Annotated in this window: 48 protein-coding genes, 5 tRNA genes and 1 other RNA gene (2 of these 54 running past the window's edge); 33 read left to right on the top strand and 21 right to left on the bottom strand. The window is 72.3% G+C overall.

Annotation, left to right across the window (positions count from 1 at the left end; genetic code table 11):
• Together xylA and xylB are read right to left on the bottom strand one after the other, a co-directional pair.
• Window positions 1–165 carry the 5' end (the start) of a xylose isomerase gene (xylA, locus tag ASG76_RS07470; RefSeq protein WP_056601851.1) on the bottom strand. The gene continues 1,002 nt to the left of window position 1, outside the view, so the window shows 165 of its 1,167 coding nt (coding positions 1–165); its start codon is at window positions 163–165; its stop codon lies off the left edge, out of view.
• Window positions 162–1,568, bottom strand: a complete 1,407-nt coding sequence (gene xylB, locus ASG76_RS07475) for a xylulokinase (RefSeq protein WP_056601852.1) — start codon at window positions 1,566–1,568, stop codon at window positions 162–164. Before xylB ends, xylA begins: the two co-directional genes overlap by 4 nt.
• A gap of 128 nt (window positions 1,569–1,696) precedes the next feature.
• On the opposite strand from xylB, the gene ASG76_RS07480 reads away from it, so the two are divergent.
• From ASG76_RS07480 to speB, 3 genes are read left to right on the top strand one after another with little or no spacing between them, the layout of a single operon-like run.
• Window positions 1,697–2,275 (top strand): TetR/AcrR family transcriptional regulator, encoded by a 579-nt coding sequence (locus ASG76_RS07480; protein ID WP_056601853.1) that lies wholly within the window; start codon window positions 1,697–1,699, stop codon window positions 2,273–2,275.
• On the top strand, window positions 2,272–3,384 hold the full coding sequence (locus ASG76_RS07485) for an SGNH/GDSL hydrolase family protein (RefSeq protein ID WP_056601854.1): 1,113 nt from the start codon (window positions 2,272–2,274) through the stop codon (window positions 3,382–3,384). The genes ASG76_RS07480 and ASG76_RS07485 overlap by 4 nt, the downstream gene beginning before the upstream one ends.
• A 26-nt stretch (window positions 3,385–3,410) precedes the next feature.
• Window positions 3,411–4,421: an agmatinase gene (gene speB / locus ASG76_RS07490; RefSeq protein ID WP_056601855.1), complete on the top strand. Its 1,011-nt coding sequence runs from the start codon at window positions 3,411–3,413 to the stop codon at window positions 4,419–4,421.
• Here the strand turns inward: speB and ASG76_RS07495 are convergent.
• Both ASG76_RS07495 and ASG76_RS07500 read right to left on the bottom strand, forming a co-directional pair.
• On the bottom strand, window positions 4,418–7,333 hold the full coding sequence (locus ASG76_RS07495; protein WP_056601856.1) for an ATP-binding protein: 2,916 nt from the start codon (window positions 7,331–7,333) through the stop codon (window positions 4,418–4,420). The two genes, speB and ASG76_RS07495, sit on opposite strands and share 4 nt — an antisense overlap.
• A gap of 102 nt (window positions 7,334–7,435) precedes the next feature.
• On the bottom strand, window positions 7,436–8,155 hold the full coding sequence (locus tag ASG76_RS07500; RefSeq protein WP_235529443.1) for a FadR/GntR family transcriptional regulator: 720 nt from the start codon (window positions 8,153–8,155) through the stop codon (window positions 7,436–7,438).
• Between the two features lie 97 nt (window positions 8,156–8,252).
• On the opposite strand from ASG76_RS07500, the gene ASG76_RS07505 reads away from it, so the two are divergent.
• The 3 genes from ASG76_RS07505 (at window position 8,253) to ASG76_RS07515 (ending at window position 10,490) form a co-directional block, all read left to right on the top strand.
• A complete protein-coding gene (locus tag ASG76_RS07505; protein WP_056601857.1) occupies window positions 8,253–8,777 on the top strand; it encodes a gluconokinase in 525 nt (174 codons plus the stop codon).
• An 8-nt stretch (window positions 8,778–8,785) separates the two neighbouring features.
• Window positions 8,786–10,195, top strand: a complete 1,410-nt coding sequence (locus ASG76_RS07510) for a gluconate:H+ symporter (protein ID WP_235529484.1) — start codon at window positions 8,786–8,788, stop codon at window positions 10,193–10,195.
• Window positions 10,196–10,307: 112 nt separating this feature from the next.
• Window positions 10,308–10,490, top strand: a complete 183-nt coding sequence (locus tag ASG76_RS07515; protein ID WP_056601858.1) for a hypothetical protein — start codon at window positions 10,308–10,310, stop codon at window positions 10,488–10,490.
• A 73-nt stretch (window positions 10,491–10,563) separates the two neighbouring features.
• Here ASG76_RS07515 and ASG76_RS07520 read toward each other — a convergent pair.
• Window positions 10,564–10,636: transfer RNA gene (locus tag ASG76_RS07520), tRNA-Arg, on the bottom strand.
• 206 nt (window positions 10,637–10,842) lie between these two features.
• On the opposite strand from ASG76_RS07520, the gene ASG76_RS07525 reads away from it, so the two are divergent.
• The 4 genes from ASG76_RS07525 (at window position 10,843) to ASG76_RS07540 (ending at window position 18,225) form a co-directional block, all read left to right on the top strand.
• A complete protein-coding gene (locus ASG76_RS07525) occupies window positions 10,843–12,681 on the top strand; it encodes a phosphoenolpyruvate carboxykinase (GTP) (protein ID WP_056601859.1) in 1,839 nt (612 codons plus the stop codon).
• Between the two features lie 46 nt (window positions 12,682–12,727).
• A complete protein-coding gene (locus tag ASG76_RS07530) occupies window positions 12,728–14,983 on the top strand; it encodes a putative bifunctional diguanylate cyclase/phosphodiesterase (RefSeq protein ID WP_157559015.1) in 2,256 nt (751 codons plus the stop codon).
• Between the two features lie 220 nt (window positions 14,984–15,203).
• Window positions 15,204–17,063 (top strand): phosphoenolpyruvate carboxykinase (GTP), encoded by a 1,860-nt coding sequence (locus tag ASG76_RS07535; RefSeq protein ID WP_056601861.1) that lies wholly within the window; start codon window positions 15,204–15,206, stop codon window positions 17,061–17,063.
• Window positions 17,064–17,217: 154 nt separating this feature from the next.
• Complete coding sequence (locus tag ASG76_RS07540) at window positions 17,218–18,225, top strand: TrmB family transcriptional regulator (RefSeq protein WP_056601862.1); 1,008 nt, start codon at window positions 17,218–17,220, stop codon at window positions 18,223–18,225.
• Window positions 18,226–18,686: 461 nt separating this feature from the next.
• Here ASG76_RS07540 and ASG76_RS07545 read toward each other — a convergent pair.
• Both ASG76_RS07545 and ASG76_RS07550 read right to left on the bottom strand, forming a co-directional pair.
• A tRNA-Ser gene (locus ASG76_RS07545) sits at window positions 18,687–18,777 on the bottom strand.
• 64 nt (window positions 18,778–18,841) lie between these two features.
• On the bottom strand, window positions 18,842–19,303 hold the full coding sequence (locus ASG76_RS07550; RefSeq protein ID WP_056601863.1) for a hypothetical protein: 462 nt from the start codon (window positions 19,301–19,303) through the stop codon (window positions 18,842–18,844).
• A 105-nt stretch (window positions 19,304–19,408) separates the two neighbouring features.
• On the opposite strand from ASG76_RS07550, the gene ASG76_RS07555 reads away from it, so the two are divergent.
• The 3 genes from ASG76_RS07555 to ASG76_RS07565 all read left to right on the top strand — a co-directional run bounded on the left by ASG76_RS07555 (window position 19,409) and on the right by ASG76_RS07565 (window position 21,898).
• Window positions 19,409–19,496, top strand: a tRNA-Ser gene (locus tag ASG76_RS07555).
• Window positions 19,497–19,661: 165 nt separating this feature from the next.
• Window positions 19,662–20,537 (top strand): AAA family ATPase, encoded by an 876-nt coding sequence (locus tag ASG76_RS07560; protein ID WP_056601864.1) that lies wholly within the window; start codon window positions 19,662–19,664, stop codon window positions 20,535–20,537.
• On the top strand, window positions 20,534–21,898 hold the full coding sequence (locus ASG76_RS07565; protein ID WP_056601865.1) for a vWA domain-containing protein: 1,365 nt from the start codon (window positions 20,534–20,536) through the stop codon (window positions 21,896–21,898). The genes ASG76_RS07560 and ASG76_RS07565 overlap by 4 nt, the downstream gene beginning before the upstream one ends.
• A gap of 7 nt (window positions 21,899–21,905) precedes the next feature.
• On the opposite strand, the gene ASG76_RS07570 is transcribed toward ASG76_RS07565, so the two are convergent.
• From ASG76_RS07570 to ASG76_RS07580, 3 genes are all read right to left on the bottom strand, one after another.
• The gene (locus tag ASG76_RS07570) at window positions 21,906–23,228 is read right to left on the bottom strand and encodes a hypothetical protein (protein ID WP_056601866.1); all 1,323 of its coding nucleotides are present in this window, start codon (window positions 23,226–23,228) and stop codon (window positions 21,906–21,908) included.
• 70 nt (window positions 23,229–23,298) lie between these two features.
• The gene (locus ASG76_RS07575) at window positions 23,299–24,243 is read right to left on the bottom strand and encodes a hypothetical protein (protein ID WP_056601867.1); all 945 of its coding nucleotides are present in this window, start codon (window positions 24,241–24,243) and stop codon (window positions 23,299–23,301) included.
• 1 nt (window position 24,244) lies between these two features.
• Window positions 24,245–24,667 carry a hypothetical protein gene (locus ASG76_RS07580; protein ID WP_157559016.1) on the bottom strand — a complete coding sequence of 141 codons (423 nt, stop codon included), beginning with the start codon at window positions 24,665–24,667 and terminating at the stop codon, window positions 24,245–24,247.
• 143 nt (window positions 24,668–24,810) lie between these two features.
• On the opposite strand from ASG76_RS07580, the gene ASG76_RS07585 reads away from it, so the two are divergent.
• Window positions 24,811–26,328, top strand: coding sequence for a potassium/proton antiporter (locus ASG76_RS07585; RefSeq protein WP_056601868.1), 1,518 nt, complete (start codon window positions 24,811–24,813; stop codon window positions 26,326–26,328).
• A 24-nt stretch (window positions 26,329–26,352) separates the two neighbouring features.
• On the opposite strand, the gene ASG76_RS07590 is transcribed toward ASG76_RS07585, so the two are convergent.
• On the bottom strand, window positions 26,353–26,856 hold the full coding sequence (locus ASG76_RS07590) for a LytR C-terminal domain-containing protein (protein ID WP_056601869.1): 504 nt from the start codon (window positions 26,854–26,856) through the stop codon (window positions 26,353–26,355).
• Window positions 26,853–27,152 (bottom strand): type II toxin-antitoxin system VapB family antitoxin, encoded by a 300-nt coding sequence (locus tag ASG76_RS07595; RefSeq protein ID WP_056601870.1) that lies wholly within the window; start codon window positions 27,150–27,152, stop codon window positions 26,853–26,855. Before ASG76_RS07595 ends, ASG76_RS07590 begins: the two co-directional genes overlap by 4 nt.
• 57 nt (window positions 27,153–27,209) lie before the next feature.
• Between ASG76_RS07595 and ASG76_RS07600 the strand changes: the two genes are divergently transcribed.
• Window positions 27,210–28,814 (top strand): helicase HerA-like domain-containing protein, encoded by a 1,605-nt coding sequence (locus ASG76_RS07600; RefSeq protein WP_056601871.1) that lies wholly within the window; start codon window positions 27,210–27,212, stop codon window positions 28,812–28,814.
• A gap of 157 nt (window positions 28,815–28,971) precedes the next feature.
• Here the strand turns inward: ASG76_RS07600 and eccCa are convergent, their stop codons facing one another.
• Window positions 28,972–32,979, bottom strand: a complete 4,008-nt coding sequence (eccCa, locus tag ASG76_RS07605; RefSeq protein ID WP_235529444.1) for a type VII secretion protein EccCa — start codon at window positions 32,977–32,979, stop codon at window positions 28,972–28,974.
• 159 nt (window positions 32,980–33,138) lie between these two features.
• Here eccCa and ASG76_RS07610 point away from each other — a divergent pair, with 159 nt between their 5' ends.
• The 8 genes from ASG76_RS07610 (at window position 33,139) to ASG76_RS07645 (ending at window position 41,934) form a co-directional block, all read left to right on the top strand.
• Window positions 33,139–34,503, top strand: a complete 1,365-nt coding sequence (locus ASG76_RS07610; RefSeq protein WP_056601873.1) for a hypothetical protein — start codon at window positions 33,139–33,141, stop codon at window positions 34,501–34,503.
• A 141-nt stretch (window positions 34,504–34,644) separates the two neighbouring features.
• Window positions 34,645–34,956: a WXG100 family type VII secretion target gene (locus tag ASG76_RS07615; protein ID WP_056601874.1), complete on the top strand. Its 312-nt coding sequence runs from the start codon at window positions 34,645–34,647 to the stop codon at window positions 34,954–34,956.
• 34 nt (window positions 34,957–34,990) lie between these two features.
• Window positions 34,991–35,281, top strand: a complete 291-nt coding sequence (locus ASG76_RS07620) for a WXG100 family type VII secretion target (protein ID WP_162254097.1) — start codon at window positions 34,991–34,993, stop codon at window positions 35,279–35,281.
• 138 nt (window positions 35,282–35,419) lie between these two features.
• On the top strand, window positions 35,420–36,802 hold the full coding sequence (eccD, locus tag ASG76_RS07625) for a type VII secretion integral membrane protein EccD (RefSeq protein WP_056601876.1): 1,383 nt from the start codon (window positions 35,420–35,422) through the stop codon (window positions 36,800–36,802).
• A 4-nt stretch (window positions 36,803–36,806) separates the two neighbouring features.
• On the top strand, window positions 36,807–38,228 hold the full coding sequence (locus tag ASG76_RS07630; protein ID WP_056601877.1) for a type VII secretion protein EccB: 1,422 nt from the start codon (window positions 36,807–36,809) through the stop codon (window positions 38,226–38,228).
• Window positions 38,225–39,466: a S8 family serine peptidase gene (locus tag ASG76_RS07635; RefSeq protein WP_056601878.1), complete on the top strand. Its 1,242-nt coding sequence runs from the start codon at window positions 38,225–38,227 to the stop codon at window positions 39,464–39,466. The genes ASG76_RS07630 and ASG76_RS07635 overlap by 4 nt, the downstream gene beginning before the upstream one ends.
• A gap of 48 nt (window positions 39,467–39,514) precedes the next feature.
• A complete protein-coding gene (locus ASG76_RS07640; protein WP_056601879.1) occupies window positions 39,515–40,591 on the top strand; it encodes a sugar phosphate nucleotidyltransferase in 1,077 nt (358 codons plus the stop codon).
• 41 nt (window positions 40,592–40,632) lie between these two features.
• Window positions 40,633–41,934 carry a UDP-N-acetyl glucosamine 2-epimerase gene (locus ASG76_RS07645; protein WP_056601880.1) on the top strand — a complete coding sequence of 434 codons (1,302 nt, stop codon included), beginning with the start codon at window positions 40,633–40,635 and terminating at the stop codon, window positions 41,932–41,934.
• 56 nt (window positions 41,935–41,990) lie between these two features.
• Here the strand turns inward: ASG76_RS07645 and ASG76_RS07650 are convergent.
• Window positions 41,991–42,076 (bottom strand) — tRNA-Ser (locus tag ASG76_RS07650).
• A gap of 105 nt (window positions 42,077–42,181) precedes the next feature.
• On the opposite strand from ASG76_RS07650, the gene ffs reads away from it, so the two are divergent.
• The 7 genes from ffs to ASG76_RS07680 all read left to right on the top strand — a co-directional run bounded on the left by ffs (window position 42,182) and on the right by ASG76_RS07680 (window position 48,553).
• Window positions 42,182–42,271: signal recognition particle sRNA small type (gene ffs / locus ASG76_RS18750), an RNA gene on the top strand.
• An 81-nt stretch (window positions 42,272–42,352) separates the two neighbouring features.
• Complete coding sequence (locus tag ASG76_RS07655; RefSeq protein WP_056601881.1) at window positions 42,353–44,503, top strand: DNA polymerase III subunit gamma and tau; 2,151 nt, start codon at window positions 42,353–42,355, stop codon at window positions 44,501–44,503.
• Between the two features lie 60 nt (window positions 44,504–44,563).
• Window positions 44,564–44,944 (top strand): YbaB/EbfC family nucleoid-associated protein, encoded by a 381-nt coding sequence (locus ASG76_RS07660; RefSeq protein ID WP_056601882.1) that lies wholly within the window; start codon window positions 44,564–44,566, stop codon window positions 44,942–44,944.
• Between the two features lie 11 nt (window positions 44,945–44,955).
• Window positions 44,956–45,552 (top strand): recombination mediator RecR, encoded by a 597-nt coding sequence (recR, locus tag ASG76_RS07665; RefSeq protein ID WP_056601883.1) that lies wholly within the window; start codon window positions 44,956–44,958, stop codon window positions 45,550–45,552.
• Window positions 45,549–46,133, top strand: coding sequence for a DUF5063 domain-containing protein (locus ASG76_RS07670; protein WP_056601884.1), 585 nt, complete (start codon window positions 45,549–45,551; stop codon window positions 46,131–46,133). Before recR ends, ASG76_RS07670 begins: the two co-directional genes overlap by 4 nt.
• A 90-nt stretch (window positions 46,134–46,223) precedes the next feature.
• A complete protein-coding gene (locus ASG76_RS07675; protein ID WP_056601885.1) occupies window positions 46,224–47,507 on the top strand; it encodes an aspartate kinase in 1,284 nt (427 codons plus the stop codon).
• A complete protein-coding gene (locus ASG76_RS07680) occupies window positions 47,504–48,553 on the top strand; it encodes an aspartate-semialdehyde dehydrogenase (protein WP_056601886.1) in 1,050 nt (349 codons plus the stop codon). The genes ASG76_RS07675 and ASG76_RS07680 overlap by 4 nt, the downstream gene beginning before the upstream one ends.
• A 6-nt stretch (window positions 48,554–48,559) precedes the next feature.
• Here ASG76_RS07680 and ASG76_RS07685 read toward each other — a convergent pair whose 3' ends face one another.
• From ASG76_RS07685 to ASG76_RS07700, 4 genes are all read right to left on the bottom strand, one after another.
• Window positions 48,560–49,189 carry a hypothetical protein gene (locus tag ASG76_RS07685; RefSeq protein ID WP_056601887.1) on the bottom strand — a complete coding sequence of 210 codons (630 nt, stop codon included), beginning with the start codon at window positions 49,187–49,189 and terminating at the stop codon, window positions 48,560–48,562.
• A 65-nt stretch (window positions 49,190–49,254) separates the two neighbouring features.
• A tRNA-Pro gene (locus ASG76_RS07690) sits at window positions 49,255–49,328 on the bottom strand.
• 110 nt (window positions 49,329–49,438) lie between these two features.
• Window positions 49,439–50,068 (bottom strand): dihydrofolate reductase family protein, encoded by a 630-nt coding sequence (locus tag ASG76_RS07695; protein ID WP_056601888.1) that lies wholly within the window; start codon window positions 50,066–50,068, stop codon window positions 49,439–49,441.
• Window positions 50,069–50,078: 10 nt separating this feature from the next.
• Complete coding sequence (locus ASG76_RS07700) at window positions 50,079–51,005, bottom strand: metallophosphoesterase (protein WP_056601889.1); 927 nt, start codon at window positions 51,003–51,005, stop codon at window positions 50,079–50,081.
• A gap of 25 nt (window positions 51,006–51,030) precedes the next feature.
• Here ASG76_RS07700 and ASG76_RS07705 point away from each other — a divergent pair, with 25 nt between their 5' ends.
• On the top strand, window positions 51,031–51,489 hold the full coding sequence (locus ASG76_RS07705; protein WP_056601890.1) for a GatB/YqeY domain-containing protein: 459 nt from the start codon (window positions 51,031–51,033) through the stop codon (window positions 51,487–51,489).
• 24 nt (window positions 51,490–51,513) lie between these two features.
• On the opposite strand, the gene ASG76_RS07710 is transcribed toward ASG76_RS07705, so the two are convergent.
• A complete protein-coding gene (locus ASG76_RS07710) occupies window positions 51,514–53,877 on the bottom strand; it encodes a penicillin-binding protein (protein WP_056601891.1) in 2,364 nt (787 codons plus the stop codon).
• Between the two features lie 195 nt (window positions 53,878–54,072).
• On the opposite strand from ASG76_RS07710, the gene ASG76_RS07715 reads away from it, so the two are divergent.
• The gene (locus tag ASG76_RS07715; RefSeq protein ID WP_056601892.1) at window positions 54,073–54,360 is read left to right on the top strand and encodes a WhiB family transcriptional regulator; all 288 of its coding nucleotides are present in this window, start codon (window positions 54,073–54,075) and stop codon (window positions 54,358–54,360) included.
• Between the two features lie 11 nt (window positions 54,361–54,371).
• Here the strand turns inward: ASG76_RS07715 and ASG76_RS07720 are convergent, their stop codons facing one another.
• Entirely contained in the window at window positions 54,372–55,505 is a 1,134-nt protein-coding gene (locus ASG76_RS07720) for an ArsA family ATPase (RefSeq protein ID WP_056601893.1), read from the bottom strand.
• Window positions 55,502–56,551: an ArsA-related P-loop ATPase gene (locus ASG76_RS07725; RefSeq protein ID WP_235529445.1), complete on the bottom strand. Its 1,050-nt coding sequence runs from the start codon at window positions 56,549–56,551 to the stop codon at window positions 55,502–55,504. Before ASG76_RS07725 ends, ASG76_RS07720 begins: the two co-directional genes overlap by 4 nt.
• 98 nt (window positions 56,552–56,649) lie before the next feature.
• On the opposite strand from ASG76_RS07725, the gene ASG76_RS07730 reads away from it, so the two are divergent.
• Window positions 56,650–56,852 carry the beginning of a CoA transferase subunit A gene (locus ASG76_RS07730; RefSeq protein WP_056601894.1) on the top strand. 613 nt of this gene lie beyond the right edge of the window, so the window shows 203 of its 816 coding nt (coding positions 1–203); its start codon is at window positions 56,650–56,652; its stop codon lies beyond the right edge, outside the window.

Below are 56,852 nucleotides of genomic sequence, written 5' to 3' on the forward strand. Positions count from 1 at the left end.
GTTCACGCCGTAGGCGCCGAGCTCGGCGAGCTTCTCCAGCGCGTGGACGGTGTCCATCGGTGGGCGGGTCGCGCCACCGAACGGGTCGACGCCCTGCCAGCCGACGGTCCAGAGACCGAAGGAGAACTTGTCCTCGGGGGTGGGGGTGGGGATGTCGGTGCTCATCGGGTGCCTTCCGTTGCTGTGGTCCATGCTCGGGTGCGGTCGCGCAGGTCGGCGTAGACCTCGCGCACGTGGGGGGTGGGGTCCGCCTCGAGGACGGTCGTCGCGGGGGTGGCCCAGGCCGGGGGAGCGTCGGTGCCGGCCAGCGCCCAGGCCGCCTGGCGCGCAGCGCCGAGGGCGACGTACTCACCCGTCGGCGGCAGCGTGACGGCGCTGCCGAGGACGGCGGGGGCCAGCGCCCGCAGGGCGGGGCTGCGCGTGGCGCCGCCCACCATGAGCAGCCGGCGCGGCTGCTCGCCGGTCGCGGCGACGAGCGCCTCGACGGCGTCGGCGAGCGAGCAGAGCAGCGCCTCGTACGCCGCCCGCGCCAGGTCGGCGCGCGTCGTGCGGGGGCTCAGCCCGGTCCAGGTGCCGGTGGCGTCCGGGCGGTTGGGGGTGCGCTCGCCGCCGTAGTAGGGCAGGAACGTCACCCCGCCGGCGCCGGGCGTCGAGGCCAGGGCGAGCTCGGCGAGGCCGTCGTGGTCGACGCCGAGCCAGCGGGCCTGCAGGTCGAGGATGCCGGCGGCGTTCATCGTGGTGACCATCGGGAGGAAGCCGCCGCTCGCGTCGGCGAAGCCGGTGACGACGCCGGTGCCGTCGGCGACCGGCGTGGTGCTGATCGCGGAGGCCACGCCGGAGGTGCCGACCGAGACGAGCACGTCGCCCGGCTCGAGGGCCATGCCGAGGGCGGCGCCCATGTTGTCGCCGGTGCCGCCCGCGACGGGCACGCCGCCGGCCGTCTCGGCCGCGACGGTGCCCGGTGCGACGAGGCGGGGCAGGCGGGCGGCGCGACCGAGCGCGCGCTCGAGGAGGTCGGGACGCCAGGTCCCCCCGGCGGTGGCGAAGTAGCCGGTGCCGGAGGCGTCGCCGCGGTCGGTGAACGGCTCGGTGCCGGGGGCGGCGAGGTGGCGCGAGACGTGGTCGTGGGGGAGCAGCACCGACTCGACGCGGGCGGCACGGTCGGGCTCGTGGTCGCGCAGCCAGCGCAGCTTGGTGACGGTGAAGGAGGCGACGAGGACGCTGCCGACCGCGTCGGCACAGGCCTGGGGGCCGCCGATCTCCTCGATCAATTCGCGGGCGGCCCCGGCGGAGCGGGTGTCGTTCCAGAGCAGGGCGTCGCGCACCGGGTGGCCCTCGCCGTCGAGGGCGACCATGCCGTGCTGCTGACCGGCGACGGAGAGCGCGGCCGCCCGCTCGAGCAGGCCCTCGGTGGCCTCGTCCACCGCCGAGAGCCAGGCCTGCGGGTCGACCTCGGTGCCGGGCGGGTGCGGCGCGGTGCGCGAGTCGACGACCTGTCCGTCGGCGGCGTCCACGAGGACGGCCTTGGTCGACTGGGTCGAGGAGTCGATGCCGAGCACGAGGGTCACGAGACCTATTAAGTACGAGTCTCGAACTAATGTCAATGGCCGCCTCAGGGAAGGGGCCGTCGGGCGAGGTTTTGGTGGCGCAAACCTAAGGGAGTAAGGTTTTGAACTCACTCACGAAGGGAGCCGCCGTGCCACGCGCAGGACTGACCAGCACCGTCGTCACGCAGGCCGCGGCCGACCTCGCCGACGAGGTGGGCCTCGACGCGGTGACGCTCACCGCGCTCGCCCAGCGCTTCGGTGTCGCGACGCCGAGCCTCTACTCCCACGTCCGCAGCACGGCCGACCTGCGCACCCGGGTCGCGCTCCTCGCCCTGGCCGAGACGGCTGATCTCGTCGCCTCTTCACTGGCCGGCGTGAGTCGTCGCGAGGCGATCGACGCGGTGGGTGGGGTGTGGCGCTCCTACGCCGTCGAGCACCCGGGCCGCTACGCCGCCACGCGGGTCCCGCTCGACGCGGCCGCCGCGGCGGCGAGCGCCGGCCCGCGCCATGCCGACCTCGCGCGCGCCTCGCTGCGGGGCTACGACCTCGCCGCCGACGACGTCACCCACGCCGTACGCCTCCTCGGCGCCACCTTCCACGGCTACGCCGCGCTCGACGCCGCCGGAGCCTTCGCCCACGGCGCCCCCGCCGCGCCCACGTCCGACGCCACGTGGGAGCGCGTGGTCGACGGCCTCGACACCCTGCTGCGCTCCTGGGAGACCCGATGATCGACCCGACCCTGGTGCGCGGAGCACTCGAGCTGGAGCAGACCGACCGCGGCCTCCTGCCCCACCGGCTGCCCGCGTGGGCGCGCGCCCAGACCGACGACCCGCAGCTGCGGCTCGTCGAGGCCCAGCCCTCCGGCGTACGACTCGCGCTGCGCACAGCGGCGACCCGCCTCGAGCTCGACGTGCTGCCCACCAAGCGGCGCTACGTCGGCGCCCCGGCGCGGCCCGACGGCTGGTACGACGTGCTGGTCGGGGGCGAGCTGCACGCGCGGCTGCCGGCCTGCGGGGGCAACGTCCTCGACGTCGACATGATGACCGGCGCGAGCACCCTGGTCCCGGGCGAGCCCGCATCCCTGGTGATCGACCTGCCCGCAGGGGACAAGGACGTCGAGGTCTGGCTGCCCCACGACGAGCAGACCGAGCTCGTCGACCTGCGTGCCGACGCGCCCCTCGAGCCCCAGGCGGTCGACCGCCCGCTGTGGGTGCACCACGGCAGCTCGATCAGCCACGGGTCCAACGCCACCCATCCCACGGGCACGTGGCCGGTCGTGGCCGCGCGGCTCGCCAGGTTCGACCTGCTCAACCTCGGCCTCGGCGGCAGCGCGATGCTCGACCCCTTCGTGGCCCGCACGATCCGCGACACCCCCGCCGACCTGATCAGCCTGAAGCTTGGCATCAACCTGGTCAACGGCGACGTGATGCGCCGCCGCGTCCTCGGGCCGGCCGTCCACGGCTGGCTCGACACCATCCGCGACGGCCACCCCGAGACGCCGATCCGGCTGGTGTCGCCCATCTTCTGCGGCGTCCACGAGTCGACCCCAGGCCCCACGGCGCCCGACATGGCCGCGATGGCCGAGGGCCGGGTCGCCTTCGTCGCCGCCGGCGACCCGGCGTCGGTGGCGGCCGGGGCGCTGACCCTGCAGGCGGTGCGCGAGGTGCTGGCCGAGGTCGTCGAGCGTCGCGGTGACGAGCACCTGGCCTACGTCGACGGCCTCGGGCTCTACGGCCCCGCCGATGCCGAGCGGCTCCCGCTGCCCGACAACCTGCACCCCGACGCCGAGACCCACACGCTCATCGGCGAGCGGTTCGCGGCGCTGGGGGACTGGTAGCGGGCCGGAGCCCTAGCATCAGCGACATGGCTCGCTACGGCGCTCAGTTCGGCCCCGACATCACGTTCCTGGGGGTCCCCGCCTGCGACCTCGACGACGAGACGTCGTACGCCGACGCGGACGTCGTGATCCTGGGCGCGCCGTTCGACGGCGGCACGTCCCACCGCCCCGGCACGCGGTTCGGCCCGCAGGCGATCCGGATGACCGACTACCTCCCGCACGACGGCTCGCGGCCCTCGCTCGCGCTGCGCACCGACGGGCTGCAGGACCTCGTGGTCGTCGACGCGGGCGACGTCGAGATGTACTCCGGCGACATCGAGGTCGCGCTGCCGGCACTCGAGGCGGCGGTGGAGAAGGTCGCGCGGGCCGGTGCCATCCCGGTCGTCCTCGGCGGCGACCACTCCATCGCCTACCCCGACGCGAAGGGCGTGGCCAACGTGCTCGGCCACGGGCGCGTCTCGATGATCCACTTCGACGCGCACGCCGACACCGGCGACATCGAGTTCGGCTCGCTGTGGGGGCACGGCCAGCCCATGCGCCGCCTCATCGAGTCGGGCGCGCTGCGCGGCGACCGGTTCCTCCAGGTGGGCCTGCGCGGCTACTGGCCCGGCCCCGAGACCCTCGACTGGATGGCCGCGGAACGGATGCGGTCCTACGAGATGACCGAGATCGTCCACCGCGGGCTGACGGAGTGCCTGACCGAGGCGTTCGCCATCGCCACCGACGAGTGCGAGGGTGTGTTCCTCTCGGTCGACATCGACGTGTGCGACCCCGGGCACGCCCCCGGCACCGGCACCCCCGAGCCCGGCGGCCTCTCGGCACGCGAGCTGCTCGACTCGGTGCGGCGCATCTGCCTAGAGCTCCCGGTGGTCGGCGTCGACGTCGTCGAGGTCAGCCCGCCCTACGACCACGCCGACATCACGGCCGCGCTCGCCAACCGGGTCGTGCTCGAGGCCCTCTCCGCGATCGCACGCCGGCGCCGCGACGAGCGCGACGGCACGGCTTGGGACCCGGCCCGCCCGCTGCTCGACCGTTAGCGGGTCGCTCGCACGGCGGCGATCGCCTCCAGCAGCGGCACGTGCTCGCGGGCCTGCTGCGCGGCGCGCCGCAGCAGCCGGTCGGCGACCGCGGCCTGCCCGCTCGCGACCGCGACCCGCGCAGCGCGCCAGCGGCAGTACGCCGCGTCGTGCGGGCGCTCGACCCGGTCCCACTCCCGGGCCGCGGCCACCCACACCTCGATCGTCTCGCGGTCGGCCAGGCGCGCCCGCTCGGCGACGTACGTCGCGTCGTGCGCGGGGGTCGCGACGTCCATGGCCCCGTCGGGGTCGGCCGGGAGGGAGGCCATCGCCTCGACGAGGGAGTTGATCCGCTCGGCCACCTCGTGACGGCGACGCAACCGTCCGGCCGGGGGCTGTGCGGAGACGAGGTCCGCCCCTGAGCGGGCGAGAAGCGTGACCACGGCCCGCCCCGGCTGCGGGTAGCCGCCGGCGAGCCTGCGCTCGACGTCACCGACGAGCAGGTCGAAGGCCTCCTGCGGCTCGTCGCACCAGAGTCGGACCTCGGCCACGCACGGGACGAACCACACCCGGAGGGTCGGGACGACCTGGTCGAGGGCCGCCAGCCCGACGCCGGCGCGCGGTCGGCCGCGCAGGGTGTCCAGCACGGCGCGCGCGAGGTGGAGCGGCGCGCGGTCGCCCACCAGTGGACCCTCGGTCAGGGGGTCGATGACGGCGGCGGCCTCGTCGACCCGTCCTGCGTCCCACGCGGCCTCCGCGACGGCCCACCGCAGCAGCGTCGTCTCCCAGTTGTCGATCTCCCAGGCTTCGGCCACCGCGAGCCCGCGGCGCGCTGCCGCCTGGACCCGCTCGCGACCGGCGCCCTCCAGGCGCAACAGGTCGGCGTGGGCCTGCGCCGCGCGGATGTCGCCGAGCGGGTCGGGTGTGGGCAGCACGAGCGCGGCCAGGTCGGCGACCCGGTCCAATGCGGCTCGGTCGCCGCGGCAGTAGTCGTCGATGGCCGCCTCCAGGCAGGCCTCCCGGTGCTTCACGGGGTCGTCGAGGGCGCGGCTCACCTCGAGGGCGGCGGCCAGGGTGGCCGAGCGCTCCTCGAAACGTCCGAGCTCGGCCAGCTCCCCGGCCCGGGAGGTCAGCGCGTAGAGCTTGCCCTTGGAGGGCGGCAGCGGGGCGAAGAGCTCGATCGCCCGGTCCAGCAGGGGCAGCCCGGCGCCGGGGTTGCGGAAGTAGGTCCGGTAGCCGCCCGCCCACGCATGGACCTCGCCCGCCTCCTGCGGCGAGAGGGCCGCCGCCCACGACAGGGCCTCCTCGACCAGCTCGACCGAGCGCGAGATGTCGCCCGAGTAGGACAGCGCGTCCATCGCGCCCAGGCAGGCGGTCCACCGGCTGATCGGTGGCGAGCCGGCGGCTGCTGCCCCGGTCGGCCACAGCTCCAGCACGCGGAGCCACTGCTGCGCGGCGTTGGCGAGTGCGAAGCGCTGCTCCGCGGCGCGCGCGGCCCGCACCCGCCAGTCGAGCTCCGCTACCCGGTCGCCGGCGGCCTGCCAGTGGGTGGCCACCTCCGCCGCCGAGGGCGACGACCCGGAGCCCAGAACCTCCGCCAGCCCGCGGTGCAGCTCGACGGCCTCGCTGGCAACCACGGTGCGGCGGATCGCCTCGGCGAGCAGGGGGTGACCCAGCTGCACCTCCGTCGCGGCCGGGTCGAGGAGGAGGCGACGCTCGGCCAGGGCCCTCAGGCCCCGGGTGACCTCGGCCGACTCGAGCCCGGTGACCGCGACCAGCTCGCGCGCGCCGAGGGGACGGTCCGCCACCCCGAGGACGCGTGCGACGGCCGACGCCTCGGCCGGCAGCCCCTCGAAGCGGTGGTCGAGCACGTCGGCCAGGGCGCCGGGAAGGGCCACGGCAGATCCGGCGGCGGCGAGGTGCTCGGTGAAGAGGGGGTGCCCACTGCTGCGGGCGTGGACCCGGTCGACGACGTCTGCGTCGACGTGCCCGCCCATCAACAGCGCGAGCTGCTCCCCGGTCTCGTCGCGGCCCAGCGGTGCCAGCTCGAGGACGTCGACGCCGGGATGCCGCCGCACCCGGGCAAGCCACTCCGACGCCTCCGGCGGGGTCTCGGGGTCCGCCGAGCGCCACGTCGCCAGCAGCGGCACGGTCGAGCCCCTGGCCGCCATGTGCTCCAGGAGGTCGAAGGTCGCGGTGTCGGCCCAGTGCACGTCCTCGACGAAGACCGCTGTCGGACGCACCGCGGCGAGGGCGGACAGGACGGCCTCGACAGCGGCGAACAGCCGCTGCCTCGCCCAGTCGTCGGCCGGGTCGGGAGGTGGCCCGGTGGCGGCGAGCTCGGGCAGCAGGTGCTGCAGCGAGCCCGCGACGTACGGCGCGCACGAGCCCAGCGCAGCCTCGAGCCAGCGTCCGTCGTCGACGGAGAAGGCGCCGCGCAGCACGTCGGCGACCGGCAGCAGGGGGACCTCGGTCGACAGCCGCAGGCAGGTGCCCGCGGTGACGACCAGGTGGGGTCGCTCGACCTCGACCGCGGCACCTGCGAGGCATGTCTTCCCCATGCCCGCCTCGCCGACCACGAGCAGTAGCCCCTGGCCCGACGTCAGGTGGCGCCTCACGCGGGCCAGCTCGGTGCGACGGCCGGCCAGCTCGCGCGGGTGGCGGGCAGCAGTCGTCCCGTCGCTCGCGGCGAGCCACAGGGCGCGCAGCTCGGCGACGTCTCCCTGCATCGCCTCGCCCAGCAGCTCGACCAGTCCCCAGCCGGGCAGCCTGGGGGAGGAGAACGCCGAGGACACGGTCGTGTGGCTGCATCCCGCCGCCCGGGCGAGCGTCCGCAGGCTCGGCCAGCCACCCCGGCGGTGCAGGTCGTGCAGCGCCAGGACGAGGTCCCGGTGGGGGCCCGGAGCCAGATCGGGTCGAGGCAGTGCACCCACGTGGCCTCCTCGAGGGGTGCGACACGTCCCCTCAGGATGCGCCGGTCAGGGGACAGGTGTCACGGCGACCACCCAGCCGTCCAGACCGGACGACGCACGGCGTCAGCCCTGCTCGCCCTCCATCGCGTCGGCGGCCTCGTCGATGATGGCGCGCATCGCCTGCTCGGCGGCGGCGGCGTCGCCGAGGCGTACGGCCCGGGCCACCTCGTCGTGGAGCGCGATGGCCTCGGGGTTCGGGCTGGCCGGCATCATCCCGTGGTGGGTGCGGCCGCTGAGCACCTCCGCGACGACGCCGTGCAGCGAGCGGAGCATCTCGTTGCCACTGGCCTCGAGCAGCATCCGGTGGAACATCGTGTCCGCCTGCAGGTAGGCCTCGAGATCGCCGCGGCGGCCGTGGATGACCATGTCCGACGCCGCAGCCGCGAGCACCCGGCACTGGGTGGCGTCGGCGCGCTGCGCGGCGAGCGCGGCAGCCACCGGCTCGATGCCGCGGCGCAGCTCGGAGAGGGAGAGCAGCTGGGCGGTGCGGTCGCCCCCGTCGAGCCGCCAGCGGATGACGCGGGGGTCGAAGACGTTCCACCGCTGCTGGGGCTGGACCGTGATGCCGACGCGTCGACGCGAGGCGACCATCCCCATCGACTCCAGCACCCGTACGGCCTCGCGCGCCACGCTGCGCGACACCGCGTGCTCCGCGCACACCGAGTCCAGCGTCAGCACCTGGCCCTGCGCGAGCGTGCCGGCCGCGATCCGTCCGCCGAGGGCGTCCAGCACGCTGGCGTGCTGGCCCGGCCGAGCGGGAGGGAGCGGCGCAGGAGTCGTCACGGGAAACATCATCCTACGGGGGTGGTTGCGCGCAAAGGGCAGGTCATTTGAAATAGGGGGTTGTAAAGATCTGATCTTTGGTGACAGGATGCGCGCCATGACCGGTGAATACGTCGTCGTGGTGATGGGTGTCTCCGGCTCCGGCAAGTCCACGGTCGGGGCCGCGCTCGCCCAGCGGCTCGGCGTCCCGTTCGAGGACGCCGACGACCTGCACCCCCGCGCCAACATCGCCAAGATGTCGGCAGGTCGTCCGCTGGACGACGAGGACCGCCACCCCTGGCTCGAGATCATCGGCGAGTGGCTCGCGGTCCACTCCGACGGCGGCGGGGTGATGAGCTGCTCGGCGCTGAAGCGGACCTACCGCGACCAGCTGCGCATGCACGCGCCCGACGTGGTCTTCGTGCACCTCGAGGGCAGCCACGCCGTGATCACCGACCGCCAGGCCAGCCGGCCCGGCCACTTCATGCCGGCCTCCCTGCTGGCCTCCCAGTTCGCCACGCTCGAGCCGCTGCAGCCGGACGAGCGCGGTGTCGTGATCGACGTCGACCAGGGCGTCGACGCGATCGTCGCAGCGTCCGTCTCGCAGCTCGAGGCGCTCACCCCCACCGAGGAGAACCCGTGATGTCCCCGATGTCCCTGCTGCCGCTCGCCGGCACCACGCTGGTCCAGCCCGTCGCTGACGGCTGGCAGCTGATCCTGGCCGCGCTCTCCGCGATCGCCGTGATCGTCGCCCTGATCACCCTGGTCAAGGTGCACCCGTTCCTCGCGCTCATCGCGGGCGCCTTCACCGTCGGCGCCGTGGCGGGCGTCAACATCCTCGCCGATCCTGACACCGGCACCGGTGTGCTCCCGTCGTTCGCGGCCGGGTTCGGCTCGACCGCCGCCGGCGTGGGCATCCTCATCGTCCTCGGCGCGATGTTCGCCAAGCTGCTCGCCGACTCCGGCGGTGCGGACCAGATCGTCGACACGATCGTCGGGCACGCCTCCCCGCGCATGCTGCCGTGGGCGATGGCGCTGGTCGGCGCGATCATCGGCCTGCCGATGTTCTTCGAGATCGGCCTCGTGCTCCTGATGCCGGTGATCTACCTGGTCGCCCGCCGCTCCCAGCTCTCCCTGATCACCGTCGGCATCCCCGCGCTGGCCGGGCTGTCCGCGATGCACGGCCTGGTGCCGCCGCACCCCGGCCCGCTGGTCGCGATCGGCGCCCTCGGTGCCGACCTCGGCACGACGCTCGCGCTCGGTGTCCTCGTCGCCGTCCCCACCGTGGTCGTGGCCGGACCGCTCTTCGGTCGCCTCGCCGGCCAGTGGGTCGACGTACCCGCGCCTAGCACGTTCGACGCCGACGTCCGCGACGAGGCCGGTGCGGTCCGTCGCCCGTCCTTCGCCGTCACCCTCTTCACCGTCCTGCTCCCCGTCGCGCTGATGATGGGCAAGGCGGTCGCCGACATCGCCGTCGACGACAAGACCCAGCCCGTACGCCGCGTGCTCGACCTGCTCGGCGAGCCCATCTTCGCGCTCTCGATAGCCCTGGTCGTCGCGATGTTCACCCTCGGCAAGTCGTCGGGGATGGACCGCGCGGCCCTCTCGAAGGTCACCGGTGCCTCCCTCGGCCCGATCGCCGGGATCCTGCTGATCGTCGCCGCGGGTGGCGGTTTCAAGCAGGTCCTCGTCGACACCGGCCTGGGCACGCTCCTCGCCGAGTGGGCCGACGACGCCAACATCTCGGTGCTCCTGCTCGCGTGGGTGCTGGCCGTCCTCATCCGCCTCGCCACCGGGTCGGCCACCGTCGCCACGATCACCGCGTCCTCGCTGATGGTCGGGCTCGTCGACGGCCTGTCGACCGGCGAGACCTCGCTCGTGGTGCTCGCCGTGGGCGCCGGCTCGGTGTTCTTCTCCCACGTCAACGACGCCGGGTTCTGGCTGGTCAAGGAGTACTTCGGCCTCAGCGTCGGCCAGACCATCAAGTCCTGGTCGATCATGGAGACGGTGCTCTCGGTGTCCGGCCTGGTGTTCGTGCTCCTGCTCAACCTCGTGATCTGAGCGGCCCGCCGCGACCGCGGGACGTCTGTCCCTGCACGAGAGGTCCTTCGGACCTGCCGGCGCCGCCGCGGTCGCGGCACCGTGGAGTCACCCGACGACACGGAGGTCACCCATGCTCACCCAGCAGTACGTCCAGCACGACTGGTCCCCCTCGATCTTCGCCGCGATGCTCGCGACGCTGGCCGTCCTCGTGGTGGTGGGGATGGGCGTCTTCCTGCTCGCCGCCAACCGGCCCAAGCGCCTGCGCCACAGCGACGTACGGGTCCACCGGATGCTCCACCGTCCCGGTCACTGACGCGCGGCGCCCACGACAAGCACAGATGACGAGAGCCCCCGGTGACGGTGTCACCGGGGGCTCTCGTGTCCTGCGCGCCTGTAGGGATTCGAACCCCAAACCTTCTGATCCGTAGTCAGATGCTCTATCCGTTGAGCTACAGGCGCCCGTCGTTCGCTCCGCTTGCGCGCCGCGAGGACTGGACGAGGATAGCCGACGGTGGTGGGGCTGGCGAAATCAGGGAGCCGGCGCGGGACCTTTGCCCGTGCTGCGACGGGGACCTCTGCCCGATCCGGCGCGCCGATCCGGTGCCCTAGGGTGCAAGCACCGACCCGCCCGCGGACGCAGCACCGCGAGAATGAGAGGCAGCGCGATGGCAGATCTCGAGGCAGTCCTGGACGAGGCGGGGCTGACCAACCCCCGCGTCCGCGAGTTCGTGAAGGAGTACGCCGAGCTCACGGGCGCCGAGCACGTCGAGGTGGTCAACGCCTCCGACGACGCGCGCCTGCTCGAGGAGGCCGTGGCGGCCGGCGAGCTGCAGCGCGCGGGGGAGGGTCGCTACTACTCCCGCAGCTACTACAAGGACACCGCCCGCTCCGAGGAGCGCACCATCGTCGCGACCAACGACGAGAAGGACCGCGGCGTCTACAACAACTGGCGCCCCGCCTCGGAGATGAAGCCGATGCTGCACGAGCGCATGCGCGGTGCGTCCGAGGGCAGGACGATGTACGTCATCCCCTACCTGATGTCGCCCCCCGGCAACGAGCTCGCGCCGTGGGCCGCCGGCGTCGAGCTGACCGACACCCGCACCGTCGTGCTGCACATGATCCGGATGTCGCGCGTGGGCGTGCAGTTCGTCAACGACCTCGAGGACCCGGACTCCTTCGTCCGCGCGGTCCACGTCACCGGCGACCTGGAGAACCTCGGCCAGGGCACCCCCGACGACCAGCGCTACTTCGTCACGGTCGCCGACGAGCGCACGATCCTGCACTTCGGCTCGTCCTACGGCGGCAACGCGCTGCTGGGCAAGATCGCGCACGGCCTGCGGCAGGGGGCGTACGACGGCTGGGCGAGCCGGAAGTTCCTCGCCGAGCAGTACATGCTCATCGGCATCCACGACAAGGAGACCGGCCGCACCTACCACGTGTGCGGCGGCTTCCCGAGCGCCTCGGGCAAGACCAACCTGGCGATGATGGCGGCCCCCGACGCGCTGGGGGACCGCTACCACGTGTCGTTCTACGGCGACGACATCGCGTGGCTGTGGGTCGACGAGGAGTCGGGGCGCCTGATGGGCATGAACCCCGAGTACGGCGTGTTCGGCGTCGCCAAGGACACCAACGAGACGACCAACCCCAACGCCCTGGCCTCGATCGAGGAGGGTTCACAGGCGATCTTCACCAACGTCGCCTACAACCCCACGACCGGCGAGGTGTGGTGGGAGGGCAAGACCCCGAAGCCGCCGACCGACGTCAAGGGCTGGCTCGACTGGACCGGGGCCCCGCTCGCGGACCGCAAGGACAACGACACCGCCGCCTGGGCCCACCCCAACAGCCGGTTCACCACGACCCTCGACAACGTCCCCAACATCGCGCCCGACTACGACGCGGCCGCGGGCGTGCCGATCGACGCGATCATCTTCGGCGGCCGCACCCGTGACCGCGAGCCGCTGATCCGTGCGATCACCGACCTCGCCGAGGGCGTCTACGACGGGCTCACGCTCGGCGCGGAGGCGACCTTCGCCGCCGAGGGCGTCGACGGGCAGCTGCGCTACGACCCGATGTCCAACCGGCCGTTCATGGCCTACGGCGAGGGCGACTACGCCCGGCACTACCTCGACATCGTGGGGGCGGCGAAGGACCAGCCGATCTTCGCCCACGTCAACTGGTTCCAGAAGGACCCTGACGACGGCCACTTCCTGTGGCCGGGCTACCGCGACAACCTGCGCCCGCTCCTGTGGCTGCTCCAGCTGCGCAACGGCGAGGTCGAGGGACGGCGTACGGCCGTGGGCGTCCTGCCGACCGAGGAGGAGCTCGACCTCACCGGCATGGACGTCCCGGCCGCCGACCTCCAGCGCATCCTGAGCATCGACCACGAGCGCTGGCAGCAGGAGATGGGCTTCCGCGAGGAGCACCTGTCGCAGTTCGACCGGATGCCCGAGGAGATCTGGGAGGCGCACCGCCGCGTGGCCGCCGACCTCGACGCCGAGGGCTGATCCGGAAACCGACCCAGGCGGCGAAATCGCCCGTACGATCAAGCGCGTGTCAAGATCTCGTCAACTCGCCGACCCCCTGCTGTGGTCGCGCGACGGCAAGCCCGGCATTGGGCTCGCGGTCCCGTTCGCGGCGGTGGCGTTGGCGTGCCTCGGGGTCACCCTGGTCCCGCCGTACGTCAGCGGTTGGTGGGTCTACGCGCTGGCCGGGCTGGTCCTCGTCGCGGTCGCGGGCCTCTTCGCGCTCTCGGTACGCCGGCCCGCCCGCACGTGGCTGGACCCGGCTCCGGCATACCTGATGTTCGTCTTCGTCGCCCTCGTGCACCACGCGTCGGGCGGCGCCGTCGGGGGCACCTCGTCGGGGCTGAGCGCCAGCGTCCTGCTGCCCATCCTCTGGCTGGCCATCACCGGCACGCGGAGCGAGCTGTGGGTCGCGAGCGGCCTGACCGTCGTCGTCTTCACACTGCCGATCGTGCTCATCGGGCCACCGGAGTACGTGTGGGGCGACTGGCGCCGGGCGGCCGTGTGGAGCACGGTCGCACTGGTGCTCGCGCCCGTCGTCCAGCGGATCGTGCACGACCTGGACCGTGAGACCCGCCGGGCCCGTATGGCGAACGAGCGGGTGGAGCGGCTGTTCGACAACGCGCCGCACGGCGTCGCCCTCCTCGACCCCGAGGGCACGATCTTGCGCGTCAACACCGCGCTGGCGGTGATCGTCGGCCTGGAGCCGCCGGAGATGGTCGGGCACCCCTTCCAGAGCTTCGAGGCTCCCGGCGAGGACGCGATCCGCGACCACGTCGAGCGGTTGATGTCCCACCGCAGCGAGATCATGGACGCCGAGTGCCGCCTGCGCGACTCGGGCGGCAACGACGTCGCCGTCGCGGTGAGCAGCACCGTCGTGCAGGACCCGCAGATCGGCGACATCGTGATGGTCAACGTCGTCGACGTCTCCGACCGCCGCCGCTACCTCGACCGGCTCGCGCACCTCGCGGACCACGACGTGCTCACCGGGCTGGCCAACCGACGCCGCTTCGAGAGCGAGCTCGAGCGCCAGCTCGACCGGTGCCGACGGCACGGTCCCACGGGTGCCCTGCTGCTGCTCGACCTCGACAACTTCAAGCAGGTCAACGACTCGCTCGGGCACAACGCCGGCGACCAGCTCCTCGTGACGATCGCAGGGCTGCTGCGTCGCTCGATCCGCACCACCGACGTGGTGGCGCGGGTGGGCGGCGACGAGTTCGCCATCATGCTCACCGACGCCGACCAGGCCACCGCCCAGCGGGTCGCGGACCTCGTGGTCGAGCGCATCCGCGACCACGCGGCGACCCTCGACGGCGTACGCCGTCACGTGTCCGCGAGCGTGGGCGCGGTGACCTTCGCGGCGGCCGCCGAGCACTCCGCCGACATCCTCGCGCTCGCCGACATGACGATGTACGACGCCAAGGAGTCCGGCCGCAACCGCGTCGCGCTCCTCGCCGAGGGGGAGGGGCGGGGCCCACGCAGCTCGATGCGGCTGCAGTGGCAGTCCCGGATCGAGGAGGCGCTAAAGCACGACCGCTTCGCGCTCCACTTCCAACCCATCATGGACATGAAGACAGGTCGCATCGACTCCGCCGAGGTGCTGCTGCGGCTCCGCGGCGAGGACGGCGAGCTCGTCCCGCCCGGTCGCTTCGTCTACATCGCCGAGCGCGCCGGTCTCATGCCGAGGGTCGACTGCTGGGTGCTCGACCGCAGCCTCGAGATGCTGGCCCAGCTGCGCCAGATCATGCCCGACTTCTGCCTGGAGGTGAACATCTCAGGGGCGTCCATGGGAGACCCGGCCGTCGAGCAGACCATCCTGTCGGCGCTCCAGCGTTTCGAGGTCGACCCCCACGCGCTGATCCTCGAGATCACCGAGACCTCCGCCGTGGCCGACGTCGCCCTGGCCCGGGAGTTCGCCGAGCGGATGGCGGCCCTCGGGTGCCGGTTCGCCCTCGACGACTTCGGTGCGGGCTTCGGCTCGTTCTACTACCTCAAGCACCTGATCTTCGACTACGTGAAGATCGACGGCGAGTTCGTCGCGCACGTCCACCGCTCGTCGGTGGACCGCACGATCGTGCGCTCGATCGTCGGCATCGCCCGCGACCTCGGCAAGCAGACGGTCGCCGAGTTCGTCTCCGATCCCGAGATCCTCGAGGTGGTCCGCGCTGAAGGCGTCGACTACGCCCAGGGCTTCCTGATCGGGAAGCCCGTGCCGATGGACGTCTTCATCAAGGAGTTCCTGCTCGCACCCGTGCCCGCCGTGCCAGCCGTGGCCGCGGACTGAGCGCGTCCACGCACGTCACAGGAGGGGGAGCAGGGGACGCCGATCTGACGCGATGGTGGTGCTGCCCCGCCGCGTCCAGGGACATACCTCCTGGCAGCGAGATCCACGTCACAACCCTTAGACCGATCCAATATGTGCGTGCGTCAGCCGCCGCTAGCGTCCGGAAGAAGTCGCCGACAACGAGGCCGCGCGAACCGCGACAAACGCTGAAGGAACGGTCATGACCGCCACCATCGACACCCAGACGACGCCCTCCACGACTCCGCCCACGACCCACGAGGGGATCCTCGCCTGGGTCACCGAGGTCGCCGAGCTCACCCAGCCCGACACCATCCACTGGTGCACCGGGTCCGACGAGGAGTGGGCGCAGCTCACCGCCTCGCTCGAGGCCACCGGCACGTTCACGCGCCTCAACCCCGACGTGATGCCCAACTCGTTCCACGCCGCGTCCGACCCGACCGACGTGGCGCGCGTCGAGGACCGCACCTACATCTGTTCCGTCGCCGAGCGCGACGCAGGCCCCACCAACAACTGGATGGAGCCCGAGAAGATGAAGGAGCTCATGCGTGGGCTCTACGCCGGCTGCATGCGCGGACGCACGATGTACGTCATCCCCTTCGTCATGGGCCACCTCGACGCCGAGCAGCCCATGTTCGGCATCGAGGTCACCGACTCGGCCTACGTCACGGTCTCCATGCGCGTGATGGCCCGCATGGGCACCGAGGTGCTGAGGCGCATCGAGGAGCTCGAGTCCGCCGGCCGCGACCCGCAGTGGGTGCCCGCGCTGCACTCGGTGGGCATGCCGCTGGAGCCCGGCCAGGCCGACGTCGCGTGGCCGTGCAACGACACCAAGTACATCGTGCAGTTCCCCGAGGAGCGGATGATCTGGAGCTTCGGCTCCGGCTACGGCGGCAACGCCCTGCTCGGCAAGAAGTGCTACGCGCTGCGCATCGCCTCGGTCATGGCGCGCGACGAGGGCTGGCTGGCCGAGCACATGCTCATCCTCAAGCTCACCTCGCCGCAGGGCGTGACCAAGTACGTCGCCGCGGCCTTCCCGAGCGCGTGCGGCAAGACCAACCTCGCGATGCTCAAGCCCACCGTCCCGGGCTGGACCGTCGAGGCCATCGGCGACGACATCGCGTGGATGCGGATCGGCGAGGACGGCCGCCTGTGGGCGGTCAACCCCGAGTTCGGCTTCTTCGGCGTCGCGCCCGGCACCAACGAGCACACCAACCCGCACGCCATGGAGACCATCCGCAAGGGCAACTCGGTCTTCACCAACGTCGCGCTGACCCCCGACGGCAACGTGTGGTGGGAGGGCCTGGAGAACACCCCGGCCGAGGCGACGAGCTGGAAGGGCGAGCGCTGGACCCCGGAGATCGCCGCCGGGACCGGCGAGCTCTCCAGCCACGCCAACAGCCGCTACTGCACCCCGATCAAGCAGTGCTCGATCCTCGCCGACGAGTACGACGACCCGCGCGGCGTGCCGATCGACGCGATCCTCTTCGGTGGTCGTCGCAAGACGACGATCCCGCTCGTCACCGAGGCGCGCGACTGGAACCACGGCACCTTCATGGGCGCCACGCTGTCCTCGGAGACCACCGCGGCCGCGGTCGGCGCCGTGGGCGTCGTACGCCGCGACCCGATGGCGATGCTGCCGTTCATCGGCTACAACGCCGGCGACTACTTCGGCCACTGGGTCGGCATCGGCAAGGACAACGACGCGGCCAAGCTGCCGAAGATCTTCTACGTCAACTGGTTCCGCCGCTCCGACGACGGCGACTTCCTGTGGCCCGGCTTCGGCGAGAACAGCCGCGTGCTCAAGTGGGTCATCGAGCGCATCGACGGCCAGGCCGCCGCGGTCGAGACCCCGATCGGCCATGTGCCGGCCCCTGGGTCGCTCGACATCGACGGCCTCGACCTCACCGAGGAGCAGGTCGCGCAGGCCCTCGCGGTCGACGTCGAGGAGTGGAAGGCCGAGCTGCCGCAGATCGAGGAGTGGTTCGAGAAGTTCGGCGACGACCTCCCGGCCGTGCTGTGGAGCGAGCTCGACACCCTCAAGGCCCGTCTCGGGGAGTGACCCCGGCCTGATCCCGCGTCACCGACCCGCCCGCCGCTCGACGGTGTGGCGGGTCGGTGCGTCCCATCCCGTCCCATCCCGTCGTCTCCGGCGTACGACTGGGGCCGTTGTGGCACGATCACCCCACTGGGTTCGGGGTGAGCGGAGGTGAGTCATGCCCCTGGGGCAGCACGAGCGCGGTGTCTTTGAGGCGCAGGCCACCCCGCTCTACGAGGAGATCGTCACCTCCGCCGGCATCAGTGCCTCCGACAAGCGCATCGTCAAGGGCGGCGAGCTGCAGCAGGCCTTCGCCCTCCTCGTCGAGGTGGGGCTGGTGGTCAGGAGCGACGACCGAGCCTTCTGGCGCGCGGTCGATCCCGCGACCGTCCAGGCACGGGTGGTCGCGCCGATGGGCCAGCAGGGCGCCGAGCTGATCGTGGAGTCGGCCCACTGGGCCCAGGCCTTCGGCACCCTCTCGCACGCGTGGCGTCGTTCGCCCAGCGCGGTCGGCGGGCCCTTCGCCGAGATCCGCGGGGGAACGACCATCCGCACCTTCCTGGAGTCGCTGGTGAGCGACGCCGAGCAGGAGCTGCTCTTCGCGCAGCCGCAGGACCGTCGCGGGGTCAAGCAGCTCGCCGAGGTGGTCGCGCGCGAGATCGCCCTGCTCCGGCGGGGGGTTCGGATGCGCACGCTCTACCAGCACGCGGCCCGCCGTGGCAGCGACACCCGCAAGTACGTCGCTGCCGTGTCCGCGGAGGGTGCGGAGGTGCGCACGCTCGACGAGTTCTTCAACCGCCTCATCGTGGTGGACCGCCGCACCGCGGTCATCCCGAGCCACGAGGGCCTCGAAGCCGCCATGGTGATCAGCGAGCCGTCGATGGTGCTCTACCTCGTCGACATGTTCGAGCGCCACTGGGAGCGAGCCCGGCCGTTCACCAGCAGCGAGACCTCGCTGATGCGCGACATCGCCGCCGAGCAGCGGGCGATGACCATCCGGATGCTGCTCGAGGGCCGCGCAGACCCGGCGGGCGCGAAGCGCCTCGGGGTCAGCCCCCGGACCTACGCGGGCTACGTGGCCGACCTGAAGAGCGAGTTCGAGGTGGAGACCCGCTTCCAGCTCGGCTACGAGATGGGCAAACGCGGCATCGACGGCCGCGAGACCGACGAGCCCCCGAAGAAGTAGCGCCGAAACGGTCGGGAAATGAGGCAAGGGCAGCGACCAGAGGTCACTGCCCTTGCTGCCGAGACGGGCCTGTGGGGGAGGCCGTGCGGACCAGAACTCGTGGGGGGTTGAGGGGTCCGTGTCTCAGCACTTCACTGCGTGCACATCATGGCACGTCGGTCAGCGTTCCACCTTGGCGAACGTGCCCCAGGTGTAGTCGGCATTCGCAGGCGCGCTGCTGATCCCGACGAATCCGAAGCCTAGGGCGGCCACGAGTGCGGCGGCTGCGATACGGCGGACTGGGGTCATGTTGGCTTTCACCTCGTTGTCAAGTGTCACAGGGGATGACGGGACAATCATCCCCCACGTCGACGGACGTCGTCATGCCGATGCGTCTGCAGGTCTGTGCAATGCACGATCCTGCAATTGATCCGCGACATGCAGTCGGCCCCCTCCGGTGGGGGAGGGGGCCGACGTCGGGGCGGAGGCGGAGGGATTTGAACCCTCGATGGGGTTTTAGCCCCAAACCCGCTTAGCAGGCGGGCGCCATAGACCGGACTAGGCGACGCCTCCATGCCCAGCCAGCGGCCGAGCGAACTGAAGGCTACAAGGCGCAGCGCGCCCGTGCCGAATCAGGTCACCACTTCTTCAGGCCGTGTCCGCGCTGGAGGTGCTCCTGGACGTCGCGCACGAAGGCCTCACGGTCGATCGCGAGCATCTCGACGGGGATCGTGGTCGTACGCCCGTCGCGCAGCCGCAGCACGACGACGGGGGAGTCGGCCACGGTGGTCGTCACGGCGTCCTCGACGTCCTTCCAGCGCGCCGAGGCCGCGCCCACGCCGCGCACCCACTGCACCCGGTAGCCCTCGTCGGTGAACCGGGCCACCCAGCCCCGCGTGCGCCAGGTCCACCAGCAGCCCGCGAGCACGGCGAGGGTGAGCACGACGGGGACCAGCAGGAACACCGTGTGGAGGTCGAGGACCGCGATCGCGACGGTGCTCAGGAGGATCAGCACGGCGACCGCGCACAGCACGAGGCCCAGCAGGCGCGCCGCGACGGCGGGGGCGAGGCGGTGGTCGGTGGCGGTCTCGGTCGTCACGCGAGAGATTTCACCACGCGCGCGGGCCCCACCCGGTGCTCGGGTCCGGGCGGCGGCCCGGCTTGGGTAGAGTCCCGCGGTGTGCGGCGCCCCGGCGCGGCACGAGGAGGGGTGCCGGAGCGGCCGATCGGAACCGCCTTGAAAGCGGTCGTAGGGAGACCTACCGCGGGTTCGAATCCCGCCCCCTCTGCCAAGCCGAAGCGAAGCGAGGCGCGGGCTGAGGGGGCGTCGGCCGGGCGTGGCGGCTGCCAAGCCTGAGCGTCCACATGTAACGCCGGGTTACGTGCTGTACCCACCCCCGTGCAACGGGGTGGGTACAAGGAGCAACCCGGCGTTACAACGGGGCTAGGCTCGCGCGGTGACGACGAGCTGGTTCACCTCGCCTGACGACGCGGCCCGGCGCCTGGAGGCGGCCGGCTACCTCACCGACGACGCGACCGCGCTCACGGCGTACCTCGCCGGGGCGCTGGAGAAGCCGCTGCTCGTCGAGGGACCGGCGGGCGTCGGCAAGACCGAGCTGGCCAAGGCGGTCGCGCGGTCCACGGGCGCGGAGCTGGTGCGCCTGCAGTGCTACGAGGGTCTCGACGAGGCCCGCGCGCTCTACGAGTGGAACTACAAGAAGCAGCTGCTTCGCATCCAGGCCAGCGGGGCCGACCAGGCGTGGAGCGAGACCCACGACGACATCTTCACCGAGGAGTTCCTCCTCACCCGGCCCCTGCTCAGCGCGATCCGGCGAGACGAGCCGACGGTGCTGCTCGTCGACGAGGTCGACAAGACCGACGTCGAGGTCGAGGGCCTGCTGCTCGAGGTGCTGAGCGACTTCCAGGTCACGATCCCCGAGATGGGCACCGTGAGCGCCACCAGGCGTCCCTTCGTCGTGCTGACCTCCAACGCCAGCCGGGAGCTGTCGGAGGCGGTCAAGCGGCGCTGCCTGTTCCTGCACCTCGACTACCCCGACGCCGAGCGCGAGCGGGCGATCGTCACCAGCCAGGTGCCCGACATCGACCACCGGGTCGCCGTGCAGCTCGTCGACGTCGTCGTGCGGCTGCGCGAGCTCGAGCTCAAGAAGGCGCCCTCGATCGCCGAGTCGGTCGACTGGGCGCGCACCCTCGTCGCGCTGCAGGTCGGCGACCTCGACGAGGAGACCGTCGCGCGCACCCTGGGAGTGGTGCTCAAGCACGCCTCCGACCAGCGGCGGGCGGTCAAGGAGCTCAAGCTGCTGGCCGCGCGATGACCCTGCTCGACACCCACATCGGCTTCGTGGAGGCGCTGCGCTCCGCGGGCCTGTCGGTGTCGCTCGCCGAGGGCCTCGACGCGATCAGCGCGCTCGAGCGGGTGCACTGGCACGACCGCGAGACCGTGCGCGCGGCCTACGCCGCCACGCTGGTCAAGCGCCAGCCGCAGCGGGTCACCTTCGACGCGGTCTTCGACATCTACTACCCCCGGCTCGTCGGCGGCGGTGTCGCCGGCGACGACGTCGCGCCGACCGAGGGCGTGCCCGACACCGGGGCGCAGCTCCAGCGGCTGCGTGAGGCGCTGGCCGAGGCGCTGGCGTCCGGCGACCAGCAGGCGATGCAGGACCTCGCCGTCGAGGCCGTCGCGAGGTTCGGCGCCATGCCGGGCCGCGGACCCGGCCTGTCGAGCTGGTCGGCGTACACCTCGCTGCAGCGGGTCTCGCCCGCCGAGCTGATGGACCGGCTGGTCCAGGGGCTGCTCGCCCAGGGCCTCGACGAGGAGCGGGCCCAGCGCGACGCGGGCCGGCGGATCGGGGAGTTCACCCGGATGGTCGAGGGCGATGCGCGCCGGCGCATCGCGGAGGAGAAGGGACCCGAGCACGTCGCCGCAGTGACGGTGCGTCCGACCATCGACCGGCTCGACTTCACCGCAGCCCGTCGCAGCGACCTCGAGGAGATGCGCCGCGAGATCTACCCGCTCGCCCGCCGGCTGGCGGCCCGGCTCACCAAGGAGCAGCACGCGCGGCGGCGCGGTCCCCTCGACGTACGCCGCACCGTGCGGGCCTCGATCGCCACGGGCGGGGTGCCGCTCACGACCCACCACCGCCCGAGGCGTCCGCACCGCACCGAGCTCGTCGTGCTGTGCGACGTGAGCGGGTCGGTCGCCAGCTTCGCCCAGTTCACCTTGATGCTGGTCTTCGCGCTGCGCGAGGCGTTCGGCGGGGTGCGCGCCTTCACGTTCGTCGACGACGTCGTCGAGGTCACCGACACCTTCGCACCCGGAGCCGACGTCGCGGAGGTGATGGAGCAGCTCTCGGCGAGCATCTCCCACGCTGCCCGCTTCGGGCGCACCAACTACGGACGGGCGCTGACGCGGTTCGCCGAGGAGCACCCCGACGCGATCGGTCCCCGGTCGTCACTGCTGGTCCTCGGGGACGGACGCTCCAACTACAGCGACCTCGCGCTGCCCGTGCTGGCGGACCTCGCGGGACGCGCCCGCCACGCGTGGTGGCTCAACCCCGAGCACCCCCGGCACTGGGGCACCGGCGACAGCGCCGCGGACCAGTACGGCGCGGTCGTGCCGATGGTGGAGTGCCGCAACCTCACCCAGCTCGGTGAGTTCGTGCACGAGATCGTCTGAGCCCTCCTCAGCCGGCGAGGTAGCCCAGCTCGTGCAGCCGGGTGATCTCGGCGCGCAGCTCGGGGTGCTCGGCGCCGTCGGCGGCCCGCGCACCGGCGACGTAGGCGTGGTCACCGGCCACCTCCCCCGCGTCGAAGACGACGGTCAGCCGGTTGGTGGTGCGGGCGTTGATCAGCGAGCCCAGGATCGCCACGGGGTCGGAGCGGTCCTCCAGCGACAGCATCCGGGTGGCGTCGGGCAGGCGCGGCACCTGGGCCGACGGGGACCCCGCGGTGACGACCTGGTCGACGACGAACCGCGCCGACCTGACGCCCGCCGCGATCTCGGCGGCGACGGTGCCGCCGGCGGCCGAACCGACCAGCATGACGCGGGCGTCGTCCTCGGTGAGGACCTTCTCGATCGCGCGCACGACCTGGCCCGCGGACGTGGTGGGGTCGGCCCCGACGAGGCGGAGCCGGCCCGGATCCACCCCGAGGGAGCCGGGCAGGTAGGCGATGTAGCGCCCGGCGCCGACGCGCTGCACGCTGATCCGCTGGTCCTCCGCGAACAGGGTCACCACCAGCTCCTCGAGGGAGCGGGGTGCCGCTGCGGTCGCGGTCGCGTCGACCTCGGCCGGGACCTCCTCGGCCTCCACGAAGGAGCCCGCGGAGTCGCGGAAGGCGGACACGGCGTCGGTCGGGAAGTCACCCACGCCGATCGCGCGCAGGCCGCCGCGAGCCGCACCGGCCCCCTGCTCCGACGAGAGCACGCCCGCGGTGAGCAGCGAGCGCATGTGCAGCCCGTCGAGCAGCCCGCCGCCGCCGGAGAGGTGCTCCATCAGGTCGGGGTTGCTCTCGGCGAGCTCGCTCAGGTAGGCGGTGACCCCGTCGCGGTCGAGCGCGTCGGTCTCGATGAGGCCAGCGCTGACGATCGCTCCGCCGAGGGCCACCTCGGGGGCGAGGTAGCCGATGGCGCGACCCGCGATCGAGCCGAGGGTCTTGTAGGCGGCCGCCTGCAGCTCGTCGATCCAGCGGTAGGTCAGCACCGTGGCCCGTACGACGAGCGCGTCGGCGTCGAGCTCGACGGAGCGGGTCAGCAGCCCGTGCTTGCCCGTCGTCGCGGCGCGGATGTCCTCCTCGGCGGGCCCCCACGTGGTCGGCGACAGCTCGGCGGAGTCCACGACGTCGTCGTCGCCGAGGATCTCCGCGCCCAGCCGCGCGCGGGTGCGCATCTCGTCGCCGGAGGCGTCGAAGAGGTCGGCCAGCGCCAGCATCTGGTCGTACTTGTCGGCACCGACCGATGCCGAGGCGTCGTCGGCGCCGTGGGTGCGGGGGATGTCGAGGTCGCTCATGTCGGGGTCCCTGCGGCGTTGTCGGTCGGGGGAGCGAAGCGGCGGAGGCCGAGAACGTCGTGGGGTGACGTCATGCTGTGGCCGCCTCTCCGACGGTGACCTGGGCCAGGACGGGTGCCAGCGCGGTGGCGAGGTCGTCGGGGTCGACGCGCGCCACCGAGACGCGCGCCCCGTCGTCGTGGCGTGGGGTGAGGGAGTGCCAGCCGTCGCGGAGCAGCACCCACGAGACCACGCCCACCGAGGTGGTCACGCGCTCGGACACGGCTGCGGCCAGGATGCGCAGGCGTCCGCGGCTCTCGGCGTGCACGGCGCAGACCGCGGCCGCTGCCTCGGCGTCGCCCATCGGCGAGCCGTCGGCCAGCACCTCGCCGTCGCTCTGCCCCACCAGCACCGGGACGAGGTCGGCGCGGCTCGAGCGCAGCGCCTCGCCCACGGAGTCGGCCAGGGCGTAGGGGACGTCGAGCAGGGCCGGCACCTGGGACGCGGTGAGCGGGAGGTCCTCGGGGACGGCGGTCACGCGGGCGAGCTCGGTGGTCCACTGGTGCACGGGGAACCAGGCCAGCTCGAAGACGATCCCGTCGCAGGTGGACAGGCTCGCGACGGCGTCGCCGGCCTGTCGGTGCCAGGCCTTGACCTGGGTGGCGCCGGCCGCGACGTCGACGTCGAGCGCGAGGCGCGGGGTGGCCAGGAGCCCGACCGCGCCGAGGAGCCCGGCGTCCGCGCCCGCGTCGGTGAGCAGGCCGCGGCGCCGCAGCGTCTCGTGCGGGTCGTGGAGCGAGGCGAGCGCCTGCGCGTAGGCCCGGTCCTCGGAGGTGCCGCGGCTCTGGCCGAGGCGTCCGCTGAGCGACCCGGCGTCGGCGGCCTCGCCGTCACGGAGGTCGAAGGGCAGCGGCGCGCCGCCGGCGAGCTCGGCGACCAGGCGCAGCTCGGGCAGCGTGAGCGCGAGGCGTCGCGCCATGGCGTCGAGGAAGGTCGCCGGCGCCGGGGGCGCGGTGGTCAGGTCGATGGTCACCATGTCAGAGCCCCGGGAGGTCGGTGGTCAGCCAGTCCTTGTGACCGGCCGGAGGGGGGTCGAAGGCCAGCAGCGCCGCCTCGGCCCCGTCGGGCGAGGCGCCGGACGCGGCAGCGGCGGACCGGGAGCGGGCGTCGTCGACGAGGGCGGTGGCCTTGTGCGAGCGCGTCTCGATGGCCTCCTTGAGCACGTCGACCTCCGCCAGGTGACGTGCGAGCGACTCGGCGGCGTCCTCGTGGTGGGCCGCGGCGGCGCGCAGGTGGTCGGCGCGGCCCTTGATGCGCTCGCGCATCGCGTCGGCTGCCTTGCCGTGCCACGGCACCGCCTCGGCCTGCGAGACCAGCCGAGCGGCCAGGGCACGGATGTCGCCGCTCTGCTCGCGCAGCTGCGCGACGCGTCGGCGTCCGGCGGCGGGGTCGCCGTACATCGATCACTCCCTCTCGTCCGTGGACGACTACCCGACCTCGAGCCGTCCCAAACGCGTTCCCATGTCTGGATTCGCATCCAGGCGCCGGGGTGGGCGGCCGATAGGATCGAGACGCCGACCGCCCCGCCGCGACTGAGGTGTGCATGACCTTCGACGTCCACCAGCTCGACCTGTTCGTGCTGGTCGGCGCGGTGGTGACGCTGGCGGCCATCCTCGCGGTGCGGGTCTCGGCCGGCGTGGGCCTGCCGTCGCTGCTGATCTACCTGCTCATCGGCGTCGCGCTCGGTGAGGGCGGGCCGTTCGGGATCCCCTTCGACGACGCACAGCTCGCGCACGCGCTGGGCTTCGGCGCGCTGGCGATCATCCTGGCCGAGGGTGGCCTGACGACCGACTGGCGCCAGATGCGCTCCAGCATCCGGCTCGGCCTCTCGCTGGCGACGCTCGGGGTGGCGGTCTCGGTGGCGGTCGTCGCGGTCGGCACCCACTACCTCCTCGGTCTGCCGTGGGAGCTGGCGATCCTGCTCGGCGCGATCTGCTCGCCCACCGACGCGGCCGCGGTCTTCTCGGTGCTGCGCGCGCTGCCGCTGCCCAAGCGGCTCACGGGCGCGCTCGAGGCCGAGTCCGGTCTCAACGACGCGCCCACCGTCGTGCTGGTCGGCATCATCTCCACCGGGGCGATCGGGGAGGCCAGTCCTTTCGAGACGGCCGGGATCATCGTCTTCGAGCTGATCGCCGGAGGCCTCGTCGGCATCGCCTGCGGCGTCGCGGGTGCGTGGATCATGCGGCGGGCGGCGTTGCCCTCCTCCGGCCTCTACCCGCTCGCGGTGCTGTGCCTGGCGTTCACCGCCTACGGCGCGGCAGCCGCGCTGCACGCCTCGGGCTTCGCGGCGATCTACGTCGCCGCGCTGATCCTCGGCAACAGCGAGCTGCCGCACCGCGTGGCCACGAGGTCGTTCGCCGAGGGCGTGGCCTGGCTCGCGCAGATCGGCCTGTTCGTGATGCTCGGCCTCCTGCTCTCGCCCGCACGGATCGACGTCGACACGGTCGTGCAGGCCCTCGTGACCGGCCTGGTGCTGACGCTCGTGGCCCGGCCGCTCTCGGTGCTGGTCAGCAGCGTGGTGCAGCCGATGGGCCCGGGCGACCTGGCGTTCATCTCGTGGGCGGGCCTGCGCGGAGCCGTCCCCGTCGTGCTCGCGACCATCCCGCTCGCCGAGGGGGTCGAGGGGGCCGACGACCTCTTCGACATCGTCTTCGTGATGGTCGTCGTCTACACCCTGCTCACCGGCCCGACCCTGCCGTGGGTGGCCTCGCTGCTGCGGGTCGCGCGGCGCAACGAGCCCCGCGGCCTCGACGTCGAGGCCGCGCCCCTCGACAAGGTCGCGGCCGACCTGCTCCAGGTCACGATCGCGTCGACGTCGAAGATGCACGGCGTCGAGGTGGGCGAGCTGCGGCTGCCCCAGGGCGCCTCGGTCTCGCTGGTGGTCCGCGGCGGCAGCGTCCTCGTGCCGGAACGACGTACGGTCCTGCGCGCGGGCGACGACCTGCTCGTGGTCACCCCCCGCAAGCTGCGCGAGGCGACCGAGGTGCGGATGCGCCAGGTCTCCGAGAACGGTCGCCTGGCCCAGTGGGTCGGCGACCCGTCGCGGCGCCCGCGCGACTAGCTGTCCCGGCTGGTCGGAACCGGGCTACTCGGAGCCGGTGGCGCGGCAGTACGTCGCGTCGGCCTCGGCGACCACGGACTCGACCTGCTTCTTGCGCAGCGCCTTGAACTTCTCGCCGACCACCACGACCACGCCCGGCCCGAGGGCGTCGCCCGCGACGACCTTGGCCTTCTTGAACTGCTGGCTCACGAGGGCGACCGCCGGGTTCGTCGGGTCGGAGGCCCAGATCTGCGTGGTCGCGGCGGGCGTCGGGGCGTCGCCGACGTCACCGGGGACGAAGCCCCGCTCGCTGAGCTGGGCGCTGGTCGCGCCGGCCAGCCCGCTGCGACCGCTGCCGTTGAAGACGCTGACCACGACCTGGTCCCGGCGCACCTCGCTGCCGGCGGTGACGGTCGTGTCCTCGCAGATCGCGACCGGCTCGTCCTGCGGGAACGGCTGCGTCAGCGCGGCCCAGCCCCACACGGCGGCGACGACCACCAGCAGCGCGAGGACCGCCAGGGTCAGCGCCGACTTCAGCGCACCGCTCACTGGTCCTCCGCCTGGTGGACCCGGGCGTGGAGCACGAGGCGCTGCTGCAGGGCCGCGCGCAGCGCACGGTGGAGCCCGTCCTCGAGGTAGAGGTCCCCGCGCCACTGCACCACGTGGGCGAAGAGGTCGCCGTAGAAGGTCGAGTCCTCGTCGAGGAGCGTGTCGAGGCGCAGGGTGTCCTTGGTGGTCACCAGCTCGTCGAGGCGGACCTGGCGCGGGGGCAGGTCGGCCCAGCCGCGGGAGTCGAGGCCGTGGTCGGGGTAGGGCCGGCTGTCGCCCACCCGCTTGAAGATCACGGCGGTGACTATATCGACGCCCTCGTCGTCGCCTCACCTGCTGACTAGGCTCGCGGCATGCCAGAGACCCCAGAGACCCCAGCGGCATCGCAGCCCGCCCCGAGCGACCCCGTCTCCGAGGCGGTGGCACCGGGCTACCGGTTCGAGGGTCCGGCTCTCGAGCTCGGTGGCCTGATGCTCGACGCCGAGCGGCTCAGCGACGTCCACATCAAGATCCCCCTCGGCATGCTCAACCGGCACGGCCTCGTCGCCGGCGCCACCGGCACCGGCAAGACCAAGACCCTGCAGCTGCTCGCCGAGCAGCTCAGCGCCAACGGCGTACCGGTGTTCGCCGCCGACATCAAGGGCGACCTGTCGGGCCTCAGCGCGCCCGGCGAGCCCAGCGACAAGCTCACCGCCCGCACCGCGAGCGTCGGCCAGCAGTGGACCGCGACCGGCTTCCCGACCGAGTTCTACGCCATCGGCGGCCAGGGCACCGGCGTCCCCGTGCGGGTGACGATGAGCGCCTTCGGCCCGACGCTGCTGGCCAAGGTGCTCGGCCTCAACGAGACCCAGGAGTCCTCGCTCGGCCTGGTCTTCTACTACTGCGACTCCCACGGGCTGCCGCTGCTCGACCTCGCCGACCTGCGTGCGGTCCTGCAGTACCTCACCGGCGACGCGGCCGGGAAGGCCGAGCTCAAGGGCATCGGCGGGCTCTCGCCGCAGACCGCCGGTGTGATCCTGCGCGAGCTGATCACCTTCGAGGCCCAGGGTGCCGACGTCTTCTTCGGGGAGCCGGAGTTCGAGACCCAGGACTTCCTGCGCACCACCGACGACGGCCGCGGCGTGATCAGCCTCCTCGAGCTGCCGAACCTGCAGGACCGCCCGGCGCTGTTCTCCACCTTCCTCATGTGGCTGCTCGCCGACCTCTTCCACGACCTGCCGGAGGAGGGTGACCTCGACAAGCCCAAGCTGGTCTTCTTCTTCGACGAGGCGCACCTGCTGTTCCACGACGCCTCCGACGCCTTCCTCGACCAGATCGCGCAGACCGTGCGGCTGATCCGCTCCAAGGGGGTCGGCGTCTTCTTCGTGACGCAGTCGCCGACCGACGTCCCTGACGACGTGCTCGCCCAGCTCGGCTCGCGCGTGCAGCACCAGCTCCGCGCCCACACGCCCAACGACGCCAAGGCGCTGCGCGCCACCGTGAACACCTACCCCGACAGCGCGTACGACGACCTCGGCGAGGTCATCACGTCGCTCGGCATCGGCGAGGCGATCGTCACCGTGATGAACGAGCGCGGTGCCCCGACCCCCGTCGCCTGGACCCGACTGCGCGCGCCGGAGTCGCTGATGGATGCTGCCGACCCCGCCGCGATGGTGGCCGCCGTCAAGGCCTCGCCGCTGTCGGCGAAGTACGCCGAGGCGATCGACCGCGAGTCGGCCCGCGAGCTGCTGGCGAAGAAGCTCGAGGAGGGCGCGCGCAAGGCCGCCGAGGACGCCCGGGTCAAGGAGATGGCGCGCGAGCAGAAGAACGAGCGGGTCACCGAGAAGGCCTCGACGAAGGCCGAGAAGGAGAAGGACTCCATGGTGGAGACCGTCGTGAAGTCGACGGCCTTCAAGGACTTCATGCGCACCGCCGCGCGCGAGATCGCCCGCGGGATGTTCAACAGCGGCCGCCGCTAGTCCCGCGGCGAGCGGTGTGTGAGGGGGATTCGGGACGCTCGGAATCCCCCTCACACACCGTTCGCCGGGCGTGTCGCCGTACGAGGCGCGCCTGAGCGGTGCGTGAGGAGGATCGGTGGCGCCGAAAATCTCCGTCACTCACCGCTCGGGCGGCGGCTCACATGGTCGGGTCGAGCCAGGCCAGCTGCGCGGTCTGGGTGCCGCCGTCGCGGGTGACGACCCGGGCCCGGCCCTCGGGCGCCGGCTGCGGGCGCAGGTTGCCGATGAGCACGCCCTCGTCGCGCGGGCCGGACAGCACGACGCCGGGCATCGCGAGGTCGCGCAGCGACTGGATGACGGGCTCGTAGAGCGCGCGGGACGCACCACCCGTACGCCGCGCCACCACGACGTGCAGGCCGACGTCGCGGGCCTGGGCCATCAGCGGCTGCAGCGCCGAGACCGGCGAGGACTGCTGGGTGGCGACCAGGTCGTAGTCGTCGACCACGACGAAGACCTCGGCACCGGTCCACCACGAGCGGCTGCGCAGCTGGTCGGGCGTCACGTCGGGACCGGGGATGCGACCCTCGAGGTAGCTCGCGATGTCCTTGAGCGTGGGCGTGGCCTGGGTGGCGGAGGTGAGGTAGTTGAGCAGGTACTCGTCGGGCACCTCGCCGAGCAGCGAGCGGCGGTAGTCGACCAGCACGATCTGGGCCTGCTTCGGCGTGCGGGTGCGCATGATCTCGTGGACGTAGGCCCGCAGCAGCGCGCTCTTGCCCGACTGCCCGTCGCCGAAGATCAGCATGTGCGGCTCGGCGTCGACGTCGAGCCCGATCGGGGCCAGCTCCTTCTCGTTGATGCCGAGCAGGACGTGGCGCTCGGGCATCTTGCGGCGCACCGCGTCCTCGCGGATCGCCTCGAGCGTGACCCGCTCGGGCAGCAGGCGCAGCTTGGGGCCCTCGGGGCCCTTCCACGCCGCGGCCATCTTGTCGATCAGGTCGTCGACGCCGTCGCCGAGCGTGTCGGCGTTGCCGTCGCCGTCGACGCGCGGCAGCGCGCCGAGGAAGTGCAGCTTGGACGGCACGAGACCGCGGCCCGGGCGACCGACCGGCACGAGGGCGGCGACCTTGCGGTCGACCTCGGAGTCGAGCGGGTCGCCGAGGCGCAGCTCGAGCTTGGAGCCGAAGACGTCGCGCATCGCGGCGCGGTAGTCGGCCCACCGGGTCGAGGCGGTGACGATGTGGAGGCCGAAGGTCAGGCCGCGCGCGGCGAGCTGCTGGATCTCCATCTCGAGGTCGTCGAACTCCGCGCGGAGCGTGCTCCAGCCGTCGATGACCAGGAACACGTCGCCCCAGCCGTCGTCGACCCGGCCCTGGGCGCGGCGCGAGCGGTAGGTCTCGATGGAGTCGATGCCGTTCTCGCGGAAGAAGGCCTCGCGACGGTCGACGATGCCCTCGACCTCGGCCATGACGCGGCGTACGACGTCGGGCTCGGAGCGCGTCGCGACGCCGGAGACGTGCGGCAGCCGGGCGAGCGGGGCGAACGTGCCACCGCCGAAGTCGAGCACGAAGAACTGCGACTCCATCGGCGTGGTCACCAGCGCCATGCTCGTGACGATCGTGCGCAGCAGGGTGCTCTTGCCCGAGCGGGGCCCGCCGACGACGGCCACGTGACCGGCGGCGCCGGTGAGGTTGAGCGTCATCGTGTCGCGGCGCTGCTCGCGGGGACGGTCGACGGTGCCGAGCGGGATCACCAGGCCGGGCACGTTGCGCCACTGCTGCGAGGTGAGGCCGAGGTCGGCGTGCTCGACGAGGTCGGGCATGAGCTCGTCGAGGGTGTCGGGCACGTCGAGCGGCGGGAGCCAGACCTGGTGGGCCTCGGGGCCCTTGCCGATCATCCGCTGCACCGCGATGTCGAGCAGCGAGGGCTGCTCGCCCTGCCCCTGCCGCTGCGGCTGCGGGGCCGCCACGTCGGGGGTCTCGTCGGCGGTCGGCTGGAGCGCCTGCACCTCGGAGATCGTGAAGGGCAGGATGCCGCGGATGGCGCCGCCCTCGTCGCGGGTGACGCGGGTGCGGCTCGACGGCGGCCCGGAGACGTACGCCGCCTTGAAGCGCAGCAGCGTGGACTGGTCGGGCTTGAGGTAGCCCAGGCCGGGGACGGCGGGGAGCTCGTAGGCGTCGGGCACACCGAGGACCGCGCGGGACTCCCCGGCGGAGAAGGTGCGGAGGCCGACGCGGTAGGACAGGTGGGACTCCAGGCCGCGCAGACGGCCCTCCTCGAGCCGCTGCGAGGCGAGCAGCAGGTGCAGCCCGAGCGAGCGGCCGAGGCGGCCGATGGCGACGAAGAGGTCGATGAACTCGGGCTTGGCCGAGAGCATCTCGGAGAACTCGTCGACGACGATGAAGAGCGACGGCATCGGCTCGAGCGGCTCGCCGTTGGCGCGGGCCTTCTCGTAGTCGCGGACCGAGGCGTAGTTGCCGGCGTCGCGCAGCAGCTCCTGGCGGCGCGTCATCTCGCCGGAGAGGGCGTCCTGCATGCGGTCGACGAGCGTGAGCTCGTTGGCGAGGTTGGTGATGACGGCCGACACGTGCGGCATGTCGGCCATGCCGGCGAACGTCGCACCACCCTTGAAGTCGACCAGCACGAGGTTGAGCTGCTCCGAGGAGTGCGTCATCACCAGGCCGAGCACGAGCGTGCGGAGGAACTCCGACTTGCCGGAGCCGGTCGCACCGATCACCAGGCCGTGGGGTCCCATGCCCTGCTGGGCGGACTCCTTGATGTCGAGGTGCACCATGCCGCCGGAGTCGCCGATGCCGATCGGCACCCGGAGCCGGTCGCGCGCGGGGCGCGGACGCCAGGCGGTCGCGGGGTCGTAGGCGAAGATGTCGCCGAGGCCGAGCAGGTCCATGTGGTCGGGCGTCGTCGAGGTGATGTCGACCGCGCCGCCGGCCGAGGAGGCCTCGGCGCTGGCGGTCTTCAGCGGCGCGATGCGTCGGGCGTACGCCTCCGCGGTGGCGAGGTCGCACTGGTCGGCCAGCGCCCGCACGGGCTCGCCGCGCAGCCGCAGCGCGCTGACCGGTCGCTTGCCGAGCTCGTCGGGGGCGTCGGCGAACTCCAGGCGCAGGCGCGTGGAGTCCTCGAGCTCGTCCCACCGGCTCGGCAGGTCGAGCAGGGTGACGCCGTGCAGGCCGTCGGGCGGCACGATGTGGTTGCCGGGGGGCAGGTGGCCGCCGTCGATGACCAGCAGGATGTGGGGGGTCGCCGCGCGCTCGTCGGCGCCGAAGCGGGGCCGGTCGCTGAGGTCGGGCGGCAGCAGGTTGCCGAGGTCGTCGAGCGAGGTCGAGACCAGTCGCATCGGACCGACGGCGTCGGCCTCGCGGGTGCTCTGCGCGTGGGGCAGCCACTTCACCCAGTCCCAGTGGGTCAGGTTCTGCTCCGAGCTCAGCACCGCGACCACGAGCTGGTCGGGGTTGTGGAAGGCCGTGGCCGAGCAGATCATCGCCCGCGCGGTCGAGCGGACCTCCTCGGCGTCGCCGCAGAGCTCGATGCGGTCGAAGGCGCGCAGGTCGATCGACGCCGGCAGGTTGGGCTGGAGACGGTGCACGACGAGCAGGCGGTGCAGCGCCGACGCGGCGGCGGGGTCGACCTGGTCGACCGGCGCGCTCTCCGGCGGGACCAGCTCGAGCGAGAGCGGCTGGGAGCAGAGGCCGTAGCGCACGTGCAGGAAGTTGTCGTCCGAGGCGGTGTGCTCCCACAGGCGGGTGCGCTCCTCGGCCAGCGAGGGCAGGGCGCTGGGCTCGGGGTGGTGCCAGTTGAGGGCGCGCCGCTGCTGGTCGGCGGCCTCGCGCGCCACCTTGCGGATGTTGCTGAGGTAGCGCAGGTACTCGGTGCGCGACCCGGTGACCTGCTGCGCGCGCTGCTTACGCTGCCGGTCGATCTGCACGATGATGAAGCCGAGCGTGGCGAAGAGGAACATGCCCGCGGCCAGGAAGCTGCGGCTCTTGTTGGCCCCGCCCATCGTGGCCACCAGGACGATGGAGCCCAGGCTGCCCAGCATCGGGATGGCGTTCATCAGCACGCCGCCGGCGCCCTCGCCCTCCTGCAGCTCCGGCGGGGGCTGCAGCACGATCTGGCCGCCCGGCATCTCCGGCTCGTCGAGCCTCTGGCCGCCTCGCAGTGTCGTGCTCACGCATCCCCCGTTGCCTCACCAGATGAAGTCGCGTCGATAGTAGGTGCGCCGCTGCACCCGCGCGAGCCGACGACCCGCCCGGCGACCCCGGCCGTGCAATACCCTGCTCCGAGAGAAGCGCCCGGTGCACGCGAAGGGGGAATCGTGTCGGACGTCGCCATGCCCAGCCCAGCTGACGCGACCATCGCCGTGAGCATCCACGGCCCCGCCGGCGTGCTCGACCTCGTGGTCCCCGCCGGGGCCACCTCGGTCGACGTCGCCCGCGAGTACGCCAAGCAGGCGGAGGCGGCGGGCGCGGTCCCGGGCATCCCGCTCCTGCAGACCGCGCTGGGGGAGCGGCTCAACGCCGCGGTCCCGCTCGCCGACGCCGGCGTGCAGCCCGGCGACGTGCTCGTCGCCACCACGGGCGTGCACCGCCCGCGCCGGGTGACGCTGCTGCAGGCCGCCAAGAACGCACCCGAGAGCCCCGCCCTGGCGTCGATGATCGCCACCGTCGCCGCGCTCGCTGCCGTCCTCGCCGCGTGGTACGCCGGTCGCGCGGGGGAGGAGACGGTGCGCACCGTCGCCGTGGGGATCCTGCTGGCGTGCGCGCTCGTCGGCGTGCTGCCCGTCGGCCGGCACACCCGGCAGCGTGCTGCCGCAGCACCGGCCTTCGCCGCCGCCGCCGCGTTCGCGGCCCTCTACGAGCCCGGCGTGCACCTGCTGCCCGCGATCCTGGGTGCCGCCGGCATCGCCGCTGCTGTCGTGGCCGGCATCGGTCGCGCGCTCTCGGCCGAGTCCGACGAGCTCGGTGCGGTGTGGATCGCGGCCGGGCTGACGGTCTTCGCCTGCTGCTCGGTGCCGGCCCTCATGGGCTGGGACGCCCGCGTCGCCTGGACGCTGCTGGTCTTCGGCTCGATGATGGCCGCGCGCTTCGCGCCGTCGCTCGCCATCGACGTGCCCGACGAGGCGCTCCTCGACCTCGACCGCCTCGCCGTCACCGCGTGGTCCGCGCGCGACGCGCAGCGCAAGGGCCGTCGCGGTCGCATCGTGGTGGCGGCCGACGCCATGGAGCGGCTGGTCCACCGGGCCTCGCGCATCGTCACCGGCGCCTCCGCGGCGATCCTGGTGACGGTCGCGGTCGCGAGCCCGCTGCTGCTGCACACCGCCACCATCGACCTCGACCGCATCGGCGCACGGTGCCTGGTCCTCTTCGCCGGCTGCTCGCTCCTGCTGGCCGCGCGCTCCTACCGCCACGCCGCGGCCCGCGGCCTGCTGCGCCTGGGCGGGTTGGCCGCGCTGGTCTCCCTCGCCGTGCACCTGGTGCTCGGCCCGGGCGCGGAGCTCCTGGACACCTTCTTCTACGCCGTCGTGGCCCTGGGTGCCATCGCGCTGGGCGCCGCTGTCGCCACCGGGCGCGGGTGGCGCTCGGTCTGGTGGTCGCGCCGGGCCGAGGTCGCGGAGTCGTTGTGCGGCAGCCTCGCCTTCGCCTCGGCGGTCGTCGCGGCCGGCGTCTTCCGCCGCCTGTGGGAAATGACGTCGTGAGGTTTAGCCCCAAATCGGTCGGGTAGATGCACGTCAGCGCGGGGGGTCGGGACGTCTCCCCGAGCACCGGACCACCAGTCCGGTGGATCACCAACACACAAGAAACTCGGTCGGTTCGACCGCCGAGGGAAACGGATCGACATGAGCGAGATCTACGGCCAGACAGAGAAGGCCCTGTCCAGGGGTGCCGACTTCGTCGACCAGGCCCGCGGTGACGTCAAGAACAAGTGCGGTGTCCTCTCCGGCAACATCCAGACCATGATGGGCGGATGGGGCGGCCAGGGTGCCACCGCGTTCAACAACCTCATGATCGCGTGGAACGAGAAGCAGGAGACGATCCTCAAGGCGCTCGACCAGCTCTCCGCGTCGATGAAGGAGACCGAGCGCGACAACGTCTCCACCGACGAGAGCCAGTCCGCCACCCACGCCAACCTCCAGGGCCGTCTCGGCTGACGCCGAGCCCCTACACAGACTCAGGAGATCGATGATGAGCTTCGACGGAATCAAGGTCCAGCACGGTGCACTCGACGCCGGTGCCGCCGACGTGATGAAGGCCGCCAAGGACATCGAGGCGCGCCTCGACCAGCTCGAGACGGACCTCAACCCGCTCAAGTCGGACTGGAACGGTAACGCCAAGATGGCCTACGACCAGGCCAAGGCGAAGTGGGACCAGGCCATGCAGGAGATGACCCTGCTCCTGGAGCAGGCCAGCAAGGGCGTCGACGCGTCCAACGCGGAGTACAAGGCCGCCGACGCGCGAGGCGCCAACCGCTTCTGATCGCGTTCCAGCCGGTGAGGCCGGTCGTCCCGTGGTGGGACGACCGGCCTCGCTGCCTGTTCGCCTAGGCTGCACTCCGTTCGGTGGCTCGGGGCCTCGTCCCGCGCGCACGTGAAGCACGATCAGGGGGAGACACCAATGAGTCAGGGGTCCTCGGTCGCCTCGGGACTGGTCCGGGTGACCATCGCCTCGGGTTCCCGGCGCGTCGATCTGGTGCTGCCGGGCTCCATCCCGGTCGCCGAGCTGGTGCCCGAGCTGGCCCGCTCCGTCGGCCTGCTCGACGCCTCCACGGTCTACGGCGGCTACCGCCTGGTGACCCAGGAGGGCCGGATCCTGGCCAACGACGCGGGTCTGACGATGCAGGGCATCGAGGACGGCGGCCTGCTCACCGTCACCGCCGGGGTCGACGAGAAGGCCCCCCGCGTCTACGACGACGTCGTCGAGGCGATGGCCGACGTGGTGGAGAACGAGCTCCAGCCGTGGGAGCCGGCGGCAGGACGTCGTACGGCGCTGGGCGCGGGCAGCATCCTGCTCGGCCTGGGGGCGCTGGCCCTGCTGCTCAAGGGCGAGAGCCTGCTCGGCGGGGTCGCGGCCGCGGTCATCGCGGCGCTGCTCGTCGTCGGCGGCATCGTGCTGGCGCGGGCCCAGGACGAGCCCGAGGCGGGCGTCGCGGTCTCCCTCATCGCCGCTCTCTACGCCGGCGTGGCCGGACTGCTGCTCGCACCCGGTGACCTGCCGGGGTGGACCTGGCCGCTCGACGACGCGTTCTTCACCGACCCGCTCCTGTGCGCCGGCCTCGGCGTGCTGGCGGTCGGGCTGGTGGCCGTGGTCGGCCTGCAGGAGGGCCGCGCGCTCGTCATCCCCGCGATCGTGGTGGGCGCGGTCCTCGTGGCCAGCTCGGTGCTGATCCGGGTCGCCTCGCTCGAGCCGAGCACCGTCTTCACGGTGCTGATGACCCTCGTCGTGCTGGCCGGCAGCATCTTCCCGTGGCTGGCGCTGGGCGTGACCGGCACCAAGGTCGACCAGCTCTACTCGCTGCACGACATCACCGCCGACCCGGACGAGATCGACCCCGACGAGGTCGCCGACGACGCACGGGTCGGCCACGAGATCCTGCTCGCGGTCTCCGCCACCGTCGGCACGCTGCTCGTCCTCTTCGCCCCCTTCGCGGTCGGACGGGGCGCCTTCGGCACCGTCCTGGCCGCGGTCTGCTGCCTGGCCGTCATGTTCCGCACCCGCCAGTACCGCACCGGCTCGGAGGTGCTGGCCGGCCTCACCTCCGGCATCCTCGGGCTGGTCTCGGTCGCGGTGTCGATGCTGCTCGTCCACGACGGGTGGCGCGCGGGCGCGGCCATCGGCCTGGCCGGTGTGGGTGCCGCGCTGCTCGCGCTCACCCTCGTGCCGGCCTCGCCGTCGGTGCGGCGCGGCCGCATGGGCGACGTCGTCGAGATGGTCACCCTCCTGGCGCTGCTGCCGCTGATGGTGCTCGCCGCCGGCTTCGTCTCCGCCGTGGCGGGCTGAGTCCATGGCCACCAAGAAGGACCTCGTCGAGGCCCACGCGTTCAGCCGCCGCCGCCTCGTCACCGCCTTCGTCTCCGGCGCCCCCGGTGGCCGCGAGGTCGAGCCGGTGCGCCCGGGCCGTGTCCTGATCGGCGGTGTCGCGCTGTCGGTGCTGCTGCTCGCCGGCGCCGCGATCGCCGGCTTCCTGCTCGGCCGCCCGCCGGCGCAGTGGCTCGACGAGGGCAGCTTCATCATCTCCAAGGACACCGGTGAGCAGTACGTCGTGCTCCGCGGCGGCGACGACCCGCTGCTGCAGCGCGTGCCCAACTTCGTCTCCGCGCAGCTGCTGCTCGAGGACGCCGAGCTGACGCCGTTCACCGTGCGCGACAAGTACATCCGCACCGTGCAGCTCGGCGAGGACCTCGGCATCGACAGCGCGCCGGCCGGCCTGCCCAGCGCGGGCGAGCTCGTCGACGACGGCTGGACGGCCTGCACCGGCGACGGCCTCGGCATCAAGGTCGCGGTGCAGCAGGAGCCGACCGTCGAGGACCTCGCGGCGTCGGCGTTCCTGGTCTCGCACGGCAAGCAGGAGTGGCTCATCGCCACCGCGCCCGCGGAGGGCACCACGCCGGGGCGGGCCTACCGCTTCCCGATGCCCCGCGACGAGACGAGTGCCTCCACGATCGCCGACCGGCTCGGCTTCGGCGCCTCGGCCGCCGAGGTCGACGACGACTGGCTCAACCTCTTCCCCCGCGGTGACGCCCTGGAGAAGGACGCCTTCGGCATCGACCGACCCGGTGAGTCGGTGCCCTACGGCGACTCCGGCACCGACCTCTCCCAGTTCCGGATCGGCGACCTGCTGCTCTCCAGCGCCGGCACCTACTACCTCCTCGGTGACGACAAGCCCCAGAAGCTGTCGCCGTTCGCCGGGATGGTCTACGACGTCGTCGGCGCCACGGCCACCGAGCTGCCGGAGAACCTCGTGGCCGCCCTCGGCGACCCCGGCTACCCCGTCGAGTGGCCGCAGACGCTGCCGACCGCGGTGGGCAGCGGCGCCCTGTGCGGGGTCCTGCACCCGGCGGCGGACGCCGACCCGACCGTCAGCCTCGCCACCAACCCCACCGGCGCCGCCGACCCGAGCGAGGTGACTCCCGGTCGCCACGAGGTCGACGTCGAGCCCAGCGCCGGGGCCTACGTGCAGTCGGGCTCGGAGTCCGCGGCCGACGCCGGCACGCCCTACGTCATCGACACCAAGGGCACCAAGTACCTCCTCGGCCCCCGCGTGCCGGAGTTCATCGGCTACGGCGAGGTCGACCCGCCGCTGGTGCCGAGCGCGTGGCTGACGTTCTTCGACCCCGGCGTCGTGCTGTCGACCAACAGCGCCCGCCGCCTCCCCGAGGACGCGCCCCCGCCCGACCCCGACGCGGACGGCGAAGGCGACTCGTGAGCGCGCGCCACGCCTCGCGACTGCGTACGACGCTCGCGGCCGGCGTCGTCGCGGCGGCGGTCGTGCCGGTCTGGGCCGGGCCGGCGGCGGCCGAGCACCTGGCGCCCTGCTCGGTGAGCGAGGTGCCGGGCTCCGAGCAGCTGGCCGACACCCACTCCAAGGACAACCCCGCCTTCGACCGCATGCACGTCGAGCAGGCCCAGGAGCTCGCGACCGGTCGCGGGGTGAAGGTCGCGGTCATCGACAGCGGCGTGGTGGCCCTGCCGGGCCTGGCCCGCCCGACGTCCGTCGCGGTCGGAGGCGCCTCGGCGGCCACCACGCTGTCGGGCCACGGCACGATCGTGGCCGGGCTCATCGCCGGTCCGCGCGGCGTCGCCCCTGACGCCGAGGTGCACGACTTCAAGGTCTACGACTCCGACACCGCCGACATCGCGCAGGGCCAGCGACCGGTGACGTCGGCCGGGATCGTCGCCGGCATCGAGGCCGTCCTGGCGGCCTACCCGCGCGAGAAGTTCGACGTCGTCAACATCTCGCTGGCCGTGCCCAGTCCCGACGCGAAGCTCGAGGCCGCAGTGGCCCGGCTGGTCGACCTGCCCCTCGTGGTGGTCGCCGCGGCCGGCAACGCGAAGGAGGAGGGGTCCGACACCGGTGCGGACAAGGGGACGCCGGGCAACGACGCCGACGTCTACCCCGCCGACTACCCTGGTGTGCTCGGCGTGAGTGCGACCCCGCCCGCCAACGAGGACCCGAGCACCTACGTCGTGCCCAACGCCGACACCGACGTCTCCGCCCCCACGCTGGGCGCGATCTCGCTCAACGCCACCGGCCAGGTCTGCGACGTCGGCGAGGTCGCGACGTCGTGGTCCACCGCGGAGGTCAGCGGCATCCTCGCCCTGCTGCGCGAGGAGTTCCCGCGCGAGACCCCCCGCCAGCTCGTCGCGCGCCTCGAGGCCACGACGGAGGGCGCCGGACCCATCGCGCAGGGCACCGCCCACGACCCGTGGGCGGGGGCCGGGGTCGTCCAGGCCTACGACGCGCTGACCCGCGAGCTCGCGCCGGGTCGCCAGGGCAAGATCGAGTCGACCGTCGCCGAGACGCGCACCGACGCCGTGGCGCCGCCCGCGCCGGAGCGGATCGACCTGTTCAGCACCCCCAGGGCCATCCTGCTGTGGTCCGGGCTGGTCGCCGGCTCGGTGCTCGCGCTGGCCTTCATGCTGCGCCCGCTGCTGCGTCGCTGAGTGCACGGTTCTTCCTCCCCGCGCCCACGCCCGTGGTGGAATCGCACCATGACCGACACCTCTGACGAGCCGGTTGCCGTCATCCTGGCCGGGGGCCAGGGCTCGCGGCTCTGGCCGATCAGCCGCGACCGCGCGCCCAAGCAGTTCCAGCCGGTGGTGCGCGACCGTCCCCTGCTGACCGGGACGATCGAGCGACTGAGCGAGATCGTCGACCCCAGCCGCATCCACGTCTCGACGCGGGCCCGCTTCGCCGACGCGGCCCGCAAGAACCTCGGTCCGGTGCCGGCGGAGAACCTCATCCTCGAGGAGGACCCGGCCGGTCCGGCGACGGCGTTCGCGCTCAGCATCGCGACGCTGTCGCACCTCTACGGCAACGCCCCGGCGCTGATCGCCCCGTCCGACCACCTCATCAACGAGGAGGTCGCGTTCAACCAGGCCTCGCGCGAGATGCTCGACCAGCTCGAGCGCACGCCGGAGTCGATGGTGGTGCTGGGTGCCGAGCCCACCCGCTACGACCCGAGCCTGGGCTACATCCACACCAAGGGCGGCGACGGCGTCGTCGAGGTGATCGACTCCTTCCACGAGAAGCCCGACGAGGACCTGGTCGACGAGCTGTCCGGCACGGGCCGGCTCTACTGGAACACCGCCTGCTACGGCGTAAGGGTGGGGCAGGCGTGCGACGCCTACCGGACCGCCCTGCCGCTGATCTTCGACTCGATCGAGCGCTTCGCCCGCGGGGCGGGACCCGACCAGTCCGACCAGGGCTACCGCGGCGCCGCGATCGGTGGCCACGAGATCTATCCCCTCATGTGGGCCGGCATGGAGTGCCTGGTCGTGCCGCGCCAGCTCGGCTGGACCGACGTCGGCACGTGGACCCGCCTGGAGCGGGTGCTGCACGACCAGCGGGTGACCTCCATCGGCCCGGCCCTGCAGCTCGACGCCGAGGACACCCTCGTGGCCAGCATGGACGGACGACCCGTCGTGACCCTCGGCGCCCGCGGGCTGATCGTGGTCACGCACGAGGACGCCGTCTACGTCCTGGACAAGAAGAAGGCGCTCGACACCCCGACCCTCGAGCGCCTGCGTTCGCTCCTCGCGGCGAGCACCCGCGAAGATCTCCTCTGATCTCTTCCGAGCCCGTTCGCGCCCCTCGCCCGAAGGAACCCATGTCCCACGAGAACAGCCAGCACGTCGTCGTCGTCGGCACCAAGCCCGACATCATCAAGCAGGCGCCGATCTACCACGAGCTGCGCGAGCGCGGCCACGACGTCGTGCTGTGCCACACCGGCCAGCACTACGACCACAACCTCTCGCAGTCGATGCTCGACGAGTTCGGGGTGCGCGAGGACATCAACCTCGAGGTGCGCGGCGGCGTCAACGACCTCGTCTCCGGCATCACCGCCAAGCTCGCGCTCTACCTCAAGGGCTTCGCCGACCGGGGCGGCTTCCCGATCACCTACGTCCACGGCGACACCACCACCGCGATGGCGGGTGCCCTGGCCACCTTCGGCGAGCGACAGGCGCTGGTGCACGTCGAGGCCGGGCTGCGCACCCTCTCGCCCAAGCCGGAGGTGCTGCGCGGCTGGCTGGAGCAGGGCGCCGACCTCGACTGGGCGTCGTTCCGCGAGCAGTCGATCGACCGCGCCAGCTGGTCCAAGGGCAGCCGCGAGCCGTCGCCGGAGCAGTTCAACACCCGCGTCGCCGACGCCGGCTCCGACCTGCACGCCGCACCCGTCGAGCTCAACCGCGAGTTCCTGGTCGACGAGGGCTTCGCGCCGGCCGCCATCGACGTCGTCGGCAACTCCGTCGTCGACGCACTGGCGCAGGCGGTTGCCGGCAGCGACAAGAACCAGGTGCTCGAGAAGTTCCCGCAGATGGGCGACGGTTCGTTCCTGCGCTTCTGCGTGCACCGCCGCGAGAACACCACCAACCGTGACCGCTTCAACCTGCTCATGGACGCCATGGAGGCACTGCTCGAGCAGGGCCACCACGTGCTGTTCATCCGGCTGCTGGGCACCGAGGCGGCGATCGACAACTTCGGGCGCCGCGAATGGCTGCACGACCTCGAGGAGAGGTACGGCGACGCGCTGATCTCGACGCCCGTGTGGGACAGCTACCTCGACGTCGTGGCGGCCATGTCGATGTGCGCGGTGATCGTGACCGACTCCGGCAGCATCGTGGAGGAGGCCAACGTGCTGGAGGTGCCGTGCGTGACGCTGCGCTTCGGCTCCGACCGCTCCGAGACCTTCCTCGCGGGCAGCAACTTCCTCGCGCCACCGGTGAGCAAGGACCTCATGGTCTCGGTCATCCACCACGTCTTCGAGCACCGCGCCGAGCTGTCGTGGGACCGCGTCTACCCCGAGAAGGCCTCCGCGATGCTGGTCGACGCCGTCGAGCGGCGCCTCGGCGAGGGCAGCCTGCTGATCTCCGAGGAGTGGCGCTACGGGCTGCAGGCCCAGCTGCGCTGAACCACGGGACGTACGACGAGGGCCCCGCACCAGCAGGTGCGGGGCCCTCGTGTCGGCGGAGGTAGGGGGATTCGAACCCCCGAGGGCTATTAACCCAACCCGCTTTCCAAGCGAGCGCCATAGGCCACTAGGCGATACCTCCGCCGAGGAGAGTACCGGTCACGTCGGCAGGCGGTGAAATCGCCTCGTCGGGCTGGTGTCGACCCTGGGTTTGGGCGCGCTGTCCCCGCTCGCCTAGACTCCCGGCAACCCCCCACGCGGCGTCACCTCGCCCAATCCCCCAGGGCCGGAAGGCAGCAAGGGCAAGTGAGCTCTGACGGGTGCGTGGGGGGCCTTTTCATGCCCCTGCTCAGGCCCCCGCTCCCCGGGGTGCCCCGGGCCCTGTGCGGTGTGGGTGGGCACGGTTAGGGTTCACGACGTGGAGTCACCGCTCGCGCTCTATCGCCGCTACCGGCCCGAGACCTTCCAGGAGGTCATCGGGCAGGACCACGTGACCGAGCCGCTGCGGGCTGCGCTGGCCGCCAACCGGGTCAACCACGCCTACCTGTTCTCCGGCCCACGTGGCTGCGGCAAGACCACCTCGGCCCGGATCCTGGCGCGCGCGCTCAACTGCGCGCAGGCGCCGATCTCCGACCCGTGCGGTGAGTGCGACAGCTGCCGCGACCTCGCGCGTGGCGGCCCGGGATCGATCGACGTCATCGAGATCGACGCCGCGTCGCACGGCGGTGTGGACGACGCCCGCGACCTGCGCGAGAAGGCGTTCTTCGCGCCGGTGCGCGACCGCTACAAGGTCTACATCATCGACGAGGCGCACATGGTCACCACGCAGGGCTTCAACGCCCTGCTCAAGCTGGTCGAGGAGCCGCCGCCGCACCTGCGGTTCATCTTCGCCACGACCGAGCCCGACAAGGTGCTGCCGACGATCCGCTCGCGCACCCACCACTACCCGTTCCGGCTGATCCCACCGCGGCTGCTCAGCGACTACCTGTCGCAGCTCGCGGCGGAGGAGGGCGTCGGCATCGAGCCGGCCGCCCTGCCCCTCGTCGTACGAGCAGGGGCCGGGTCGGCGCGCGACACGCTGTCGGTCCTCGACCAGCTCCTCGGCGGCGCCGGGTCGGCCGGGGTCACCCACAAGCTCGCCACCGACCTGCTGGGCTTCACCCCGGACTCCCTGCTCGACGAGGTGGTCGAGGCGTTCGCGACCCGCGACGGGGCCTCGGTCTTCTCGGTGGTCGACAAGGTCGTCGAGACCGGGCAGGACCCCCGCCGCTTCACCGAGGACCTCCTGCGCCGGTTGCGCGACCTCGTCATCGTCACCGCCGTGCCCGACGCCCCGGCGACCGGCCTCATCGACGTCCCCGACGACGCGGGGGAGCGCCTGGTCGCCCAGGCGGCCCGCTTCGGCGCCATCGAGCTCAGCCGCGCGGCCGACATCGTCGCCGCCGGGCTCACCGAGATGCGCGGCGCGACCGCGCCCCGGCTGCTGCTCGAGCTGCTGTGCGCCCGGGTGCTCCTGCCCGGCGCCGACCACACCGCCGACGGCGTGATGGCCCGCCTCGAGCGGCTCGAGCGCCGCCTCGACGTGACCGGCGTGCCGGCGGGAGCCGCTGCGTCGGCCCCAGCCCCGGCCCCTGCACCCGCCGCTCCCGCTACCGCCCCAGCCCCCGCCAGCGCCCCTGCGCCCGCCCTGCGCAGCGACGAGCCCGCACCGCCGCCGCCCGTGCCGACTGCCAGCCCGGTGCCCGACGCCGGCCCTGCGCCCGACGCCGGCCCGGCCCGCGACGCCGGGCCGCCCCCGCCCCCGCCGATGCCCACCTCGGCGCCGCCGGCCGAGCCCGCGACGGTGCAGCCGCCCGCAGCCGTGGCCGAGCCCGCGCCCGCCCCGGTGGTGGCGTCCGGCCCCGACGCGCCGGTCGCCGCGCAGCCCGGCGGACCGCGCGGTGGCCTCAGCCTCGTCGACGTACGCCGCCTGTGGCCCGACATCCTCGAGCAGACCAAGAACCGGCGGCGCCTGGCGTGGATGGTGCTCTCGCAGCACGCCCACGTGGTCGATGTCGACGGCACCCGGCTGACGGTCGGGTTCGCCAACTCCGGTGCGCGCGACTCCTTCGTCAACGGCGGCTGCGACGAGATCCTGCGCCAGGCCGCGATCGACGTCGTGGGCATGGACTGGCGCGTGGAGTCGATCGTGGACCCCTCGGGCGCCGCGGCGCAGGCGCCGGTCGTGCACCAGTCGGCCACCGCGCCGGCCCCGGCGGCCTCCCCCGCCACCCCGGCCTCCCCGGCCCCCGCGGCCGCTCCCGAGGCCCCGGACTCGCCGCCGGCCTGGGTGACCCAGGACGCCGCTCCTGCCGCCGCACCGGCGCCCGTCGTGTCGGCCGCCCCGGCCCGCGAGGCGCTCGAGGCGGCCCGGGCCGGCGTGGGCTCCGAGCCCAGCGAGCCGGTGCGCTCGCCCGACGACGACGCCGACCCCGACGACCCCGACGCCGAGTCGGCGGCCCTCGACACCGAGTCGCTGCTGAGCCAGACCCTCGGTGCCCGCCTGATCGAGGAGATCAGGAACGACTGACCAGATGAGCACCTCGACGACCTCCACGACCTCGACCTCACTCTTCACGCGGGAGACCCGATGACCCAGAACCCCTTCGACGCCCTCGGTGGCGGCGGCTTCGACATGAACGCGCTGCTCCAGCGGGCGCAGCAGATGCAGCAGCAGCTCGAGGAGGCGCAGGCCGAGCTGGCCCGCACCACCGTCGAGGGCACGGTCGCCGGCGGGGCCGTCACGGTCACCGCCAACGGCGTGGGCGAGCTGGTCGGCGTGAGCATCCGCACCGGCGAGTTCGACGGCAACGACCCCGACGACCTGTCCGACCTCTCCGACCTCATCGTCGCGGCCTACCGTGACGCCCGGGCGAAGTCCGAGGCGCTCGCGGGCGACTCCCTCGGCCCGCTCACCGAGGGCCTCGGCGGTGGCGGCGGGCTCGGCTTCTCGCCGCCCGGCCTGGGCTGAGAGCAGCGACGGTGTACGAGGGTGTCGTCCAGGACCTGATCGACGAGCTGGGCCGCTTGCCCGGCGTCGGTCCCAAGAGCGCGCAGCGCATCGCCTTCCACCTGCTGCAGGCCGAGCCCGCCGACGTGCGGCGTCTCGCCGACGTGCTGATCGAGGTCAAGGCGAAGGTGAAGTTCTGCTCGATCTGCTTCAACGTCAGCGAGGACGAGCAGTGCCGCATCTGCCGTGACGAGCGGCGCGACCCGAGCGTGCTGTGCGTGGTCGAGGAGTACAAGGACGTCGTCGCGATCGAGCGCACCCGCGAGTTCCGCGGTCGCTACCACGTGCTCGGCGGCGCGATCTCGCCGATCGACGGCATCGGTCCCGACCAGCTCCACGTGAAGGAGCTGATGCCGCGACTGGCCGACGGCACCGTCACCGAGGTCATCCTCGCCACCGACCCCAACCTCGAGGGCGAGGCCACCGCGACCTACCTCACGCGCCTGCTCGGCCCCATGGGCTTGCGCGTCACCCGCTTGGCGAGTGGACTGCCGGTGGGCGGTGACCTCGAGTACGCCGACGAGGTCACCCTCGGCCGTGCGTTCGCCGGAAGGAGATCAGCAGAATGACCGACCACACCGAACAGATCAGGTTCGAGGAGCAGATCGCCGACTCGGTGACGAGCTTCCTGCTCGCCCTGCGCGCCATCGCCCGCGAGGGCAACGGCGCCGAGGCCGTCTCCCTCCTGCTCCTCGAGATCAGCCAGGTGCTGCTGGCCGGCGCCCGGCTGGGCGCACAGACCGACTTCGCCCCGCGCGAGGAGTTCCAGCCCGACGTGGGCCCCGAGGCCGACATCGACGACCTGCGGCTGCGCCTGGCCGACATGCTCGAGGGCGTCGACTCCTACACCTTCGTCTTCGACCCCTACGTCCCCGAGGTGGTCGAGAGCCGGCTGTCCGACGACCTCGCCTCGATCGCGATCGACCTCGAGAACGGCCTGCGCCACTTCCGCGCCGGTGACGTCGACGAGGCGCTGTGGTGGTGGCAGTTCTCCTACGTCAACAGCTGGGGCAACCTGGCCGGCGCGGCACTCAACGCGCTGCTGACCGTCGTCGCGCACGACCGCTTCGACACCGACTTCGTGGCCAACGCGGCCGCCGTCGCCGTCGCCGATGAGATGCTGGAGATCGACCCCGGCACGCAGCCGTAGAATCGGGCTCGCCCTCCGGCAACGGCGCCGGCGGGAACGCCAGAGACGCACCCGGCCGATGACGGCCGCACCCGACCCGAGGGACCAACCGTGGGCATTGTCGTGCAGAAGTACGGCGGCTCCTCGCTCGCCGACGCCGACGCCATCAAGCGCGTCGCGCGGCGCATCGTGGACGTCAAGAAGTCCGGGCACGACGTCGTCGTGGCGGTGTCCGCCATGGGTGACACGACCGACGACCTCTACGACCTCGCCAACGGCGTCTCGCCGCTCCCGCCGGCCCGCGAGATGGACATGCTGCTCACCGCGGGCGAGCGCATCTCGATGGCGCTGGTGGCGATGGCGATCAGCGACCTCGGCTACACCGCCCGCTCGTTCACCGGCTCCCAGGCCGGCGTGATCACCGACTCGGTGCACGGCAAGGCCAAGATCATCGACATCACCCCCGGTCGCATCACCCAGGCGATCGGCGAGGGCCACATCGTCATCGTCGCGGGCTTCCAGGGCGTCTCGGCCGACACCAAGGAGATCACCACCCTCGGCCGCGGCGGCACCGACACCACCGCGGTGGCGCTGGCGGCCGCGCTCGAGGCCGACGTCTGCGAGATCTACACCGACGTCGACGGCGTCTTCACCGCCGACCCGCGCATCGTGCCGAGCGCCCGCAAGCTCGGCACCGTGTCCTACGAGGAGATGCTCGAGCTCGCCGCCTGCGGCTCCAAGATCCTGCACCTGCGCTGCGTGGAGTACGGCCGCCGCTACGGCATCCCGATCCACGTGCGCTCGTCGTTCAGCCAGCTCGAAGGAACCTGGGTCAAGAACGACCCCGATGTCGCCGGACCCGAGGAAGAGACCATGGAACAGCCCATCATCGCCGGAGTCGCCCACGACGTCAGCGAGGCCAAGATCACCGTCGTCGGCGTGCCCGACAAGGTCGGCGAGGCGGCCCGCATCTTCGAGGCGCTCGCCGACGCCCAGATCAACCTCGACATGATCGTGCAGAACATCTCCGCGGCCGCGACCAGCCTCACCGACATCTCCTTCACGCTGCCGCGCACCGACGGCCAGACCGCGATGACGGCGCTGGCGCGGATCCAGGCCGAGGTCGGCTACGACAAGCTGCTCTACGACGACAAGATCGGCAAGGTGTCGCTGATCGGCGCCGGCATGCGCTCGCACCCCGGCATCACCTCGAAGTTCTTCGGCGCGCTCGCCTCGGCCGGGGTCAACATCGGGATGATCTCCACCTCCGAGATCCGCATCTCGGTCATCGTCGACGAGACCGCGGTCGGCGACGCCGTGCGCGCCACCCACACGGCGTTCGACCTCGACGCCGACGAGGTCGAGGCCGTGGTCTACGGGGGCACCGGCCGATGACCCGGAAGGTCAACATCGGCATCGTCGGGGCCACCGGGCAGGTCGGTGTCGCGATGCGGCAGATCCTGCTCGAGCGTGACTTCCCGGTCGGCGAGGTCAGGTTCTTCGCCTCGTCGCGCTCGGCTGGCACCGTGCTGGCCTTCGGCGACCGCGAGGTCACCGTGGAGGACGCCGCGACCGCCGACCCGGCCGGCCTCGACATCGCCCTCTTCTCCGCCGGCGCCACCACCTCGCGTGCGCTCGTGCCGACGTTCGTCGAGGCGGGCGTGATCGTCGTCGACAACTCCAGCGCGTTCCGCAAGGACCCCGACATCCCGCTCGTCGTCTCCGAGGTCAACCCCGACGCGATGGCGTCGGTGATCGCGGCCGGGCGCGGCATCATCGCCAACCCCAACTGCACGACGATGGCGGCCATGCCGGTGCTCAAGCCGCTGCACGAGGAGGCGGGCCTCACGCGCCTCATCGTCTCGACCTACCAGGCCGTCTCGGGCTCCGGCGTCGCCGGCGTCGACGAGCTCGCCCACGGCGTCGAGGGAGCCGGCGACAAGGCCCGCGAGCTCGCCTACGACGGCTCGGCGATCGCCTTCCCCGACCCGGTGGCCTACGTCGAGCCGATCGCCTACAACGTGCTGCCGATGGCGGGCTCGATCGTCGACGACGGGCTCAACGAGACCGACGAGGAGCAGAAGCTCCGCAACGAGTCGCGCAAGATCCTCGGCCTGCCCGACCTGCTGGTCTCCGGCATCTGCGTGCGGGTCCCGGTCTTCACCGGGCACTCGCTGGCGGTCAACGCCGAGTTCGAGCGCGCGATGACGCCCGCCCGCGCCCGGGAGATCCTCGCGGGGGCACCCGGCGTCGAGCTCGACGAGGTGCCGACCCCGCTCAAGGCGGCCGGTCGCGACCCGTCGTACGTCGGTCGGCTCCGCCAGGACCCGGGCGTGCCGGACGACCGCGGCCTCGCGCTCTTCATCAGCAACGACAACCTGCGCAAGGGCGCCGCGCTCAACACGGTGCAGATCGCGGAGATCGTCGCCGCCGCGCTCTGAGGGTCGTCAGCCGTCGTCCCCGACGACGGACGTGGTGACCCACCACGACCCGGCGTAGCAGCCTGCCGCGAGCAGGGGGGCGGCGACGGCGCTCCACCACTGGTCGAGCGAGCCGAGCAGGAAGACCATCACCAGCACGGCGAGGATCCCGACGGCCAACAGGCTGGTCGAGCCTGCGTCGGTGACGCCGAGGGCTCGCAGTGCGAGGCTGCCGGCCCACGCCAGCAGCACGAGCCCGCCCAGCAGGAGCGGCAGACCGATCGCGCCACCGCACGACGACGTGCCCCGCACGACGTTGCAGCCGGCGCCGGCGAGCCAGGTCAGCAGCACGGCCAGGACGCCGACGCCGAGCCCGCTGAGCGCTGCCGCGGGCAGGCCGCCCAGGGACGGTCGGCGTACGCGCGCTCGCAGCGGTGGTGCAGCCACCTTCTCGGGTGCTGCGACCGTGGCTGGGTCTCCGCCGGTCGAGGCGTCGGGCTCCGTGGGACCGGCAACGGGCTCGGCAGGGTCGAGGGAGTCGGCGGGCTCGCTGGGCTCGGTGGGTTCGCTGGCCCTCCGCCGCCGCCGCAGCGAGAGGGACGGCATCTGCAGCGAGGGTCCGTCGTCGTGCTCGTCGTGGTCGTCGCTCTGGGCCATGGGGGCAGTGTGCCAAATGACAGGAGCTCCCGGACCCATCGATGTGGGTCCGGGAGCTCCGGATGTCGGGCTGACAGGATTTGAACCTGCGGCCTCCTCGTCCCGAACGAGGCGCGCTACCAAGCTGCGCCACAGCCCGCCGCCCGGCCGCTTGAGCTCTTGCGAGCACTCGGCAGGGCAACGCGGGCGAGCATACCGGAGCGGTCAGGGCCTCTCGAAATCGCCCCGACCGCGCGGGACGGACGCGCCTCAGGAGGCCGGCTTCCGGGTCATGCTCAGGTGGGTGACACCGCTGGGCGAGGAGACCGCCTCGATGTCGAAGGTGTCCTCGAGCGCCTCGAGGCCGTCCCAGAGGCGGGAGCCCCGGGCGAGGACGACCGGCACGACGGCGACGTGCAGGTGGTCGACGAGCCCGGCCGCCACGAACGCCCGGACCGTGCTCGCGCCGCCGCCGATCCGCACGTCGAGGTCACCCGCTGCCTCCTGGGCGAGGGCGAGCGCCTCGGTGGGCGAGGCGTCGATGAAGTGGAAGGTCGTCCCGCCCTCCATCTCGAGGGAGTCGTGCGGGCGGTGGGTGAGGACGTAGGTCGGGGTGTGGAACGGCGGGTCCTCGCCCCACCAGCCCCGCCATCCGGGGTCGTCCTGCCAGCCGGGGGGCCCGAACTTGTTGGCGCCCATGATCTCGGCGCCGAAGCCGACGTCGTACTGGCGCCCGAAGAGGGCGTCGACGCCGTTGGGCGCGCCGGCCTGCCACGTCGCGAAGCGCCACTCGTGGAGCTTCATCCCTGCATGGCCGAAGGGCGCCTCGAGGGACTGCGGCTCCCCGGAGCCGAAGCCGTCGAGCGAGACGGCGAAGTTGGTGACCCGGACCAGTGGCACGTGGGCTCCTTCAGGTGAGTGTCAGCAGGGTCGCCTCGGGGCGGCAGGCCACCCGGAAGCGGACGTAGGGGTTGGTGCCGAGGCCGGCCGACACGTGCAGCCACGACGAGCCGTCGTCGCCGGGGGCGGAGCCGGCCGGGTGGCGGTGCAGGCCGCGGGCCCGCGCGGGCTCGAGGTCGCAGTTGGTGGTGAGGGCACGTCCGCGGCCGTCCAGGGTGGGCAGGCACACCTGGCCGCCGTGGGTGTGGCCGGCGATGATCGCGTCGTAGCCGTCGGCGGCGAACTGGTCGAGGACGCGGAGGTACGGCGCGTGGGTGACCGCGAGCCGCACGTCGGCGTCCGGGTCGGCCGGGCCCGCGACGCGCGGCAGGTCGTCGTACTTCAGGTGCGGGTCGTCGACGCCGGCGAAGGCGATCGAGGTGCCCTTGACGGTGAGCCGGCCGAAGCCGTTGGTCAGGTCGAGCCAGCCGGCCGCGCCGAAGCGCTCCTTGAGGTCGGGCCACGGCAGCTGCGGGGTCTTGGTGTTGCGCTTGCCGGTGTCGGGCAGGAGGTAGAGCATCGGGTTGCGCATGCCGGGGGCGTAGTAGTCGTTGGAGCCGAGGACGTAGACCCCCGGCACGTCGAGCAGCCCGCCGAGCGCGTCGGTGACCACCGGCACGGCGCGGCGGTGGGCGAGGTTGTCGCCGGTGTTGATGACCAGGTCGGGCTCGAGGGCGGCGAGGCCGCGGAGCCACTCCTGCTTGTCGCGCTGGTCGGGAGCCATGTGGATGTCGCTGAGGTGCAGCACCTTCAGCGGGGCGTGGCCGTCGGGGAGCAGCGGCACCGTCACGTGGCGCAGGGTGTACTGCCTCGCCTCCCAGGCGGCGTACGACGCCAGCCCGGCGCCGGCGACGGCGCCGAGGGTCAGCGTGCGTCCGACGACGGGGAGGAAAGCCATTCGGCAAGGCTGCCACAATGGGCCCATGAGTGCTCTGAAGGACCGTCTCCGCGCCGACCTCACCACCGCCATCAAGGCGCGTGACGAGCTGCGCTCCTCGACGCTGCGGATGGTGCTGACCGCGATCACCAACGCCGAGGTCGCCGGCAAGGCGGCCCGCGAGCTCTCCGACGACGACGTGCTCGGTGTGCTCTCCAGCGAGGCCAAGCGCCGCCGCGAGGCCGCGACGGCATTCGCCGACGGTGGTCGTGAGGAGATGGCGGCGAAGGAGGCGGCCGAGGGCGAGGTCATCGCGGAGTACCTCCCGACCCCGCTCACCGAGGCCGAGATCGCCGACCTCGTCAGCGCCGCGATCGCGCAGACCGGCGCTGCCGACGAGGGCATGCGCGCCATGGGCAAGGTGATGGGCGTCGTGACGCCCCAGGTCAGGGGTCGCGCCGACGGGGGCGCGGTCGCCGCCGAGGTGCGCAAGCAGCTGGGCTGAGGCCCGGAGGCAGCCCGCCGTGGCCTAGCGGCGGCCCTTGCCCTTCCCCTTGCCCTTGTTGCCCTTGCCCTTGTTGCCGCCGCTGTTGATCGACGGCGGCGGGGGCACGTAGCCGGTCGAGGCGTAGAGCGTGACGGTGTCGCCGCTGCTCAGCGACGTGCCGCCAGCCGGTGAGGTGTAGGCGACGCTGCCGGCGGCGACCTCGGAGTTGACGTCGCCTCCGTCGGCGACCACGAAGCCGGCGGCCTCGAGCTGCTGGGTCGCCGCCTCGACGGTCTGGCCGGCCACGTCGGGCACGGTCGAGAGGACGCCGGCGATCTCGTCGCCGGGAGGCGTCTGGAAGTCCTCGTAGGGGAGCTTGGCCGAGATCGCTGCCATCGCGTCGCCCCACAGCGGCCCGGCGACGGTGGAGCCGAAGGCCTCGTAGATGCCCACGCCGCCGACGGTCTGGCCGTTGAGGCTCTCCCACTCGCCGAGCTCATTGGCGCCGGCGACCATGGCGACGGTGGCGATCGCGGGCGTGTAGCCGGCGAACCACACCGACATGTTGCTCTGGTTGGTGCCCGTCTTGCCCGCCGAGGGCTTGTCGATGGCGATGTTCTGGCCGAAGCCGCCCGGCTCCATGACGCCCCGCAGGATGTCGTTGACCGCGTCGGCGGTGGCGCCGGGCATGACCTGCTCACACTCGGTGGGGAACTCCTTGAGGGTTTGGCCCTTCGAGTCGAGCACCCCGGTGACCGGGCGGGGGTCGCAGTGCAGCCCGCGCGCACCGAAGGTGGCGTAGGCCTGGGCCAGCTCGAGCGGGTTGCTGTCGGAGACGCCGAGGATCCACGACGGCACCTTCTGCGCCAGCGGCACCTTGACGCCCATGTCGGCGGCCAGCTGGAGCGGCTCGCACATGCCGGTCTGCGTCTCGAGCTGGGCGAAGAACGTGTTCACCGAGTTCTGGGTGCCGCTGTAGAGGTCGAACGTGCCCGACCCGGTCGAGTTGCTGACGTCCCAGCCCTTGCCGTCACCGGCATAGGGGCCGTCGCAGTTCGCGAACTCCTCGTCGTCGATGTGCAGCTCCTCGGGGGAGTTGATCTGCGTGCTCAGCGGGATGCCCTGGTTGATGGCGGACGCCAGCACGAAGACCTTGAAGGTCGATCCGGCCTGGAAGCCGTTGGCGTCGCCGTACTTCTTGGGCACGACGTAGTTGAGGTAGGTCTGGCCCTTGGCCTTGTTCTTGCCCATCGGGCGCGACTGGGCCAGCGCGCGCACGTCACCGCTGCCGGGCTCGACCATGGCCAGGCCACCGATGGCCTGGTCGGTCGGGTAGACGTGCGCGGAGACCGAGTCGTCGGCCGCCTTCTGCATGTCGAGGTCGAGCGTGGTGTTGATGGTCAGGCCGCCGTTCTTGAGCGTCGTACGACGCTCCTTGGGCGTGTCGCCCAGCACCGGATCCTTGAGCAGCCAGTTGACGACGTAGTCGCAGAAGAACGGCGCGCGCGACTGCTGGCAGCCGTTGGGCGCGGACTTGACCTTGAGGGTCTCCTCGATCGGCGTGCCCTTGAGGCGCTCGGCCTTCTTCTCGCTCAGCACGCCCAGCTGGGCGAGCCGGTCGAGGACGGTGTTGCGGCGGCTCTCGGCGCGCTCGGGGTTGTCGATCGGGTCGTAGCCGACCGGGTTCTTGACCAGGCCGGCGAGGGTGGCGGCCTCGAGGAGGTTGAGGTCCTTGGCGTTCTTGGAGAAGAAGTGGACGGCCGCAGCCTGGACGCCGAAGGCGCCGTCACCGAAGTAGGCGATGTTGAGGTAGCGCTCGAGGATCCAGTCCTTGGTGTGGTTCTTCTCGAAGGCGATCGCGTAGCGCAGCTCGCGGATCTTGCGGGCGTAGGTCTCCTCGGTCGCTGCCTTGCGCTCCTCGTCGGTCTCGGCCTGGTAGAGCAGCGTCTGCTTCACCATCTGCTGGGTGATCGAGGAGCCACCCTGCACCGAGCCACCGTTGGCCTGGTTGGTGACGAAGGCGCGCAGGGTGCCCTTGAGGTCGAGCGCGCCGTGCTCGTAGAAGCGGTAGTCCTCGATCGCCACGATCGCCTTGACCATGGGCCGCGAGATCGACTGGAGCGGGACGTTGATCCGGTTCTGGTCGTAGAGCGAGGCGATGAGGTTGCCGTTGACGTCGTAGATGCGCGTCTTCTGCGACAGGTCCTTGGCCTCGAGCGACTCCGGCAGGTTCACCATGCCGGTGCTGACGTCCTTGGCGGCCACGCCGACAAGGCCCGCGAAGGGGATGGCGAGGCAGGCGGTGAGGACGCCCATCACCACGGCGACGGCACCCATGACCGCGAGGTGCGAGGCGACGCGGCCGGCGTCGGGACGTCCCTGGGAGCGCTCGGAGCGTGAAGACATGGGGCCCAGACTACGGGGAACTCGCATACCACCCGGCATTCCAGGCGCGCAGCCGGATAGTCACATCGGACTATGCGAATTGAACCACCTGGCCCTGCCGCTCCTGCCAGGGATTCGTTTACTTTTCTACTCGAGTCGGGAATGGCCGCTATGGGGGCGGCCGACCGGCTCGACAAACACCGTGGGGTTTTGACTATGTGGGTCGAGGACTGGGCAGCGCGTGCTGCATGCAAGGGCGAGACGCCGGACGCACTCTTCGTGCGGGGCGCCGAGCAGAACAAGGCCAAGCAGGTGTGCGCGGGTTGCCCCGTGCGGACCGAGTGCCTGGCCGAGGCCCTGGACAACCAGATCGAGTGGGGCGTCTGGGGTGGCATGACCGAGCGTGAGCGCCGTGCGCTGCTCCGCCGCCGCCCCGACTCGTCGTGGCGCTCCATCCTGGAGACCGCCCGTACCAAGGTCGAGACGCCCACCGTCAACGTCTGAGCGGTCCTCGATCAGCCCTGGTGCGCCAGGCTCTCGCCGATCGCGCGCAGCCCGTCGAGGTCGTGGACGTCGCCGGGCATCGCCGGCACCACGGCGGTGCGCACCCGCGGGTGCGAGGCGGCGAAGCGCTCGCGCAGGTGCTGCTCGCGCTCGATGATGCGCACGCGGTCTGCATGCAGCTGCAGCAGACCGGCGGTCAACGACGAGGAGTCGCTCGCCCGCAGCCGGTCGGCGGCGGTGATCGCCTCCTCCGCGGACAGCGTCGTACGCGCCGGCGGGCTCGCACGGTTGACCACGAGGCCGGCCAGCGGCATGTCGTCGTCGGTGAGCCGGTCCACGAAGTACGCCGCCTCACGCACCGCGTCGGGCTCGGGTGCGGCGACGACGACGAACGCGGTCCCGTCGGCCTGGAGCAGCGCGAAGGTGTGCTCGGCGCGCTCGCGGAAGCTGCCGAACAATGTGTCGAGCGCGGTCACGAACGTCTGGACGTCGCGCAGCATCTGCCCGCCGAGGATCTTGCTCAACGCGTTGGTGACCACCGACAAGCCGGCCGTCATCAGCCGGGCGGGCCCGCGCGCCGGGGCGATCAGCAGCCGGATCAGCCGACCGTCGAGGAAGCTGGACAACCGCTCCGGCGCGTCCAGGAAGTCCAGCGCAGAGCGCGAGGGCGGGGTGTCGACCACGATGAGGTCGTAGGTGCCGTCCTGCTGCGACTCGCGGTAGAGCTGGCCGAGCTTCTCCATCGCCATGTACTCCTGCGTCCCGGCGAACGAGCTCGACAGGGCGACGTAGAACGGGTTCTCCAGGATCTGGCGCGCCTTCTCGGCGCTGGCCTGGCTCTCGACCACCTCGTCGAAGGTGCGCTTCATGTCGAGCATCATCGCGTCGAGCGACCCGCCGGCGGAGGCGTCGACGTCGGCCACCGGCCGCGGGGTGTTGTCGAGCTGCTCGATGCCCATCGACTGCGCCAGGCGCCGGGCGGGGTCGATGGTGAGGACCACGACCTTGCGGCCGCGCTCGGCGGCGCGCAGCGCCAGCGCGGCGGAGGTGGTCGTCTTGCCCACGCCGCCGGAGCCGCAGCACACGATGATCTCGGTGCTCCGGTCGTCGAGGAGGGCGTCGACGTCGAGGGTCGGCGGCTTCATGCCATGCCCTGCTCGCGGAGGAGCTGCGCCATCTCGAGGAGCGCCCCGCGGTCTATGCCACCGGCGATGCGTGGCAGCTCGTAGGTCGGCAGGTCCTCGGCGGCGACGAGGGCGCGCTGCTCGTCCTCGAGCTGACGGCGTACGGCGTGGTCGCGGGCCTCGTCGAGCAGCGAGCCGACCAGCCCGGCGTCGACGTCGACCATCGCGCGGGTCAGGTCGGAGGCGACGCCGGTCGGGTCGACGTTGCCGTCACGCACGCGGGTGAGGGCACCGGGGCCGAGGGCCTGGGGGCGGACCAGGTTGACCACGATGCCGCCGACCGGGAGGCCGGCCTCCCGCAGCTGGGCGATGCCGTCGGAGGTCTCCTGCACGGGCATCTCCTCGAGGATGGTGACGAGGTGCACGGCGGTGCGTGGCGAGCGCAGCAGCTCCATCACCTTGTCGGCCTGCGACTTGACCGGGCCGACCTTGGCGAGGCCGGCGAGCTCGGAGTTGACCCCGAGGAACTGGCAGATCCGCCCGGTCGGGGGAGCGTCGAGCACCACGGCGTCGTACGTGATGGCGGCGCGGTCGCGGCCCTTGTCGCCCCTCTTGCCCTCGGGGCGACGCGGGCGCTGCACGGCCTCGTAGACCTTGCCGGTGAGCAGCACGTCGCGCACGCCCGGGGCGATGGTGGTGGCGAAGTCGATGACGCCGAACTTGTCGAGCGCCTTCCCGGCGCGACCGAGCTTGTAGTACATCGACAGGTATTCCAGGAGCGCCGACTCCGGGTCGATGTGCAGCGCGTCGACCTGTCCGGCACGGCCCGTGGCGTCGGGCGCTCCTTTGGAGATGCGGGTCTCCTCGTAGGGCAGCGGGTCGACGTCGAACATGCGGGCGATGCCCTGGCGGCCCTCGACCTCGCACAGCAGCACGTTGCGCCCCGACGTGGCGAGGGCCAGCGCGAGCGCGGCGGCGACGGTGGACTTGCCGGTGCCGCCCTTGCCGGTGACGACGTGCAGGCGCACCTGGGGCCAGTCGACGGACCGGTCGGGGTGCGCGCTCACGCCTCCAGAGTAGGGCGCGGGTGTGCACATCCGGGGGCGCGAACTGTGGTCCCGGCCCACACAGTGGCGGCGGTCACACGGCCGCTAGGGTGCCGATCATGGACAAAGTGGTCAGCTCGGCAGCCGACGCGGTCGCCGACATCCCGGACGGAGCGACCCTCGCGGTCGGCGGCTTCGGACTGTGCGGCATCCCGTCGGTCCTCATCGAGGCGGTGCTGGAGGCCGGCACGACCGACCTCGAGGCGGTCTCGAACAACTGCGGCGTGGACGACTGGGGCCTGGGCCGGCTGCTGTTCGAGAA

It is taken from the genome of Nocardioides sp. Soil774 (assembly GCF_001428125.1).
Taxonomy (GTDB): Bacteria; Actinomycetota; Actinomycetes; order Propionibacteriales; family Nocardioidaceae; genus Nocardioides.

Coding starts and splice junctions, on each gene's coding strand:
- ASG76_RS07565 (WP_056601865.1), top strand. CDS start 20,534: ATGACCCTGCTCGACACCCACATCGGCTTCGTGGAGGCGCTGCGCTCC.
- ASG76_RS07515 (WP_056601858.1), top strand. CDS start 10,308: ATGCTCACCCAGCAGTACGTCCAGCACGACTGGTCCCCCTCGATCTTC.
- ASG76_RS07705 (WP_056601890.1), top strand. CDS start 51,031: ATGAGTGCTCTGAAGGACCGTCTCCGCGCCGACCTCACCACCGCCATC.
- ASG76_RS07700 (WP_056601889.1), bottom strand. CDS start 51,005: ATGGCTTTCCTCCCCGTCGTCGGACGCACGCTGACCCTCGGCGCCGTC.
- ASG76_RS07630 (WP_056601877.1), top strand. CDS start 36,807: ATGGCCACCAAGAAGGACCTCGTCGAGGCCCACGCGTTCAGCCGCCGC.
- ASG76_RS07580 (WP_157559016.1), bottom strand. CDS start 24,667: ATGTACGGCGACCCCGCCGCCGGACGCCGACGCGTCGCGCAGCTGCGC.
- ASG76_RS07615 (WP_056601874.1), top strand. CDS start 34,645: ATGAGCGAGATCTACGGCCAGACAGAGAAGGCCCTGTCCAGGGGTGCC.
- ASG76_RS07570 (WP_056601866.1), bottom strand. CDS start 23,228: ATGAGCGACCTCGACATCCCCCGCACCCACGGCGCCGACGACGCCTCG.
- ASG76_RS07510 (WP_235529484.1), top strand. CDS start 8,786: ATGTCCCTGCTGCCGCTCGCCGGCACCACGCTGGTCCAGCCCGTCGCT.
- ASG76_RS07620 (WP_162254097.1), top strand. CDS start 34,991: ATGAGCTTCGACGGAATCAAGGTCCAGCACGGTGCACTCGACGCCGGT.
- ASG76_RS07640 (WP_056601879.1), top strand. CDS start 39,515: ATGACCGACACCTCTGACGAGCCGGTTGCCGTCATCCTGGCCGGGGGC.
- ASG76_RS07600 (WP_056601871.1), top strand. CDS start 27,210: ATGCCAGAGACCCCAGAGACCCCAGCGGCATCGCAGCCCGCCCCGAGC.
- ASG76_RS07660 (WP_056601882.1), top strand. CDS start 44,564: ATGACCCAGAACCCCTTCGACGCCCTCGGTGGCGGCGGCTTCGACATG.
- ASG76_RS07485 (WP_056601854.1), top strand. CDS start 2,272: ATGATCGACCCGACCCTGGTGCGCGGAGCACTCGAGCTGGAGCAGACC.
- ASG76_RS07540 (WP_056601862.1), top strand. CDS start 17,218: ATGCCCCTGGGGCAGCACGAGCGCGGTGTCTTTGAGGCGCAGGCCACC.
- speB (WP_056601855.1), top strand. CDS start 3,411: ATGGCTCGCTACGGCGCTCAGTTCGGCCCCGACATCACGTTCCTGGGG.
- ASG76_RS07720 (WP_056601893.1), bottom strand. CDS start 55,505: ATGAAGCCGCCGACCCTCGACGTCGACGCCCTCCTCGACGACCGGAGC.
- ASG76_RS07715 (WP_056601892.1), top strand. CDS start 54,073: ATGTGGGTCGAGGACTGGGCAGCGCGTGCTGCATGCAAGGGCGAGACG.
- ASG76_RS07505 (WP_056601857.1), top strand. CDS start 8,253: ATGACCGGTGAATACGTCGTCGTGGTGATGGGTGTCTCCGGCTCCGGC.
- ASG76_RS07525 (WP_056601859.1), top strand. CDS start 10,843: ATGGCAGATCTCGAGGCAGTCCTGGACGAGGCGGGGCTGACCAACCCC.
- ASG76_RS07710 (WP_056601891.1), bottom strand. CDS start 53,877: ATGTCTTCACGCTCCGAGCGCTCCCAGGGACGTCCCGACGCCGGCCGC.
- ASG76_RS07585 (WP_056601868.1), top strand. CDS start 24,811: ATGACCTTCGACGTCCACCAGCTCGACCTGTTCGTGCTGGTCGGCGCG.
- ASG76_RS07610 (WP_056601873.1), top strand. CDS start 33,139: ATGCCCAGCCCAGCTGACGCGACCATCGCCGTGAGCATCCACGGCCCC.
- ASG76_RS07670 (WP_056601884.1), top strand. CDS start 45,549: ATGACCGACCACACCGAACAGATCAGGTTCGAGGAGCAGATCGCCGAC.
- ASG76_RS07685 (WP_056601887.1), bottom strand. CDS start 49,189: ATGGCCCAGAGCGACGACCACGACGAGCACGACGACGGACCCTCGCTG.
- ASG76_RS07645 (WP_056601880.1), top strand. CDS start 40,633: ATGTCCCACGAGAACAGCCAGCACGTCGTCGTCGTCGGCACCAAGCCC.
- ASG76_RS07680 (WP_056601886.1), top strand. CDS start 47,504: ATGACCCGGAAGGTCAACATCGGCATCGTCGGGGCCACCGGGCAGGTC.
- ASG76_RS07535 (WP_056601861.1), top strand. CDS start 15,204: ATGACCGCCACCATCGACACCCAGACGACGCCCTCCACGACTCCGCCC.
- ASG76_RS07575 (WP_056601867.1), bottom strand. CDS start 24,243: ATGGTGACCATCGACCTGACCACCGCGCCCCCGGCGCCGGCGACCTTC.
- eccD (WP_056601876.1), top strand. CDS start 35,420: ATGAGTCAGGGGTCCTCGGTCGCCTCGGGACTGGTCCGGGTGACCATC.